Below are 57,671 nucleotides of genomic sequence, written 5' to 3'. Positions count from 1 at the left end.
ACCTTTGGAGCTAAGATTGGCCAGCACTAGCGCACCGGAGTCCGCTGAAGTCACAAAGAAAATAAGCCCGATGACCACGCCAGCGAATGATAAAACATCACTAAAAGGGAAGTACTCAAACAAAGCAAACATGCCCATCGCCGCGTCATTGATAGCGATTTCACCCAGCTCTGTCGCACCATTGGCGACCAAGTCTATCGCTGAATTACCAAAGATAGAGAACCAAGCAAAGATAAAGCCCAGCGGGATAAACATCACACCAAAGACAAACTCACGCAAGGTACGGCCACGGCTGATACGCGCAATAAATAAGCCGACAAAGGGTGCCCAAGCTACCCACCATGCCCAGAAAAATATCGTCCAGCCTGATTTCCAATCGGCACCAGCGCTGCCGTCATAGGCATAGACGTCGAATGTTTTGAAAACGATGGTTTGGAAATACTGACCGACACTTTGGGTAAAGGTATTGAGCAAGTACACAGTATTGCCCATCACTAATATCGCGATTAATAGCAATATCGACGAGAGCATATTGAATTCAGATAGACGGCGTACCCCTCGCTCTACACCGGTCATCGCTGAGATAGCCGCAGCAGCTACTACGCCTAAGATGATCAGGCTCTGCACCATCTTGCTCGACTCGATACCGAAGACATGAGTCAAACCCGCATTAGCCTGCAACACCCCGATGCCTAAGCTGGTGGCAATCCCCATCAAGGTACAGACCACACCAAAGGTATCAATGCCATCACCCAGCCAGCCTTTGACTAGGCGCTCGCCAAAGATAGGCGTCAGCGGTGAGCGTAGCGCCAGCGGCATGTTTTTACGATAGGCAAAGTACGCTAGCGCCATACCGATAAGCGCATAAATACCCCAGCCATGCAGACCCCAATGCAAAAAAGTCTGAGATAACGCTTGGCGCATCGCTTCGGCACTGGCAGGCTCTAGCCCCGTATGCGGGGTGAGATAATGCATCAATGGCTCAGAGGCACCAAAAAACAATAAATCGATACCAATACCAGCCGAAAATAGCATCGCCGCCCACGCTAAAAAGGGAAACTGCGCCTTTTCGTGGTCCTGCCCCAGCTTGATATCGCCGTATTTTGAAAAGCCCACAAACAAGGCAAAAATACTATAAGCAGCCACCACCAGCATGTAATACCAGCCAAAACTCTCTGATACCCACGCCATGCTCGCGCTTAATAATGCCTCACTATAATCTGGCAAGGCAATCGTCCAAATAATCAATAAAATAGAAATAATCGCTGAGCCTAAAAAAACTGTCTTATTTAGACTCAAGGGTTTCGTCGCATCTTCTGATGGCGAGCTGTACATAAAAGACCTCAATAGGTAAATGAAACAGGATCTGATAGTGCTTTGTCCGTCATAACATAGTGCAGAGTTACCACGTTATCTATATAAGCGCAGGATGCACAAAGCAGTACCAATCAATAAAAATTTGCTAAACAGTCCGCAGACCCCTTAGCACCACCTTTAAAAAATAATGAAAAGATAATCAGCGCAAAATAAAGCCGATATGCTGACATACTCATTTGCGTGCGGTACTGATGATGTCAGCGCTCACAAGGGTGCCAGCAAATTTGCACTGATAAAAAAGACCTTTACGTTGAAAGGCCTTTTATTTGAAATTGACGTTATATTATCCTTATATCGTGCCTACTCGCTGGCACGTTTATTTATACAGTCATATGATAAGCACGCATCGGCTCAGCTCTGAGCGGTGCGCCATTGGCGACATAATAATCCGCTGTCGAGCGTGGTAATTGTTTACCACGCATCTTATCAACGATTTTTTCGGCCAGCATAATGGTGGTAGCGTTTAAGTTACCACTAATGATATTTGGCATAATCGACGCATCAACGACACGCAGACCATCGATACCGTGTACCAACCCTTCACCATTGACCACCGAATCATTACCCTCACCCATCGCACAGGTACACGACGGATGATAAGCGGTCTCGCTATGATTGCGGACATACTCATCCAACTGCGCATCGGTCACCAGATCATCGGTCGGCGCGATAGCACGGCCGCGATATGGGTCAAGCGCTGGCTGATGCATAATCTCGCGAGTGATACGCATCGCCGCGCGGAACTCTTGCCAGTCCTGCTCGTGCGACATATAGTTAAATAAAATGCTTGGATGCGCGTTGGGATCTCTTGAAGTGAGCTTGACGCGGCCACGACTCGGTGATCGTAGTGAGCCCACATGCGCTTGGAAGCTGTGCGATTTCACCGCACTACGACCATCGTAACGCACCGCTAATGGCAAGAAGTGATACTGGATATTGGGGTGCGTAAATTTCTCATCAGTACGGATAAAGCCGCCACCCTCGAACTGATTGGACGCGCCAAGACCAGTACCATTAAACAACCACTCAGCACCAATCGCAGGTTTATTCCACCATTTATTGGCAGGGGCAATCGACACGGGTAGCTTGCATTCATACTGCATATACAGCTCTAAATGGTCTTGTAGATTATTACCGACACCCGGCAACTCTAAAACCTCATTAATACCCAAGTCTTTGAGCCACTGACCAGGGCCAATACCAGAGCGCTGCAATAATTGCGGCGAAGCGATAGCACCTGATGAGACGATCACTTCACGAGCGGCATAGAATTTTTTGCTTTGACCTTGATGCTCAACTTTGACGCCGACCGCACGCTTACCATCGAACAAAATCACATCGGTCAAGGCACCGGTCAAAATCGTGATATTGCTGCGCGGTTTGGCACGGTCGAGATACCCACGTGCCGTTGATGCGCGGCGACCATTAGGCGTGACAAAACGATCCATTGGCCCAAAGCCTTCTTGCTGATAGCCGTTTAAATCCTCTGTACGCGGATAGCCAGCTTGCACGCCCGCTTCAATCATCGCTTCAAACAGCGGATTGACCCCAGGTTTTGAGGTGGTCATTTCTACCGGACCACCGACGCCATGATAGTCGTTTTCGCCTGCGTCGCAGTTCTCTGATTTTTTAAAGTACGGCAAGCAGTCGAGATACGTCCAGTCTTCTAAGCCCTTGATTTTGGCCCAGTCGTCAAAATCGAGCGCATTACCACGGATATAGCACATGCCATTGATGAGTGATGAGCCGCCCAACCCTTTACCGCGGCCACAGTCCATGACGCGGTTATTCATATATGGCTCAGGATCGGTTTTGTAGCCCCAGTTATAAGTAGTGCCTTGTAGCGGCATCGCGAGCGCCGCTGGCATCTGCGTACGAAAGTCTAGTCGATAATCAGGTCGACCAGCTTCTAATAGCAACACCTTAATGTTGGCATCTTCGGTCAAGCGCGTGGCCAGCACGTTTCCGGCTGAGCCTGCACCGACAATGATGTAGTCATATTCAGGTGTGGTTGATGTCATAAAACGCTCCATAATAGTAAAAATACGTCATGTCATCAGTAAGCTCACATCATGCCGGCGTATTTACCTACATGACGTGCTTACTAACGACAGCTTTCTTTGTACATTAAAACAGGTAGTTAAAACAGATGGTTAAAACACAGGCAGTTAACAAGCTATTAAAATACCGACTCAAACTTACCCAGTTCGACTTGGATAGATTTGGTCTGCGTATAATGCTCAAGGGCTTCGATGCCGTTTTCGCGGCCGATACCTGAATGCTTATAACCGCCCACTGGCATTTGCGCAGGCGACTCGCCCCAAGTATTTAGCCAGCAGATACCCGCTTCAATCTGACCGATGACACGATGCGCGCGGGTTAGATCTTTGGTTACCACCCCTGCCGCCAAGCCGTACTCGGTATCATTAGCACGGCGAATGACTTCTTCCTCAGTCTCATAAGTCAATATCGACATCACAGGGCCAAAGATTTCCTCACGTACAATCGTCATATCATCGCTGCAATCGGTAAACACCGTTGGCGCGACAAAGGCACCATTGGCAAGCTCGCTAGTTGTTACTCGCTCACCGCCAGTTAATAGACGCGCGCCGCCAGCTTTACCTTGCTCGATATAGCCAAGCACACGCTCCATATGCGGGAAGCTCACTAGCGGCCCCATATTAATATCTTCATCCATCGGATCACCGAGTTTGATACGTTTGACCCGCGTCAAGATCGCTTCTTCAAACTTAGCTTGTAGCGCTTTTGGGATAAACACACGCGTGCCATTAGTACAGACCTGACCGGTACTATAGAAGTTCGCCATCATGGCGATATCCGCTGCCATATCGATATCGGCATCGTCAAAGATAATCAATGGCGACTTACCGCCCAGCTCTAAGGTTACGTCTTTGAGAGACGATGATGCCGCGCTTGCCATGACTTTTTTGCCCGTTGGCACGCCGCCTGTAAACGAGACTTTGGCAATATCAGGATGCTGAGTTAATGCTTCGCCTACTTTATAATCGCCTTGTACGACGTTAAAGACGCCATCTGGCATGCCCGCCTCAGTAAAGATTTCCGCCAGTTTAAGTGCCGTCAGTGGCGTGACTTCTGAGGGTTTAAAAATCATCGCATTACCAGCAGCCAACGCTGGCGCAGCCTTCCACATCGCGATCTGAATCGGATAGTTCCATGCGCCGATACCAGCGACGACGCCGAGTGGCTCACGGCGCGTATAGACAAAGCTGCTATCACGTAGTGGAATCTGGCGGCCCTCAATCATTGGCGCAAGACCGGCATAGTATTCAACAACATCGGCACCTGTGACGACATCGACATACTTAGTCTCAGACAGCGCTTTGCCCGTGTCTTTGGTTTCAAGCAATGCCAGTACATCATTACGCTCGCGCAATATCGCAACTGCCTTTGACAAAATGCGGCCACGCTCAACTGTGGTCATTGCCGCCCACACTTTTTGCCCTTGTTGCGCCGCTTTTACCGCTTCGTCGATTTGCTCGGCAGTGGTTTGCTGAATGCTCGCCAGCACTTCACCTGTCGCTGGGTTGATATCGTCAAAGGTAGTCAGCGTTCCATCGACCGCCAGATAGCGACCGTTAATATAAGCGGTCTGCGTTTGTGTTAAGTCGATAATGTCTTGTAAATTATTTACGTTTGTCTGAGTAGTTGTCATAAGTTTTCCTTAAGGCGACTGAGAATTTATAAAAAAGCGTTCAGTCAATCGTGCCGTCATAGGTTAAAGATAAAATTTTCTATGTGCGTGTTATTGACCAAAGCTGTTTATCAAGTTATTGGTCAAAGTCATTTATCAAAACTGTTTATCAAAGTCTTGCTGCGTCATATTTATCAAGCGCTCACGTATTGAGGCCTTGTCCGAGATATCGATACCCGAAAAGTCAGAGAGCCAAATACCATCGGCGACCAGGCGTACCATACATAGCGTTTCGCTATTGTCGGTAGCGGCATATTTTTTTAGCTGCTCATTTGACCACTCAGCCCAGCGTTCGCGTAGCATCCGGTCTCCTAGCATCAACACATACAAAGTCGCTTGGCTATTAAACTCGGCCTGCCCTTTTTCGCCTAAGCTGATGGTGGCGTCGATATAAGCGCGGGTAAACGAGCCGTAGCTGACCGGATCCTTTGCCATGGCAGCATTGACTTCTGCCTCAAACTTGGCCATCGCATCATAAAATACCTCTAAGATAAGCGCGTCCTTGGTAGCAAAATGATGCATCACTCCGCCTTTGGTCACGCCGACGGCATCTGCCACCGCTTGAAAGGTCACTTTAGACAAGCCCTGCTCTAGCGTGATACGTGCTGCCTCATCGAGCAGCGCCCGCCGCACCAGCTCTGGCTGTTTTTTACGTTTATGCGCGTTTTTCGTTTCCATTTTTGTGTCCATGTTCATTTTTACCTACCTGTCAGTGCACCACCGAGTTTGACAATACGTTCATCACCACCACACCGCCGACGATCATCGCAATACCGACCACCGCCGCGGTATCAAGACTTTGCTTAAAAAAGAACACCCCGACTAGTGAGGTCAGCACAATCCCCAGACCGCCCCACAGCGCATAGGCGATGCCAAGTGGTATGGTCTTGATGGCCTGGGTCAACAAATAAAACGAGATGGCATAAAGCACGCCCATAATCAGGGTTGGCACCAAACGGGTAAATTGCTCTGACTTGACCAAAAAGGTCGTGCCAACCACTTCACAAATGATAGCGATGGCAAGATAACCGTAAGCAATGATGGTAGGACTCATAGCTAAGACACCTGTGTTAAATCCAGCGTACACGCTTGATTGAGTGAAATGGATAAGTAATAAATAATAGAATGTAGCTCCCAAAGAAACCACACGGTCGGTATTTTATAGAAATAGTCCAGCAATGTGAAGAGCAGCCCAGCAGTTTTTTTATTTCAAGCGATGTACAGATTGCTTTTATATTCAAAAAGATAGCCAAGTTGTCTAATCAAATTGCCCGCAAAAGCTTGGTAACCAACGCTGACAGCAGATTTCTTAAGCCATAAATAAAAGTAGCATATCGCTGCTATTTTTTTGTTACACGCCGCAGGTAGATAGAGGTTTTAACAAAACAAACACGCTATCAAGCCCATCCATATCCAGACCTATCCGCCCTAACGCGCCGTCTTATAGATACATCATTCTGAGGTGCGCTTATGACATATTAGGGTCGTTTTTATCGCTAAAATGCGTCAAGGACTGAAGGCTGGCAGTCAAACTTCACAACAACTAAAGAATATTTGCGAATTATGTCAAAATAAGGTTGACAGCCTATACCGACTTGGCTAAAATGTGCCCCACATAACACAGACAGCAATTACTTTTAGCTTGTCATATTTACCGTTATCACAGCTTATTCTCCAATAGCTCAGTTGGTAGAGCAACGGACTGTTAATCCGTGTGTCCCTGGTTCGAGCCCAGGTTGGAGAGCCATATACGAAAAACCTTCATCATTATTTGATGAAGGTTTTTTTATGGCTGTCATTTTTGGCTCAGACAATTCTCTTATGAAATCAGTGATATAAATACCGCTGCGGTGTTCATTTGGGCGATTTTGTTGTATGGTAAGAGTAATTTGCTTGGGTTCGTTTTGTCTGAATATTTTACTCCTACTCACTAAAAATAATGGTTTATTATGATACCTGCACGTGTAAAAAATAAGTTTTCTGACCATCCGCAAAAAATCATGCGCCCGGTTAGTATTCGGCTGTCTGAAGAGATGATCGCATTATTAGAGACCACCTCAAAAGAGCTGGGCTTTAAACGTATTCAAGGACTGATTCGCCTATACATCCGTCAAGGGCTTGATCGTGATCATCAAGACTATACCCTAGCGCACGATGAAGTGTTTATCGAGTCTTTGCGCAAGCGCGGCGTCAGTCAACGCATCATCGATGAGGCCATCGTGGTGACTCACAATAACAACATCTCCCACCCCCTATCCGAGCTACAAAACGACGATTAGCAGAGATGATTAAGAAAGCCGATTCGATATACTGCCGACTATATATAGACAACAATATATAATCGACGATACATAAGCGACAGTATAAAAAACTGCTTTCTTAATGATGAACTAGATAGGCTGCGTACCAAAAGACTGAGCTTGCCCATGGCGCTCAGTCTTTTTTGTGCGCCAAATGATGGTTGTCGCCCGCACACAGTTTTTAGCCATAATCCAACACAACACCCAAAAAAACCAGCTATATTAAAACCAGCCCTACTCATAAAAAAAGCCGATGACAATCACGGTCGTTGGTGCAAAACAAATTGACACGGAGGTGTACGATGGGAGGTTTCTATCCGCGTTTTAACCAAGCATTATTGTTGACGATGGCATTGGCATTTCTGCCTGCTATCTCTGCGTGCTCACAGCCGCAAGCAGATCCTAGCAAAAAAACCATTCCGACCAACTCTGATCAGTGGCAAAAAAAGCTCGGTGATACTTTTGAGCAACTGCCTAAGACCGATCAGCAACTACTCAGTCGCTATATGCTGCGCATGAAACTCAGCGGTGCCTATGAGTCTGGTGCGATGCCGCGCACTACGATCAAACAAGCCTTGATACAGCAGCGTGAATATGAGCGCTTGCATCCCAATAATCCCACGGGCAAAAAAAGCCCCATCATAAAAAGTCAGCAAGCGGCCACGGCCAATGCGCAACACTACCCTGTGGCGCTCTTGCCAGTCAAAAGCAGTGATAGCGACAGTTTAAACCAAGTAAAGCTCCAGTTTATGCTATCCAACCACGGCGAAGTCGCCATCGATAGCTTTAAGGGTACATTGGTGATGAAAGACATCGCTTTGACCCAAGGCAAGCACTTTAATGTTCCGTTGACTGTGTTTGATCCTGCTATCAAACCTGAGCAGTCTGGCAAAATTATCATCGAGAGTAGCATTGAGGACATCAATGTCATGCGCGCTATCAGAAACACCAGAGACATGACTATTGAGATTAGCGAAGGGACGTTGACACTAGCAGATGGTCAACACGTTGAGTTTGATGAGTCTTTAATCAAATAAAACATCACTAGGTATGCGACTGGGCATATAAATGAATACGCAGGTAAGAGACTGGCTAAAAAGTAACAAGCACTTTCTTGTCATTATTTAAGTGATAAAGCGCGCTGATACACGCCCATAAAAAAAGCCCCAATCATTGCTGATTGGGGCTTTTCGAATTTGGCGGAGACGGAGAGATTCGAACTCTCGAAGGGCTATGAACCCTTGCCGGTTTTCAAGACCGGTGCATTCAACCGCTCTGCCACGTCTCCATTGGTGCATCATTATATAGATATCATTTCATAATGCAAGCAGATAATCTAAAAAAATTAAATTAATTTATCGATGAGCACAAGTCACAGATTTAATGACCGCTGGAGGCCAAATGCAAACACATATCAAGCAGTCTATTGGCATAGCCCCACTCGTTGTCGTACCAAGCAAAAACCTTGTACTGCGTACCGACCTGCATCAGCTGCTGACCATCAATGATAAGCGACTCGGTCTGATGGATAAAGTCGCTGGATACTAGTGGCTCATCGGTATAGGCCATGATATCACGCAAATGACCGTCGCTGGCGGCTGTCAGTACCTCACGAATCGCCTCAGCGCTGACAGGCTGGGTGTCAAAGACAAAGGTCACATCGATCGCTGCAACGGTGATGGTGGGTACACGGATAGAGTGACCATTGACCTTGCCGACCATCGCCGGTAATACACGCTCAGTGGCAGCGATACTGCTCGAGGTCGTAGGTATGATGTTATGACCTGAGGCACGGGCACGTCTTGGATCTCGGTGCGCTTGATCGAGCACATTCTGGTCAGCGGTGACTGCATGAATCTCTGTCATCATCGCGGAGGTAACGCCAAAGGCCTTATCAAGGGTATCGATCAGCGGTACCAGCGCTTGGGTGGTACATGAGACGCTCGAGATAATCGGTAGCGCCCGCGTCAAGGTATCGCTGTTGACACCCATCACGATACAGGCATCGACATCATCGAAAGGCGCTGCACCGATAATGACCTGCTGCGCGCCTGCCTCGATATGCAGATGCGCCTGCTCATAAGAGCGAAAATGCCCCGTACACTCCAGTACTACATCGACCCCTAACGCTTGCCATGGCAGGCTCTTGGGATCCGGCTCTGAGAGCATATTGATACAGTAAGTCAGGCTGTTTTTGGTCAGGCACAGCTGGGTTTTATTATCATCCGTACTGGCTACCACCAGCTCAGCTGCCACGCCCAGCTGACTTAAGCGGCCATGCGCACTATCAAACTTTAATAAATGCAATAAAATATCAGCAGGTGCCAAGTCATTAATTGCCACCACATGAATCGCTCGACCCAAGACTTCAAAACGCTCTAATAAGGCGCGCAGTACATTACGCCCGATACGGCCAAAGCCATTAATCGCCACTCGTAATGGCTGGGTATGCTCGCCTGTATAAGACATCGCGGCGACGGCTGGATCAGAGGTCAGTTGATAAGTGGCGCTAGAAAAATCAGGCATAAAAACATATCGCTATAAAGATAAAAAACACGGCAAATCACTGAGACGATATCACATCATCGCCCAGCCCTATGGGGTAATAAAAATCAAGGCCAGACGAATGGTGTTGTAATCGATACGCTGCTTGAGATGCTCAAAGACTGGGCGCAGCTTAACACTGCCATCATCATTAAAGTCATTGGGATTGTTGGCGACTTTGATCGCGATATAAGCGGTACCTACTGCCGTCATCACCTCATCGTCTGGGCGCAGATGGTCACAGGCCAAGCTTGGGTCCTGCAATTTTAACTCTGCAATATGGCGCATGATGGTAGATTGCGACAGCTGGCGCGCTTGTGATATTTCAGCGATAGACAAGCTCTCTTCGAGGAGCGTTTTGGTTGCCAGCAAGGTGCTTTGGGACTTATCAGCAACTTGGTTGCGGCGTTTTTGTTTTTTGTCAATCTTTGCCTGCTGCTGCTCACGGCGCTTTTTTTGTAGCGCCACGTAGGCATCAATCACTGATTGATTCAGCGTACCGCCCGACTTTAAGATAAACTTGTCATGCGCCTGTGTCAGACTCTCTTCATTGAGCATGGCATAGTTGGCATCCGCCTCCTCGGAGAGCGCCAAAAACCGCTTGTCCGCCCCGCGTGCGAGGGGGTCTAACTGCAGACTCATCTCATTCATGCCAAGTAGCTGCAGCCCTGCTAGCGACTTGAGGCGTGAGAGCGCCACATAGCCTTGGCCCAGCTCAAACGTGCGCGACAGATCAATCTCTGCAGCCTCTAGGGTCATGCCTTGCGATTTGTGAATGGTAATTGCCCAAGCCAGACAAAGCGGCACTTGGCTGTAGCTTGCCAGCACATCCCCTGTCTCATCTTCGATGATCCACTCTTCTGTCTCAGCGACGACCTCACGGCCTGAATTTAGCCGCACTACAGGCATTTTTTGTGTGGTGGGCTTTTTGGTTTTTGCCGTCTGTTTGTCTGACGTATCTGTCTTTTTGGCCGTCTCTTCGTCATCGTCTGCCTCGACTTCTTCAATTAAGGCTTCGCTATTGCCCTTACCATCGTCTATCTTGACAGCGGTAAAGCCAACCAGCTCACCCATGGTGCCATTCGAGACGCCAAGCTCAGTGTTGTTTTTGATAAACATTACCTTAGCACCAACTTTTAGAATCAGCTCATCTTGGGTGCGCACAGTCTTTTTGAGCGTCTCAACCAGTTTGCTATCACCTGTCGCGGTGGCCTCAAACCGCATGGTTTCGCCTTCAAGCGCTGCCAGTTCTTTATCATTGATTTTATTGACGTTGAGGTTGTGGGTATAGAGACGGGTGCGCTTGATATCGACGTCTTGATCATAGGTTGCCTCTAGTGCCGCAATCGCCTCAAAGGTGACTTCTTGGCGGCGAATTTGGTTGAGAATGTCATCCAAATCCAGTCCGCCATTGGCCGCCTCGCTCACTTGACGATGCTGCTCAGACAGATAGCAAATATGAAACTTGGCATCGAGCCATGCCTCAGACATAAAAGCGAACTTTTCGCGGTTACTCTCGCCGCGACTGCCAATCGGTGGCAGCTGAAAAAAGTCGCCGGCAACGACCACTTGGATACCACCAAAGGCACTGTCGTTTTTGCGCACGTGTTTGAGCACTTGATTGACTAAGTTTAGCTGCTTGGCATGCAACATCGATATCTCATCGATAATAAGTACTGCTGTTTCTTTTAGGCGATCTGCCAAAAACTGCTTGCGCGATAGATTGCTCAAATCGCGCTCCGTCAGCTCATCTTTGATGCCTATTCCTGACCAGCTGTGAATGGTGGTGCCGCTCATGTGCGTCGCTGCAATGCCCGTACTGGCTGTGACCGCCACTGGCACACGGCGCGCGCGCAAATAATCAATATATTGGTTAAGAGTATAAGTCTTACCCGACCCTGCCGATCCAGTCAAAAAAACGTTTTGACCTGTTTTTAAAATATTAAGAGCAGAAGATTGACGCATATATCCAAACCAATAAGTAATAAAAGAAAATAGGGAGTAAAAATACCGCACTGCATCGCACCCAAGTGTGCGGCACTGCCATTTAATTATAACAGCTGCACTCACTTTACAAAGCACTTTAGCAGGCGCCAATCGCATAACATAAAGTTATGCGATACGGAATATATCATTATAAAAAGTCATTATCTCTCAACGCCAAAGCTCAGTACGATAGAGTCATAGCTTGGTTAGGAAGGCCAAATATTTATGTTTCAACCATCATAATACCCAACAAGGAGTCGTTCATGTTATACGCCTATCCCAATACTGAAAACAGTCCCGTCCAATTCCGCAAAAAATACGACAACTTCATCAATGGTGAGTGGGTCGCCCCCATCGATGGTGAATACTTTGACAACCCAAGCCCCATCGATGGCAAAATTATCTGCCAAGTGGCACGCTCAAAAGAAGCCGATATAGAAAAAGCACTCGATGCCGCGCATGCTGCCAAAGACGCTTGGGGCAAAACCAGTGTCGCTGAACGCGCCAACTTACTCCTCAAAATCGCCGACAAGATGGAAGAGAACCTTGAAGCCATCGCCATTGCTGAGTGTTATGAGAATGGCAAGGCAGTGCGCGAAACCTTAGCCGCTGATATCCCTCTCGCGATTGATCATTTCCGCTACTTTGCCAGCGCCATTCGCGCGCAAGAAGGCGGTATCAGCCAAATTGATGAAGATACCGTCGCTTACCACTTCCATGAGCCTTTAGGCGTAGTCGGTCAAATTATTCCTTGGAACTTTCCGATTCTGATGGGGGTATGGAAACTGGCTCCGGCTCTCGCTGCGGGTAACTGCATTGTCCTAAAACCTGCCGAGCAAACCCCCGCCTCTATCCTATTTATGCTAGAGACCATTGGCATTGCCGATATCTTGCCAAAAGGCGTCCTCAACGTAGTGAATGGTTTTGGCGTTGAAGCCGGTAAACCGCTGGCTTCTAATCCGCGTATTAATAAAGTCGCCTTTACCGGCGAGACTACCACCGGTCGCCTAATCATGCAGTACGCTAGTGAAAACATCATTCCAGTCACCTTGGAGCTAGGCGGCAAAAGCCCTAATATTTTCTTCGCCGATGTCATGGATGAAGATGATGATTTCTTAGACAAAGCCGTTGAAGGTCTAGTGATGTTTGCGCTCAATCAAGGCGAGGTTTGTACCTGTCCGTCGCGTGCGCTGGTACATGAGAGTATTTATGATGAATTTATGCAACGCTGTATCGAGCGCGTCAAGGCCATCAAGATGGGCAACCCGCTAGATACTGATACCATGATTGGCGCGCAAGCCAGCTCAGACCAATTAGAAAAAATCCTCTCTTATCTGGATATCGGTAAGCAAGAAGGCGCAAAAGTATTGGTCGGCGGCGAACAAGCCAAACATGATGGCGCGCTGGGCGATGGTCATTATGTGCAGCCAACCATCTTTGAGGGCACCAATGACATGCGCGTGTTCCAAGAAGAAATCTTTGGCCCTGTACTTGCCGTCACAAAGTTTAAAGACGATGACGAAGCCATGAAAATCGCTAACGATACCTTATACGGCCTAGGTGCTGGAGTCTGGACTCGTAGTGTACATAAGGCGTATCGCTTTGGCCGTGGTATCCAAGCGGGCCGCGTCTGGACCAACTGCTATCACATTTATCCATCACACGCGGCCTTCGGTGGCTACAAACAATCAGGTATCGGCCGCGAAAACCATCTAATGATGCTCGACCATTATCAGCAAACCAAAAACATGCTGGTTTCTTATAGTCCCAAAAAGATGGGCTTCTTTTAAGCCTGTCTGTCACGCACTTTATGGCAGCCGCCATAAAGTAATGAGTTGGTAGATATGACATCTATCAACTCACCATCCGCGATAAGGAGAATGCAACGTGAGTAATAAAATGAAAGCGGCCGTACTACATGAGTTCGGACAACCCTTGCAGATTGAAGAAGTAGATATCCCAACCCCAGGTGCCGGTCAGATTGTGGTAAAAATGCAAGCTTCTGGCGTCTGCCATACTGACTTACACGCTGTCGAAGGCGACTGGCCTGTCAAACCAAATCCGCCATTTATCCCAGGCCATGAAGGCGTCGGATTGATCACAGCTGTCGGCGACAACGTCCACCATGTCAAAAAAGGTGACCGCGTCGGTGTGCCTTGGCTCTACTCTGCCTGTGGTCACTGTACGCATTGCTTAGGCGGCTGGGAAACGCTCTGCGAGCAGCAAGAAAACTCCGGCTACTCAGTAAACGGCAGTTTTGCTGAGTATGTCTTGGCCGATGCCAACTATGTCGGTATCATCCCTGAAGGCGTCGACTCTATCGAGATTGCCCCGGTGCTGTGCGCGGGTGTCACCGTCTACAAAGGTCTTAAAATGACGGATACCAAGCCTGGCGATTGGGTGGTGATCTCAGGTATCGGCGGACTTGGGCACATGGCCGTTCAGTACGCCATTGCCATGGGCCTTAATGTCGCGGCGGTCGATATCGACGATGAGAAGCTTGAATTTGCCAAAAAACTGGGCGCCAAAGTCATCGTCAACGCCAAAGACACCGATCCTGGTGAGTATCTCCAAGAGCAGATCGGCGGCGCTCATGGCGCCCTTGTGACAGCGGTATCGGCCAAAGCCTTTGACCAAGCGCTAAGCATGCTCCGCCGCGGCGGCACCTTGGTGTGTAACGGCTTACCAACAGGCGACTTCCCTGTCTCTATCTTTGATACCGTGCTAAATGGCATTACCATTCGTGGCTCGATCGTCGGTACGCGCCTAGACTTACAAGAGTCGCTAGACATGGCGGCGGCAGGCAAGGTCAAGGCCACTGTCGCGGCTGAGCCACTTGAAAATATCAATGATATCTTTGCGCGGATGCATGATGGCAAAATCGAAGGTCGCATCGTCATTGACTATAGCATGTAGGCTCATGACGGTATAGTGAGTTCAGTATAAAAACGATACAGTGGGACTGGAATAAATTTTACGCAGCATCGAGCGGCGTAGGCACAGCACGCAAGGAAAATTTATACCAGTTCCACGTTGATATATAATGTATCTGTTTTATTGAGAATTGACTATATGATAGAGCTGTGCTGCTTTATACCGATTCTCTCTTAGTGCAGCACTGGCTTGTTGTATTTTATTTAGCCTTCTTAGTCGTATCGTTTTCACTCGCATGCTATCTTTGGTGTGAATGAAGAGGATACGACTTTTTACATGCCTCTGATTTTATACAGATAGTTAAAAAATTTACCCAGTTTATTCAGTCAAGACACACCACCAATGATAAGGACATCATGATGAAAGTTACTGCTACCCCATCTTGTAAAGCACTGATCGACTTACTAAAATCCAAGCATGGCGAGCTGATGTTTCATCAGTCTGGTGGCTGCTGCGATGGCAGCTCACCCATGTGTTATCCACTAGGCGAGTTTGTCGTGGGCGGCCAAGATGTTTTGGTCGGCAAGCTGGCAGGATGTCCTTTTTATATGGGCAAAGCCCAGTATCAGCTATGGCAACACACCGATCTTATCATCGATGTGGTCGATGGTCGCGGCGCCAGTTTTTCGCTGGAGATACCCGAGGGCAAGCGCTTTATCGTGCGCTCTGAGGTGTGTGCGATCGATGATGAAACCGCTAAATAGATATTAGCTTACATTAACCACGCCGCGGCATTTAGGAAACTGCGCGCACCCATAAAAGGACTGTCCTTTGCGTGCGCCTTTTTTCGCCACACGTTTGACCATCTCGCCGTTGCATCTTGGGCAGGTTGGCGCTTGATCGATATTAGCGTCATGGTCTGTCGCTTTAAGTATCTCAGGTTTATTCACTTTTGGCTCAGATTCTACAATCTCAAATGGCGTCAGAAACACTTTATTGGCCATGTCATGCGACATACTGGTAGGCGGTGTGATGGTCTGCTGAGTATTCAAACTATCGATCGGTAACTCGCTAGATTCAATCTCAGTTTGACCAGACCATCGATGCACTTCTCTACTCTTTAGGATAGTTCTATCAACGGTTTCTTTTATTATAGACTCAGGTGTGGGGTTATCAGTATTCTTGCTAGCATTGCTATGCTTGTCTTTTAGATAGGCTTTGTGTTGGCGATTGGTGCGCCATGACTTGCTAAATTTATTGCTCTCGATCTGCTCGACGATAGATGTGACCTCGTCTTCGGTGAGTATTTTATCTTGCTTCTTCTTCACATAAGACACCATACCACCTGTTAACACGTGTTCGGGTAGCTCATCACGGGTTTTTAGCTCGCACTCACCGATGAAAGCAATCATTGAATGAAAGTAGCTCAGCTCCAAGCCTAATAAATCTGCAAGCGTCTTAATGTGCAAGTAGTTCTGGCGCAATGGATTTTGAAATTTGAACTTACTTCCATTTGGGAAAGATTGTGTCCACTGTCTTTGGTTCTCGCTACCGTATATCCAACCTTTGTAGTTTTTGGTTTCAATCACAAAGATGCCATATACAGAGACGATAATATGATCGATTTGCGTACTGCCACTATTGGCTAATGGCAAGGTGATATTATTTAAACGGTGATACACGTCTTTTTCAAGCTTGAGCCACATGGCGACGTTGATGACAGTTTCACCTAAGAAACCTTTAAAGCTGGATTTTAGGGACATGATGGCTCTTATATTTTAAAGTAATCAGAAAGTACGATACTTATATAAAATTTGATTCCTGACTACACCCAATTATTTAAATAGTATAGTATTTTCAATATTGAAAAATAGTACCTTCATCCTTTAGTATTATTTTCAATTCAAGAATCTTCATAATTTTCATGCAACAGACCTCCTAATAACATTCTAAATATGATTAAAACAAACAACATATTTACTGAAGATATAGCTATCACTATAGAGCCAAGAAATACCGTTATACTAGAGCTTTCTAAAACAACAATTTCACTATAAGAATTCAGTTTAGACAGAAAGCTAAGTATCAGAATGGAAACTATTGAAAATAGAGACCAGCTTCCTGATATCAAAAAATACTTGTATACAACAATATCGTCTGTATATTTCTTCATGACTAGATTTGTTTTTTTTAATCGACTCATATACTTTGAGCCAAATAATGTACTGATCGTAGTTAGATAAAAGCCAAAAAATATAGCAAAAGCTGTAATAAGATTTTGAGCTGTATAATTAGTAATAGGTAACTCAAAAATACAACTAGTAGTGAATGTGCTAAGAAATATTACCAACGCTATGTAAACGTGTACTTTCCTCATAAACAATCCGTTCTTTCAAGTTTTTTCAGAAACTCTTTAGTTATATCATTAGGATCAAAAAGTTTAGTCTTTTTATCTTGATTCACACTGATATCTATCTTCTTTGTCATGTTATCTAACCTAAAGATGGTATCCAGATGATTTTTATCTTTTCCTATGCATACTAAATCCCTAAATAAACCATCCTTACGCATTCCTACTAATTCTCTAAACTTTTCTAGAAAATCTTTTGTTACGTTAGCTTCTTTCATTTTTATACTTAACTCATACTCTACATCATTACTAGGTGCTAAACCTAGTAACTCTTTAGGTTGAGGAAGCATATCAAAAGCTCCTAGAGTCGTAGTATTAAATAAATCCTCTCTATATTTAAACTTAACCTGATTAATTAATGACAATGTTTCAATAAATCTATCTGGATTTGAAAAAACATTACTTACACTTACTGTACTTTGTTTTTCTAAAGAATCTAGTTTTCTTTGAAAAAAACTTTCAACTTTTCCTTTTAGATTCAAATTATTTATAAAAAGAAGCTTAGTTTTATTGTCATAGAAGCAAAACAACTGTTTGTTAGGTTCTAATAAATCTATCTCTCTAGGATTTTTCATACTTTCATAAGTTTTAGTATCAACAACATCTTCTGAGTAAGGAGTTGTACAACCGATTTTCGCATAAAACCAATACACATCATCTGTCAGCTTTCTAATTTCATCAAACAAATAATAGGTATCTTTATCTTGATAGCTTTGCTCAGAGTTATCAAACAGTATATCTAAATCTTTATTTTTAACTAGATTTCCATCAACTAATACCTGAAGTGTTGAGAAGCTTACAATCATATTTTACCCTTTAAAATAATGGACTTATGTTTTGATAATATCGTTTATGATAACAGACTTGTCACCAAAACCACATAAGTTATAAGAGTAGAATGTGCAAAGCAACACGGCAACTCCTGTGTTGATAGCTCATTATTTCGTTACTCGCTGAACGGTACATAGGATAGCAAAAGAATTACCGATATAGTGTGAAGCAACTAATATTGACGTCATATAGTGTCGTGTTATATTTATCCAAATAAGGAGCTCTTAACATCTGAAAATTCTGAGTTAGAAACACATAAAAAAAGCCACCAGATTTCTCTGATGGCTTCTCCTTCGATACTAACTCAGTTAGGTCTATTACACCAAACTATTTACCGCTTCAACCACAGCGTCGGCCGTAATACCAAACTCTTTATACAAATCGTTGGCTGGTGCTGACTCGCCATAAGTGGTCATACCGATGACTTTGCCATCGAGACCAACAAACTTATACCAGTAGTCTACGTGCGCCGCTTCTACTGCGACGCGGGCGCGGATAGTGGCAGGCAATACTGACTCACGATAATCAGCGTCTTGCTCCATAAAGATCTCGGCACATGGCATAGAGACCACACGCACGCCAATGCCATTTTCGCTAAGCGTCTTGTGCGCTTGCATCGCAAGACCAACTTCTGAGCCGGTGCCGATGATGATGGCTTGTAGCTCGCCTTGTTCTTTGGCTAGTACGTAACCGCCTTTGGCGATGTTCGCGACTTGGCCCTCATCGCGCGCTTGATGTGGCAAGCTTTGACGGCTAAAGATAAGCGCTGATGGGTTGTTTTCTGACTTAATCGCTTCTACCCAAGCACTAGCAGATTCAGTCGCATCACACGGACGCCATGTGCGTAGATTTGGCGTGGTACGTAGGCTAGTCAATTGCTCAACTGGCTGATGCGTTGGGCCATCTTCACCCAGACCGATCGAGTCGTGCGTATAGACATGGATGACGCGCTGCTTCATCAGTGCGCCCATACGCACGGCGTTACGTGCGTATTCCATAAACATTAGAAACGTCGCTACGTAAGGGATAAAGCCGCCATGCAAGGCAATACCATTGGCAATCGCGGTCATACCGAACTCGCGCACGCCGTAGTAGATATAGTTGCCATCAGCATCTTTCTCGATGCCTTTAGCGCCTTTAAATAGCGTAAGGTTCGAGCCCGCTAAATCTGCTGAGCCGCCTAGTAGTTCTGGCAATAATGGCTGCAAGCTGTTGATCGCATTTTGGCTGGCTTTACGACTGGCGACATCGCCGCCCGCTTCTTGCGTTTGCTGAATATAGTCTTTTGCTTGGCTAGCAAAGTCAGCAGGTAACTCGCCATTTAGGCGGCGTAATAGCTCGTCTGCCAGCTCTGGGTAGGCTTTTTTGTACGCTGCAAAGTCAGCATCCCAGTTCTTTTGCTGCACATCGCCTTTGGCTTTGGCATCCCACGCTTCATAGATTTCATCGTCTAGCTCAAATGGGGCATGTTTCCAAGACAGCGCATCACGAGTCAAGGCAATTTCATCATCACCAAGTGGCGCACCGTGGCTAGCCGCTAAACCTTGTTTGTTCGGGCTACCAGCACCGATAGTCGTTTTGCAAATAATTAGGCTTGGCTTAGCAGTTTCTGCAATCGCTTGCTCAGTTGCCTGCGTGATCGCATCAGTATCATGACCATCGACTTTGATAACTTGCCAGCCGTAAGACTCAAAGCGCGCTTCGGTATCATCAGTGAACCAACCTTCAACATTACCATCGATTGAGATGCCATTGTCATCATAAAAGAAGACCAGCTTACCAAGCCCTAGCGTGCCTGCGAGTGAACACACTTCATGACTGATACCTTCCATTAAGCAACCGTCGCCCAAAAACGCATAGGTATGATGATCGACGATGTTATGGCCGTCGCGGTTAAACTGGGCGGCAAGGGTTTTTTCGGCAATCGCAAAACCAACGGCATTGGCGATACCTTGGCCGAGTGGGCCTGTGGTCGTCTCAACACCAGGGGTATAGCCATACTCAGGGTGACCTGGGGTTTTTGAATGCAGCTGACGGAAGCCTTTTAGGTCATCGACACTGACGTCATAACCAGTCAAATGTAGCAATGCATAAATCAGCATCGAGCCATGACCATTTGATAAGACAAAACGGTCGCGGTTGTGCCAGTTAGGATCGGCAGGGTTGTGCTTTAAAAATTTACGCCACAAAACCTCGGCAATATCGGCCATGCCCATCGGCGCGCCCGGGTGCCCTGAGTTGGCTTTTTGAACCGCATCAAACGACAGTACACGGATGGCATTGGCTAGTTTACGTTCGCTAATTGGAGCTGGCATAGAGTGTCCTAATATTCGAATCAGAAATGTGGAGCATAAGAGAAGGGTTTACTCGAGGATAGTCTGCCAAAAACGCCTGACGCATCATCGACAGACAGACGATAAAGTCAAAGTGCTATATTAACATATTTGCCATCAGGCACGCTAAAAATGCGCTGATAGAATCGTTTGTATTTAATCATCATTTGTATCAGTTTTTTTTCAAACCAACACGGATCAAAAAACCGCGAGCCCATTGATGACCCGCAGCTTAGATAGCAATGTAGATGGCAATTTAGAAAAACATCCCTGCATTAAACCAAAATGGTCTCAGCGCCGCCCATATATGGACGCAGCACTTCTGGAATGCTAATACTACCGTCAGCGTTTTGATGGTTTTCCATCACTGCCAGCAGCGTACGGCCGACAGCAAGGCCTGAGCCGTTTAGCGTATGAGCAAGACTGGTTTGTTTGCCATCTTTGACTCGTGTGCCCATACGGCGCGCCTGAAAGTCGCCACAGTTCGAGCAGCTAGAAATTTCACGATAGGTGTCTTGGCTTGGTAGCCACACTTCGATGTCGTAGGTTTTTTGCGCAGCAAAACCCATATCACCAGTACACAGCTGTACCACCCGATAAGGCAGATTTAGCTGCTGCAAGATATCTTCGGCTTGACCTGTCATCGCCTCAAGCAAATCATCTGACTGCTCGCTAGTAGCGATATTGACCATTTCGACTTTTTCAAACTGATGCTGACGAATCAGACCACGGGTATCACGGCCATGCGAGCCAGCTTCACTACGGAAGCAGGGCGTATGGGCGGTAAACTTCAATGGCAGCTCTTTGATATCCAAACGCTCGCCGCGTACCAAGTTGGTCATCGGCACTTCTGCAGTCGGAATCAGATAAAAATCCATCTCATCGTTATTGGTATGATTGGTCAGTTTAAACAAATCTTCTTCAAACTTTGGCAGTTGACCGGTGCCTTTTAGGCTCTCGCTATTGACGATATAAGGCACATAAGTCTCAAGATAGCCGTACTTGACCGTATGAGTGTTCAACATAAACTGAATCAAAGCGCGATGCATCTGTGCCAGCTGCCCTTTGAGCACATTAAAACGACTACCGGTCAGCTTGGTGGCCGCTTCAAAATCTAGCATGCCCAAGGTTTCGCCGATATGGGTATGGTCTTTGATGTCAAAATCAAACTGACGCGGCGTCCCCCATTTGCGCACTTCGACATTATCATCCTCTGACGTTCCGACAGGCACCTCTGCTGCTGGAATATTAGGGATTTGCATGGCCGCTTGTGTGATGCGCTCTTGCAAGGTGCGCAGCTCATCTTCTGCCGCCTTAATCTCACCGCTTATGCTTTGCATTTGAGCCAGTAGCTCGCTGGCATCTTCGCCTGATTTTTTTAGCACGCCCACTTGCTTTGCACCCGCATTACGGCGCGATTGCAGCTCTTCGGTTTTGACTTGTAGCGATTTACGCTCGGTTTCGATATTTTGCCAAAAAGCCATATCAAGCTCGTAGCCGCGAGTGGCTAGCTGCTGTTGTAAATCACTTAAATCGCCGCGTAAGAGTTTCGGATCAATCATAATAGTCGCCTGTAACGCTAAATGTGGGTAAAAGTTTAATAGGGCGTGTTGATAATCAGATCAGCCAATCAGAGCATGCTGTCAGGCCAATTCCGCTAAGATAATAGACTTACATGGCCTGTTAAAGGACCATTCCATTATCCTAAAATGGTTCTGATGATTGTCTTCATGATGCACTGATGGATATCAAGCCGCCTGATGTGCCATGCTGGTTATAAGAATATATAATAGCCGCTATGATACCAAGACCCAGCAGATTTGACCATGTTTTGCCTATATTTTGGCGATGTTCTCAGTGATATCGCGATAACGCCCTAACAAGACTTTAATGATGCTATATTCACGCCGTAGCGCTTGTTATGCTGGAGTGATTTTTATTTTATGTAAATACCACCTGCGCACAGCGCAACCATAGAAATATAAGACCAATCCCGCCATCGCACCGCTTATATGTTTCATTTAAGAGCGCTTTTCGGTAAGATAAGCGCATGTCTTTTTTCTGTCTTTAGCCAAGTATGGCGACGCTGTCCTGCTTTGGCGATCGAAACCCAACGCTGTTAACACAAGTATCTGAGAAACCTCTATGGCCCTGTACCCTTACACGCTCCAACCCATCGCCTTAAACCTCACCGAGGCCGAATTTCATCAAGCACAGTATGAGCTGTTTGCCAGTGCGAGTCCCTCATTTGGTTTATCCAGTTTTAAGACCAAAGAATGGGTCGTCATGGCCGTGGTCGTGATACTAGCGATTGCAGGTTTGGTGTTTGTCACGGGCTACTCTACGATTATTTTTTGGTTGATGCTGGTGGCCGTGGTGATTTATGTACTGGTGCGTACCTTTGGTTTTAAATGGTACGTCAAAAGAGAGTTTGAAAAACAAGTGGCCGATCAAGAAATGCCCGATGAGATGCGCCAGATGAAGCTGGGCGTACAAAAGCATGGACTGGTGATGGCCATGCCTGTCAATCAACCAGAGATGTTTAATAGCAATCAGATGCGCGGCATGCAGATGCGTGCAGGCCAAACTCAGCAAGCCGTCATTCCATGGACTGCTGTCAAAAGCTGGGATGAAACCGACGATTACATCTTTATGATGTTTGAGGTTAAAGGCCAACAAGGCAGCCAGATCGTCCCAAAACGCCTACAAGCGCAGAAGTTTCCGATCGATACCGTGCGTCAGCATCTCCAAGAAGTGGTACCTGTCAAAGGCTTAAACCCTGAAAGCTTGCAACCACCTGCTTAATCATATTTTTTAGCAGCTTATGATACAAAAGCGCTCTATACCTCTAGGGCGCGCCTTAGTTCTAAATAATCAATCACATGGTTAAAATTAATGAATTTAACTTATTCATGATGTTTTGCTATGATAGTCACCAGTAGAAGAAAAAAGGGTTTAGAAGTCCCCAAAAGGTGGCATGAGGCCGGTACCTACTTTTGATAGCAGATACCTTTGCTTATGATACTGGCTATCGGCCGCCTCATAGGCAACTGATAGATGTTGTGGTACGAGTATCGCCGTATCATTTATATTGTTATTTTTTTTGGTAAAACGGCTATATTATATGAATGAGCATAGCCACGTAGCCTATGACTTGCTACACTCTTAGTCTTCTTTATTATCAAGCTTTTTAGTGGTTTTTGGTCATCTTTTTGGTGACTCAAGATTAGATACGCTACTAGGCTTTTAATACGACTTTTTATTGAACACTCAAACTATAAGGATAATATCATGAGTAATAATGCAACCAACCAGATTGGCCTAGAAAAAGCAGACATGAGCGAAGTCATCAGCAAGCTAAACGACTTACTATCAAGCTATCATATGTTTTATATCAACGTCCGTGGTTATCATTGGAACGTCAAGGGCGAGCACTTCTTTACTTTGCACCCACAGTTTGAAGAGCTATATACCAGCCTACAAGTAGAGATCGACGAGATCGCTGAGCGTATCTTGACATTAGGCGGTACGCCACTACACGCTTATAGCGACTTTGCTCAGCACACCAGCATCTCTGAAGACAAAAACGTCAAAGATGGCAACGCTTGTGTAAAAGGTGTGGTCACTGGCCTAAAAGCTTTGATCGAAGAGCAGCGCGACGTGTCATTAGTGGCCGAAAAAGCCGAAGACCAAGGCACAGCAGACTTGGTCGATGAATACGTACAGCAGCAAGAAAAACTGATCTGGATGTACAATGCATTTTTGGGCTAAGGCTATAAAATACGCTGCTTATACTTATACATAAGCACTAAAAATATAAGTACAAAAAACATAAGCATTAAAAAAGCACCCAATGGGTGCTTTTTTTTGGTTCAAAACACTTAGGCTGCTTATTTTTGAATCCACTGACGGATTTTTTCGCGCTCCGCAGGGGTCGCCTGTAGCCATAACTGCATAAAGCTATCAAGAGTATTATCGGTTTGCACAGCCGCTGGCACAGGTTGCGCGGTGCCTGTATTGACACTACTCTGGGCCGGCTGAGTCGCTGGCTGCTCTAAAGCGGCAATCGCTCGCTGGTTTTGTAGCTCGGCGTCACCTGCACCACCAAACACGCCGCCGATGGCTTTACCCAAGCCTGAGAACAGTCCACCTTGTTGATTGCCGAGACTTTGCTGGCTGGCGATCACGGTATTATTTTGCTCTACAGCCAATGTCGGACGTTTGGCATACTCTCTCGCCGCTTCGTACGCTTCTGGCTGATTTGGCATGGTCAGACGATAGGTCTGATTGTCTGCTAATTGCGCGGTCACACTGACATTTCCTGAGCGCAAATAGTCGTGCTCATCACGGCGCAAGTTGTACAAACGGTCGTATTTGGCCGTAATCGCATGCGTACCAGGCTGCAACGTAAACTTCTTTGTGAGCGGTTGAAAGGCACTCTGCTGCACTTCTTGACCATTGATGGCAGTGACCTTGATATGATCATCGACCAACAGCGTCACAGCCGCGTGCGATAGCATAGAGACAGAACCTGCCCCTATGAGCAAAGCACTGGTGGTCAGTTTTTTTAACAAAGAAGCATGTGGTTTCATAAGTGGGTCCAGTAGTCATGTGGCGTTTTAGAGAATAAAGCGGGTTGGCAAACAGTTGACAAACAATGGATAAAAAACGTTGTTTTTTGTATGACAGCGTATGGGGTTACTCACAACATACACCGTTATTTATCGCGTATTCAAACTTAGAAAAAGCAATCAAACCTATTAGAAGTAAGAAACACACCGCCTAAAAGTCGAGTGGCATGGTATGTTGGTCTTGCTCTGCTGTGCTGTTATCTACTTGCGTCTCTTGAGCAATATCTGCCAGCTCAGCGGCCAGCGTTTGCTCATCGATGGTACGCAGCGCATCACTGATGACGGCTTTGGAGATATTGCTGCGACCAAGATTGGAAAACATAGGCTGAATATAATTTAGCACGTCCATCATCGCACCGATACGGTGTGGTCCGTCGGTCAGCAAGTGATCGATGATACGGTCGTCAAACTGCCAGCCGCGGCGGCGCAAGATAGATTGCAGCAGCGCTTGACGGTCAGCGAAGTCATGGCCATTAGGAACCTTAAAGGTCGGCGATTGAGCCAAACGTGTCAGCAAGTCCCTTAGCCCAAAGGGTAACTCACTTGCAGGTTTGTTGGCAGCAAACAATAGCTGGCGCTGCCCTTCACGGCTACGATTAATCAGATGAAACAAAGCCTCTTGCCACTGGGTGCTTTGCTCTAGCACCTCCAAATCATCAATGGCGATTAAATCAAAGTTTTCTAACGACGAGAGGACATGGACATCTGTATGAATCAGCTCATTGAGCGACAAGCAGATAGCCGTCTTATCCATTTCTATATACGACTCACAAATAGCGGACAACAGATGAGACTTGCCCGTCGCAGGACTGCCAAACAGGTATAACTGACCGATCAGGCCGACATGTAGCTGCCTGACTGCATCAATAATCGACATCCAACCAGGACCTGCAAAATCGCTAAGACTTGCATCGTGCTTAATGTCCAGATTGAGACTTAGCTGTGCTTCTGCCATGAATCATCAACTCGGTTTGCGTAGCGCAATCACTAAAAAGGCTAAACGACTAATATTTTTAAACTGGCTTGGGTAGCTTGTGCTTTTATGAACGCTGACCCAAGCCAACCTAGGAACGATAAATACCGTGAATACTGCGCCTATATATAACATATTTGTAAAATGACTGACAAGTCTTTTACCCTTTACCTTGCATCAATCAGCATTTACGTTCATACAATCCATGTTATAACTTTTATCACTCATCATTCGGGCGCATTCTCATTTTAAAATGGTGATAACCACGGGGTAAATCAAACACTAAGACACATGAATCATTGATCCTTAAACAATGTCAGTTGCTTGTGGCCTTTATACAGATCGGTTGAGCGATAATAATCATACAAATGGCGAAACAACACATTCAGGACAGCTGACACAGGCAGTGCAATCAGCATCCCGACAAAGCCTAATAAGCTTGCCCCTGCCAATACTGCAAAGATGACCCACAGCGGCGATAGACCAATCTTATCCCCCAACAACAGTGGCTGCAGGATATAGCCCTCTGCTGCTTGCCCCACCAAAAACGCCCCAACAATCAATGCCAAATAGGTCCAGTCTAGCCCAAACTGAAACAAACAGGCGACAATGGCCGCGATAAAACCGATACCAAACCCCAAGTAAGGCACAAAACTTGCGATACCTGCCACCATCCCGATGATCAGACCCAGCTCAAGGCCGATAAGCTGCAATTGCACCGCATATATCGCGCCCAGTAGTACCATGACCAGCAGTTGACCTTTGATAAATGCCATCAATGCACGGTCGCACTCATGCGCTACCTGTAACACTTTTTTGCAATAAGGTGCTGGTATGGCCATCTTCCAAGTCTGCAACCGCTGATCCCAGTTGAATAAAAAATAAAAAGTCAAAATCGGTACCAATACGATAAGACCTGCATTGTTGATAAAACTCATACTAGAGGCGATGATTTGACTCATCATCGTACTGGCATCTGCAAACTTATAGTTCGTCTGCATATAGTCGACCAAGGTTTCAGAAAACCCTTTGGCTTCTAGCTCAGGCAAACGAATACGGCTGTTATTAGCAAACCATTCACGCACGACTTGATTGTACCAATTTAGCACCTTTGGCAGATATTCCCAAGCCGCTTGCAACTGATGCCATAACGTCGGTACCAGCCACCAAAGCAGCAGCACCATACCCAGCGTGATGGTGGCATAGACAATGATAATCGCTACCCAGCGCTTGATATATTTCGATAGGCGCTTGACCAGCGGATTAAACAAATACGCCAGTACAAAAGCAAAAACAAACGGAATAATGACTGGCATCATCAAATACAATAAAAAAAGCGCCACCACCATCGCCGCCACAATAAATAAGCGCCGAAAAAAAGGATCTATGGTTTGGTGTATCATGGTGGGTAACCCTGCGATTGGCTAATGAAAATAGTAAACAATGAAAAATAATAAACAGTGATTGACAATGATTTTGCGTTCTATTATCGCAAAGTACAGCAAAAAATCCGTCATTTTTTGTTTCTTATATGATTGTAAGTAGTAATATGCCAGCAAAACCATATGGTGCAATCACAGGCAACAGTCACTTTTAGTCAATTCACTATAGTCATGATGTTTTATGGTTTGATAAGGGTTTTTTGGCAAGTACTAACGATCTGGCGCAAACTGATGCAAATATAGCGAATAAGTGGCAAGTTGCTTTGCGAGTCAGGGCGGTTTTTGGGTATAATGCGCCCACGACCTTCAGAGTTATCACAACCAACTCGCTTTTTGACCCACCTTCATTCCTTATAAATTTTGTGAGATGACCATGAGTAACAAGCCTTCTTTAAGCTACAAAGATGCTGGCGTTGATATTGATGCTGGCGATGCGTTGGTTCAACGTATTAAATCAGTGGCAAAAGCCACCTCTCGCCCTGAGGTTGTAGGCGGACTTGGCGGCTTTGGAGCGCTTTGTCGTATTCCGACTGGTTACACCTCGCCTCTACTGGTATCAGGAACGGACGGTGTCGGCACCAAACTTAAATTGGCATTGCAGCTACAACGTCACGACACCATCGGTATCGATTTGGTCGCTATGTGCGTCAACGACTTGCTTGTATGCGGTGCTGAGCCATTGTTTTTCTTAGATTACTATGCGACAGGCAAGCTGGACGTCGATGTCGCGGCGACTGTGGTCACTGGTATTGGCGATGGTTGTAAACTTGCAAACTGTGCACTTATCGGTGGTGAAACTGCTGAAATGCCAGGTATGTATCAAGACGACGATTATGACCTCGCTGGATTCTGCGTGGGCGTGGTTGAAGAAAGCGAGGTCGTGACTGGTGACAACGTTGCCGAAGGCGATGTTCTGATTGCCCTAGCTTCGAGTGGCGCGCACTCAAATGGCTACTCACTATTGCGTAAAGTCATCGAAGTTAGCGGTATTGACGTGGCTACTAGCGATGAGCAACTAGATGGTCAACCTATTCAGGATGCCTTGATGGCCCCTACTCGTATCTATGTTAAAGCAATCAAGGCATTGCAGGATACCCTTGGTAGCTCAGCGCTTCATGCCATGTCGCACATCACCGGCGGCGGCTTGACCGACAATCTACCGCGCGTCTTACCAGAAAATCTGGCTGCGAGTATCGACACGGCAAGCTGGCAGTTCTCAGAGCTGTTTACTTGGCTTCAGACCCAAGGCAATATTGAGCAAAGTGAGATGTACCGCACCTTTAACTGCGGCGTTGGTTTTGTCATCGTCGTTCCTAAAGACAAAACTGAAGCAACGATCAAGACGTTGACTGACGCTGGTGAAAACGCTTGGCAACTTGGCGAAATGGTCAAACGTGAAGCCGATGCCGTGGTGTACCGTTAATGTCAATTGATAAGACAAACCAACCTGTCAAACCATTACGCATTGCGGTTTTGGTATCAGGAAGTGGAAGTAATCTACAAGTCCTCATAGACGCCATGCAAGCAGGTGCGCTACCGATTGAAATCGTTGGTGTCATTAGTAATCGCGACGACGCTTATGCCATCACCCGCGCCAAAGACGCGGGCATTGAGGTCGCCGTACTCTCGCACGTAGAGAGCGGCAAGCGCATGGGCATCAAAACCTTTGAAAAGCACGCCACCGCACAGCTTGAAGCGTGGCAGCCTGACTTGGTCGTTTTGGCAGGCTTTATGCGGGTATTGAGTGCAGACTTTATTGATAACGCGCCTGCACCGATGATTAACCTGCACCCATCGCTACTTCCCGCTTATAAAGGGCTAGACACGCATACCCGTGTACTCTGCTCAGGTGAGCGTGAGCACGGCTGTAGTATCCATGTGGTCACCGCCGAGCTGGATGCAGGACAAGTGTTAAGCCAAGCGGTCTTGCCTATTCGTCATACCGATACGCCTGATATTTTGCAAAAGCGCGTACAAGTGCTGGAGCATCACTTATTGCCGTGGACGATATTGCAAATCGCTATTGGCGGCGTGTCATTAACGCCAAGTGAGCAAGCCTCTAGCATTTTGCCTGCCCTGCCCTTACGTCTATTGATTGACGCTTAGTTGTTTTAAGATATTATTTTCACCCACACAAAAAAACCCAGCTATTAAGTAGCTGGGTTTTTCTTTTTAGTCTTTAACAATTTTACGTGTTATTCACTGTTATTTTCCAAATACGTGTACTGCTTTAATGTTTACAAACTCTTTAATACCAAAGCCGCCGTGCTCGCGACCATAGCCTGAGTTCTTCACACCACCAAATGGCAGTGCAGGATTGGCAAGACCATAACCATTGATATAGACCATACCAGTATCGAATTGTTCACTGGCTAAGCGAATCGCTTTTTCTTCATCTTTTGAGAAGATAGCGCCGCCTAGACCATAACGGCTGTCGTTGGCAATGCGCATGGCATCGTCTTGGTCTTTGGCACGAATAAGCGAGGCTACAGGACCAAACAGCTCATCGTCATAGGCAGGCTGGCCTTTCTCAACGTTTTCTAAAATGGTCGCTGGATAAAAACTGCCCTTGCCTTCTGGCAACTCACCACCGACGGCAATGGTCGCGCCTTTTTTCACACTGTCTTCAACCTGCTCATGCAGCTTTTCTTGCAAGTCTTTACGCGCTAATGGACCGATATCTGAGCTGTCATCCATTGGATCGCCAGATTTTGTACCTTCAAACTTCTCTACGATGCGTTTACGGAACTCATCATAGACGCTATCGACCACGATAAAACGTTTCGCTGCTACACATGTCTCACCGTTATTGACTAAACGGGCTTGGGTACAGGTTTCTACAGCGGTTTCAATATCGGCGTCTTCTAGCACGATAAAGGCGTCATTTGAGCCAAGCTCTAATACTGATTTTTTGATTGCTTTAGCCGCTTGTTGACCAACGATACGACCAGCATCATCACTACCTGTGAGTGTTACGCCGCGTACTTTGTCATTTTCAATCAATTTTTCTGATTGGTCATGATCAATCAAAATCGTACGGAATAAATCATTTGGCAGTTCAGACTCGTGGAAAATTTTTTCGATCAATAAGCCAGAACCTGTGACGTTTGCTGCATGCTTAAGTAGCACGCTGTTACCTGCCATCAAGTTAGCAATGGCATAGCGAAAGACTTGGTAAGCTGGGAAGTTCCATGGCTGCATACCATAGATAACACCGATTGGCTGATAAGTCACGATACCTTTTTTCATGCTTTCGATATCGCGCTCATCATCTGCAAGCGCAGCAACACCATTTTCAGCAGTGTAATCACAAATTGCTTTACATAGATCAACTTCTTGCTGGCTTTGCCCATAGAGCTTACCGCGCTCTTCGGTCATAAGGCGAGACAGCTCTTCTTTATATTCCATCAGCTTGTCACCGATAGATTGAATGATACGGCCACGCTCTTCATGGCTCACCGTACGCCATTCTAAAAATGCATTATGTGACGCATCAACAATTTTGTTAACTTCGTCGTTGGTCATATAATCATAATTTTTAATGTCTTCGCCCGTGGCTGGGTTTACTGTCGTAATATCTGCCATAATGTATGTCCTTGTTGTTATACATGATAATGGTTTATTTGAATCAATTTTAAAGTATTGATCGACTTGCAATCGGCTCACTTAAAAGATGATATAGAGCCATCTTTATAGTGTTGTAAAACTTAACAAAGGCCTTGCTTATTGTTTTTTTTCTTAAATCTCATTTATCATATCAAAATGCTCAGCAAGTAGGTTTACAAGATATAAAGAAGTGTGCGTAAGATGTTAAAAGTGTCACTGAGATATTAATCTCTCTTGTCTAATAGAGGTTTAGAAGATGGGTACTCAACTCAGTCGATGGTCATTTACTGAGTTAAAAACAAAAAACCAACCCGATGGCTGGTTTTGAGAAAGTAGACTGATAAGTAGAGGCAAGACGTATTCAATCAAAACAAATGATTGATAACTGGTATGTTTTGTGGCGGATTCTCTTCCTCAGCCACGACCTGCCGCGCCACATGCATGATCAACTGGCGCAACCACCGATGAGCAGGATGGTGCTGAAGTAGTGGTGACCACGCCATCGTCAGCTCAAATTCAGGAATAAAAAATGGCGGCTCTTCCATGATGATACTGTCGTTGTTGGCCTGCATACGAGCCACGCGTGTCGGCAAAGTGGCAATCAAGTCTTTATTTGCTGCGAGCATGGCTGGCATCTGATAATGGCGAGTAAAAACGCTGATTTGCCGTTTTTGACCCAAGCGCTGCAATGCTTGATCGATAGAGCCAAGACCGCCAGACTTTTCAGGGTTGACCCCAAACCCGACCCCCATACCTGTTTTGGATACCCAAACGTGCTGAGCTTTTAGGTAGTTTTTTAGATTAAAGCGGTTGGCATAAGGGCTTTCAGAGGACAGCAGACAACTGAAGGTATCACGCCAGACCAGCACTTGGTGAAAACTCTGCGGTATCTCATTAAAGCGGTTGATCGCCAAATCCACACGGCCCTGCTCCATATCACGGTAGGAGACATCAGAGGGCGTCAAAAAGTCCAAAATCACATTGGGCGCTTCAGAGCGCAGCGCTTTGACCAGTTTTGGCACCAGCGTCGCCTCGGCGTAGTCTGAGGTCATGATACGAAACACGCGTGAGGTGCTATAAGGACGGAATTCTGTGCGTGGTTCCAGCACTTGCGTTAAGTCAGCCAATATCTCACGAATACGTGGCTGCAGCTCCAATGCACGCTCCGTTGGCGTCATACCCTCAGACGAGCGCACCAATAATGGGTCATTAAACAGCTTGCGCAACCGCCGCAAAATATTGCTCATGGCAGGCTGGGTAATGCCAAGCTGCTCGGCTGCCCGCGTGACGTTTTTTTCTCGTAACAACACATCTAAATGTACCAATAAATTTAAATCTACCCGCTGCAAATTCATATATATTTCTCTTGGCTTTTGAATAAACGCCTTTTGTAAGCTCGGCATTTTTTGTGCAATTATGCTGACCATCAGCCTGTAACTGCTTAATATCGCTATTTATTTTATATTTTGCGTTAGCGCCCACTGATGATAACGCGATCTACCAGTCATAAGCCTCTGTTATCTATACATTATAACCCATAAAAATACTAAAGATAACTATCATAAATTAGATAAATCTTGGTAAGGCAGTTATAGTGAATCCCGTAGATGATTTGCAACACGGACCACAACCATCCTGTTTGTGCGTTATTGATGCCGGTTTATCAGACTCTGATGAGCCGGTCGTACAAGCCGCCAAACCGCGTTGACAAAAGATACATTTATGAAAGTTATAGCTGCGACAACGTTATAAAAATCCCAATCGCAGGCCAGTTGTCCAGAGGATATCGGTCATGGATTGCAATCAAACCCAGCGAGTACGGCATTGAATATTGTAACATCTCTTATCGCCAATGATGACACTGGTGTCTAATAATTTAGCGTAAGCCCCTGAGCGATATATGGATACACCCCATTGTTATCGATATTTTACCCATCATCTGTCGACGACCAAGTTTAGTAGCTTACTTGTATTTACGAGCAAGTTTGTTTAGGGTAACTAAGGCTTGAACAGATGCTCGAACGGATGACTGATGATGGTCTCTGCTCTGATAAGCCGCCGATAACACTCAAATAAAGCATCACGATGCGCTTATCTGGTCAGACACCATTAGCGTTATTTTAACACGGAATTTTTCGTTTTTTTTACACCCCACCAAGGAGACTATAGATGTCAACTGCATATAAATCAGCGATCGACTTAGTACGTGAATTAAAGCAAAAGCACGGTAACTGGCAGAATATCAGCGAGACTGATGCGGCACGTATGATGATGCAAAACCGTTTTAAAACCGGTTTGGATATCGCCAAATATACTGCAAAAATCATGCGTCAAGACATGGAAGACTATGACAACGATACGTCTCAATACACACAGTCTTTAGGTGCTTGGCACGGTTTTGTTGCACAGCAAACGATGTACGCGAAGAAAAAATACTTTGGCACCACATCTAAAACCTACATCTATCTATCAGGCTGGATGGTAGCCGCCCTACGCTCTGAGTTTGGTCCACTACCTGACCAATCTATGCACGAAAAAACATCTGTGCCAAAGCTAATCGAAGAGATCTACACGTTCTTGCGTCAAGCCGATGCTAAAGTACTAAACGACTACTTCCGTGAGCTAAACGCAGCTGAAGAAGCAGGTCAAGATACCTCAGCTATCTTAGAGAAAATCGAAAACTTCGACTCACATGTTGTGCCAATCATCGCCGATATCGACGCAGGTTTTGGTAACGAAGAAGCGACTTACTTGCTAACCAAGCAAATGATCGAAGCCGGTGCTTGTGCCATTCAGATCGAAAACCAAGTATCTGATGCCAAGCAATGTGGTCACCAAGCAGGTAAAGTCACTGTACCGCACGAAGACTACATCGCCAAAATCAATGCCATTCGTTACGCATTCTTAGAGCTTGGTGTCGAAGACGGTGTTATCGTTGCTCGTACTGACTCTGAAGGCGCATCGTTGACGCAAAAAATCCCAGTATCACAGGAGCCAGGCGACCTTGCTTCTCAGTACATCGACTTCCTAGAAATGGAAGAAATAAGCATTGAAGACGCAAATGAGAACGATAGCCTACTTAAGCATAACGGCAAACTAGTACGTCCAGTACGTCTGGCTAACGGCCTATACCAGTTCCGTGAAGACACTAACATCGACCGCGTTGTGCTTGACTGTGTGACTGCGCTTGAAAACGGTGCTGACCTACTATGGATCGAAACACCAACGCCAGATGTTGCCCACATCAAATCAATGGTAGATCGCATCAAAGAGCAGCAGCCAAAAGCCAAGCTCGTATACAACAACAGCCCATCATTCAACTGGACGCTAAACTTCCGTAAGCAAATAATCGCTCAGTGGGAAGAAGAAGGCAAAGACGTATCAAGCTATGACAAGGATAACTTGATGAGTAGCGATTACGACGGCACTGAGCTTGACGCTGCCGCTGACGTTGCTGCACAAAACTTCCAGCGTGATGCATCACGTGAAGCAGGTGTCTTCCATCACTTGATCACCCTGCCAACTTACCACACCACAGCGCTTAGCGTACATGAGCTTGCTAAAGGCTACTTTGGTGAAGAAGGCATGCTTGCTTATGCAGCTGGCGTACAGCGCAAAGAAATCCGCGAAGGTATCTCTTGTGTTAAGCACCAAGCCATGGCGGGCTCTGACTTAGGCGATGATCACAAAGAGATCTTCTCAGGTGACAACGCGCTAAAAGCTGGCGGCGAAAAGAACACCATGAACCAGTTCTAATCATCGACTACTTTTAAGTATAGCTGATACAAAAAGCCGTCCTACATACTGTAGGGCGGCTTTTTTATCATCCAGCGCCATAAAACCACATCCTTCTAGGGCGTGGATATCAGGCGTCAGCCGTTGTCACCTAAGATTTAGATTGCCTTGATAACCAAACCCATTGAGATCATAATTATTCCATGAAAACGCTCAAGCTACGCATCAAAGACAAACACGCCACTCAGCTCAATATCTTGGCTGGGTCGGTTAACTTTGTCTGGAATTACGTTAATGAGCTAAGTTTTAAACATTTACAGCGCACAGGCAAATTCTTTTCAGCTTATGACTTGGCCGCTTATACCAAAGGCAGTGGCGAGTATTTAAACTTGCACAGCCAAACCCTACAAGCCATCTCTGAAACCCATGCCAAGGCTCGTAAACAGTTTAAAAAAGCCAAACTCAACTGGCGCACCAACAACCCAAAGGCCAAGAGAAGAAGTTTGGGCTGGATTCCCTTTAAAAAGACCGCCATTAAGCACCTAGCAACCCGTCAGTCAGGCAAGAAAAGCCTTAAATCTACTATTCAGCTAAGCCTTGCTAACCGCCAAAAGCTGATCATTGATCTGTGGGATAGCTACAATTTAGCCCTCTACAACATCAACACTTGCGAATTAGTACAAGACAATCGTGGTCACTGGTACGCCTGTGTCACCGTTAAAGACTTTCCAAAGATTAAGTGTGGTACTGGCCAAGTCGGTGTTGATTTAGGCTGTAAGGATTCAGCAGTCAGTAGTGATGGTGATGTTCTAACCACTAAGCTGACCCATCAATACGCCGAAAAACTGGCAATTGCCCAAAGAGCCAAGAATAAAAAACGGGTCCGTGCCATTCACGCCAAGATTAAAAACACCCGTCAAGATTTGATTCATAAATTCACATCAAAGCTTATCAAGGCCAACAGCCTAATCGTTGTTGGAAAGATTAAATCAACATTATTCACTTCATCCAAACTGGCCAAATCCGTCTATGATGCTGGTTGGTTTGAGATTAAGCGGCAACTGGATTATAAATGCGCGAACGCAGGTTGCCACTATATCGAAGTCAATGAAGCGTACAGCACCCAAACCTGCTCGTGTTGCGGCTCTCGCCAAGACAGTCCGAAAGGTAGATCAGGTCTTGGTATAAGAGAGTGGTTTTGTCGTTCTTGTAAAACGACCCATAACAGAGATGTTAATGGAGCAAAAAACATTCTCGCGGTCGGGCTTGGCCGTCTTTAGTAGGAATCCCCTCACTTTAGGGAGGGGAGGAAGTCAATGTCCTATCATCACGCATAGGATGGTAGACTAATAATCATTCGTCGTCATTATTAGGAGTCATTATTAGGAGTCATTATGCAAGAGATCGAACTCAAGTTTTTGGTCCCAGAGTCGCGGCTGAAAGGCTTGATGCGTCAAGCAAAAGTCAAATCCTCTCAAACCACACAAATGGCTGCCCACTACTATGACACCCCTGATCAGCAGTTGGCGCAAGCAGGAATTGGCCTACGCATTCGTAAAGAAGGCGATACATGGGTGCAGACCATCAAAGCTGGCGGCGATGGTCTGGCAGCTCGCCTAGAGCACAACGCCACCTTAGACCCTGAGCATGTACAAGCCATGCTCGCTGACAAAGCGCTTATGCCTGATTTGAGTATATATAAAGACACCGCCATCGCCCCTGCTCTTGCCGCCTTTAAGCTCAAAAAACTCACCAAAAACCTCACTCAACTGTATGTCACTGATGTCAAGCGCACCACCCGCCTGTTGATAGAAGACAATGATGAAGGCGCAGACAATCAGCTGGAGATGGCCTATGACTATGGAGAGATTGTCCACGGTAATGATGATGCGCTGCGTGATCATATTCAAGAAATTGAGTTTGAGCTGGTGTCAGGCGATATTGATTTTTTATTTACGACAGCCAAAGTTTGGTGTAAGCGTTATAAGCTGTGCTTATCTACCATCACCAAAGCCGAGCGCGGTGGTCTATTGATTACAAGACAAGCGCATAGCCCTGCTGTCACTGCTGATACTCAGCTTTCTCATATCGACAACCATATCAGCATGCCTGCGTTTGTACGGGCGGCGGTGCATCACTGCCTATTACATATACTGCCTAATAGCAGCGCCATCGTCTCTGGGCGCTATGATGACGCACATGTCTTGCAGCTAGCGATTGGTATCACTCGCCTGCACGCTGCTCTGCAAGCGTTTGCCAGCTTCTCTGATGAGATCAACCCTGACTGGTCGCCCATACTGCAGCAAACTCAAGCGCTACTCAGTGACTATCAGCACCTTACTCATCTGGTCTCTACTGTAGAGCCACATTTACAGCAATATGGCGCGCCTGCTGTAGAATGGACGGCTGATATTGATGCTATGAAGGTACGGCCCATGGACGCTGTCTGTGCCAATGACTTTCAATTAACCTTACTGGAGCTGATTGCTTTTGCAATGAGTGATCCAGCACTTGAGACGCACGCGGACAAAAGCGCAAAAGAGGCGCTAACAGCCGTGCTCCTCAAGCAACAAAAAGCATTTGTGCAAGCCGAGGAACGGCTACAACATAAAAGATACCCATGCTTAGATGGCGCTGAGTCAGAAGAGAGCGACACCGACGATGCCAAGAAAAACGGCAGCGCCCAAGAGATGAAAGGCACCCAAGACATGCAAGAGGGTCAGCAAGCCCTACTAGCGTTAAACCAGCAAATGACGAGCTTATATTATGTCCATGAATTTGCCGCGCCTTTGCTCAAGACAGGCCACAAAAAAAAGAAAGTAAAAAAGAAGCTCAAGCGTCAGCGTAAGCACTTGCTCAAAGCAAAACAGGCACTGAGCCACTATGACGACGCCATGCGTTATGGCCAGCACTATCAGCAAAAATCAGCGACAGAGACGCGTGCGCTATTTGGCGCAGGCTGGTTTGCTGCTACCCTAAAGACCCAACATAAACCTCTTCAAAAACGTTTGGCCAAAGTCAAAAAATCGCTGATATCAATCTAAACCATTATGCTACATACAAAAAAACAGCTCACGGTCGATGAGCTGTCTTTTTATCATTGATATTGGTAACACAAGGCCGCGTTATCATCAGGCAGGCCTAGGGCGTATGAAAGTACTGGCTCTCTTATAGGCCCAGTACTTTCATACGCTCATTGACCGGCTGATAGGTTTTTTCGCCAGCAGGGGCTTTGATATTACCAAATGGCATCTGCGCTATCAGCTCCCAACTGTCCGGAATAGCAAACGCTGCCGCGGCATCTTCATCTACCAGTGGGTTATAATGCTGTAGGTTGGCACCGATATCCAGCGTACGCAGCTCTGTCCACATGGCATACTGGTGCATGGCTGAGGCGTGCTCTGCCCAAATAGGGAAACGCTCAGCATATAAAGCAAACTGCTCTTGTAATGATTTGGTCACGTTTCGGTCTTCATAAAACAAGACAGTACCCGCCGCCGCTCGAAAGCCGTCCAGCTTTTGCTGACTGCCTGAAAAGTCACCGTCGCCGACCGCTGCCCGCAGTTTTTCTTCAGCGATGTCCCACAGCTTTTGGTGCTCGTCACCAAACAACACCACCAGACGCGAAGACTGCGAGTTAAAGGCTGAAGGCGTATGCAAAAGTACTCGCTCTGCCATGTTGATAATCGCTTGCGGCGCGACTGGTAATTCATTGCCTAATGCATATACCGAACGGCGCTCATCAAAAGCTTGTTGTAACGTGACTAGACTTTCTTGAGACATGATCATTATCCTTATCTTAAAAGACATCATAAGTGAGCGATATCTGGCACGACACACTCACTTTTAATAAGGCAAATATTATATCAATATGCTAAATAATATCTAGTCTCTATAAAGTTAATTTTATCAATCACTCTATAAAGTTATTCTGCTTGATGTTGCAATATATCTGACACGCTTGATTGATCAAAGCCATTATCTGCCCATCTACGCTGCCACGATAGACACAGGCGTACCTTCCTTGACTTGCGCAAATAACGCTACGATGTCGTCATTACGCATACGCACGCAGCCATGCGAGCGCGCAACGTCCATCGGCTCGGTGTCAGGGGTGCCATGAATATAGATATAGCGCTGATAGGTATCACAGCCACCTTGGGCATTACAGCCTTTATTGTACCCTTCCTCGAGACCACTTAACCATAGAATGCGGCTTAGTATCCAGTCGCGCTCAGGATATTGCTTTCCGAGCGCATCATCATAGATCTCCCCAGTTGGCACCCGTCCGACAAACACAGCATTGATCGGCGCATCGCCACCTATTTTTTGAGCAATGACATGCTCGCCAAGCGGCGTACAACCGCTATCTTGCTGGCTGCCGATACCGTTTTTGGCGGTAGATACGGCGTATTGCGCTATTTCTTTATCATATTGGTAGAGTGTTAAGGCTTGCTGAGCAATATTAATCACCAAATGCATATCAAGGTTTTCATGATTTTTCATAGGATATATCCAGCGGTCAGTCATCTAATTGACATCTTTGCCAACCGCGTTGTAAGTCAATGGATTGAATTTTTCTATTGTTAAGGGATTGTGCCGAGACATTTGGCACCGTAATATAGGGGCACACTTTTTGATGCTAGCAGATTATGACGACTATTTCACCGACACGTGTGTCGATGTATGATTTTTTATATCATGATACCCAGCCGATGGTGTCACTTTTGGCAGATGCCGCCCAGCTTTCACTACCGCAGGCGCGTTTAGCGATGGATGCCAGCCTACAAGCTATTGTCAGTGCGCTCCTCGCCTATCAGCAGCGCTATCAAGGACAGGCAGTCAGCAAAAAGCTATTTGGGCGCGGCGCGGTCAAAGAGCTACGCCAATACAACTCGATGAACTTTGCGACGTTAGGGGCGACGTTGTACCATCGCCACGACGCTGCCGATGCGATATTTAGCGATAGTGCCCGAGTCATCAAAGCCAGTGAGCGCATTGCTTCTCAGATAAAAGCCACCTCGCCACAAGTACAAATTTTGCTCACGTCTTTGTGCGTGATTGCACTACGTGAGCTGGCTATCTTAGCAGATTATAGTCAGCTAGATAATGATGAGATCGATAAGTGGTTTGCGCTGCAGCCGCAGTTTTTGGCAGCTGAGCGTTTTGCGCAGGCTCATACGTCTAAGACAGTCGCCGCACAAGAACCGAGCCAACATGACAGTATAGACACGCCGTCTGCTGCGACAGAATCATCACCTGTAAACGCTGCCGAGCGCCGTCTATTGAGTAGCGCGCAGCTATCTAGCGTACCCCCGATTTTTGACCTTTATTGGTATGAGCTGACTGGGTTTAGACCTGACAATCAAAGCCCTGTACAAGATATGCAGCTGGCCACTGGCAACTACCTTAAGGCCATCGGCCGCTCACCTGACAATGTCCAGCAAGGTCATCACAATGACATGCTGGTCTTTGACCAAATGCCTGCCATCGCGCTACCACATCAGCGCTGGCTATTACAGCTGGCAAAGATATCTGATATCTATTTGAGCCGCAATCGCCTACGCATAACTTCCGAGCCTGCCAATCCACCAAAGCCGCCTTTGGTCAGTTTAGGGTTAATCGGCGGTAATAACGACAACACCCCAGCCACCATCAGCGAAAAACCCATTGAATATGACGCGGCCACGCCACTTTGGAAAAACCCCGTTATCCTTTTGATCGTCGCTGTGATCGGTGTCCTTGGTGCTCTTGCGATGCTCAAATATCAAAACCAAAAGTCAGACGGTATGGTGCTGGCAACCGAGGAAGTCATAGAGCAAGACCGCCTAAAAGAGCGTCAGCAGCAAGATGTCGCCATTGTTCGAGTAGACGATGACGAGACTGCACCCGCAAATGATCAACAAACCAAATAGACAATATTTTTTATGACCACCCCCATAACATCCTTATAACATCTTTATAATACTGTCATAAAAAAAACAGAGGCCGCTATCGATATCGACCTCTGTTTTATATTTTATATAATGACGTGCTTTTTGATGGTCAAGTTATCAAAAGCAGCGTAAGCGCTTATTTTGATAAATCACGACCGCGGCTGGCTTCGATGGCCAAACGCAAGCCGTTTAGACGGATAAAACCTTCTGCGTCTTTTTGATCATACGCGCCCGCATCATCTTCAAACGTGGCGATTTTTTCATCAAATAGTGAGTCATCTGACTTACGACCAACCACGCTCACCGCGCCTTTATACAGCTTCACACGTACCGTACCATTGACATACTCTTGTGATTTGTCAATCAGTGCCTGTAGCATCATGCGCTCAGGGCTAAACCAGTAACCGTTGTAGATGATTTTTGCATAGCGCGGCATCAGCTCGTCTTTTAGATGCGCCGCTTCACGATCTAAGGTCAGCGACTCGATACCGCGATGCGCTTTTAGCATGATGGTACCTGCTGGCGTCTCGTAGCAGCCGCGCGACTTCATACCGACATAGCGGTTTTCGACGATATCCAAACGACCGATACCGTGCTTGCCGCCTAGCTCATTTAGCTTAATCATCACTTCATATGGCTTGAGGCGCTCACCATCAATCGCAACGATATCGCCTTTTTCATACTCTAGCTCTAAATACTGTGCCTCGTCTGGGGCATCTTCTGGGCTGACCGACCAGCGCCACATATCTTCTTCTGCCTCGGCGTATGGGTCTTCTAAGATACCGCCTTCATAAGAGATATGCAGTAGGTTGGCATCCATTGAGTAAGGCGATTTTTTCTTATTGCCAGCATAGTCAATGGCAATATCATGCTCTTTAGCATACTGCATCAAGCTCTCACGACTTGACAAGTCCCACTCACGCCACGGCGCAATGGTCACAACATCAGGTGACAACGCGACCGCACCAAGCTCAAAACGTACCTGATCATTCCCTTTACCTGTCGCACCGTGACTGATGGCATCGGCGTTGTGCTCTTTGGCAATCTCAACCAAACGCTTGGCGATGAGCGGACGAGCAATAGACGTGCCGAGTAAGTACTCGCCTTCATAGATGGCGTTGGCACGGAACATCGGGAAGACATAGTCACGCGCAAACTCTTCGCGCAAATCTTCGATATAGATATTTTTGATACCCATGGCTTGGGCTTTGGCACGGGCCGGCTCAACTTCTTCGCCTTGACCGATATCAGCGGTAAAAGTAATCACCTCAGCATCATAAGTTTCTTGCAGCCATTTAGCGATGATGGAGGTATCAAGACCACCTGAATAAGCCAATACGATTTTATTAATATTTTTTGGATCAAGTTGAGCCATGAATAACTCCTATTATAAAGTTTTGATGATGAGAATTGAGTGGGGATAAAAGCGCTAATCGTAGACAAAAAAAATAAGCCACCTGCTCAGTGTACATCATATTTACTATGGGCAAAAGTACCACTGCCCCGTGTGGCGCGCTTTTGCGTTAAATCTTAAATAAATATATTTTGGCGGCGGTTATTTGGCATGCCAGCTGGGTCATTGCCCGCCTGTCTCTTCTATTGACTATATCTGGTCACATATTTAGTCAAGTAGGCAAATCTGTTATGATAGTCGGGCAGTATCACTCCCTTTTATTTCCCGTATATGACGATATAGAGCGCGACGACCTTATGACTGATTCGATTAGAGAGTTGACCATTCTTCAGCCAGACGATTGGCACATTCATTTGCGCGACGGCAAGGCACTGGGCACGACCGTGCCACATGCTGCAGATAGCTTTAACCGTGTCATTTGTATGCCAAACCTTGTCCCCCCTGTCAAAACTGTCGATGATGCCCGCGCGTATCGTGAGCGTATCATGACGCACTTGCAAAACAGCGACATAAGCGCTGAGCGCATTGCAGCGTTTGACCCTCGCATGACGTTATACCTCACAGACAACACCACGCCACAAGACATCGAGATGGCCGCAAAATCCGGTATCGTCCAAGCGGTCAAGCTTTATCCAGCAGGAGCCACGACCAACTCGGCTGATGGTGTCACTGACATCAGTGCGTGCGTCGATGTGTTTGAAGCGTTAGAAAAATACGACTTACCGTTATTGTTACATGGTGAGGTGACGCAAGATCATGTGGATATTTTTGACCGCGAAAAGCGGTTTTTAGACGAGGTATTGGCACAAATCATCGTCAAATTTCCCACCCTAAAAATCGTCGTCGAGCACATTACCACCAGTGACGCCGCTGATTTTGTCTTGGCACAAGGCAACCATATAGCCGCGACCATTACCCCGCAGCATCTGATGTTTAACCGCAATCATTTGCTGGTCGGTGGTATCAAGCCGCACTTTTACTGCTTACCTATCTTAAAGCGTGAAAGCCACCAAAAGGTACTGTTAGACGTGGCAACAAGTGGCAATCCAAAGTTCTTTTTGGGCACCGACTCCGCCCCGCACGCAACCGACAAAAAAGAAGCCACGTGCGGCTGTGCCGGCTGCTATAGCGCCTCTATCGCTTTACCATTATATGCCACCGCCTTTGACAGTGTCGGCAAGATAGACAAGCTAGAAGGATTCGCCAGTCGTTTTGGCGCGCAGTTCTATGGTCTGCCTGTCAACCAAAGCACCATCACCCTTGTAAACACTCCAATGCAAGTGCCAAACGCTTATCCATATTTTGACGGCACTTCTTTGACACCGCTGCTAGCGGGCGAGACGCTCCCTTGGTCGATTAAAGACTAATTCGATTAAAGACGAAGCCAACTCAAGAATAAGTGGCAGCGGATGCTAAAACCCGCGCTTTTATTTGCTATCCGACGATATCGACACTACCTTGATTACCTAAAGCGTAGCTGAGATCGTAGGATGGTTTTTTAGTGATTGTTTATTCAATTTAATAATTATTTATTCAATATAACAGCACGACTGACAAAAGTGATTTAACGTGATATGACCATTCAAAACGATACCGCCTTACCCCGCAACCCTGAGCACACACCGGCGACTAGCGCAGATAGCACTGCAGGTTCGTCAGATGAGCAAGCACCACTGAGCCTAAAAGACCGGTTTCGTAAATTTTTGCCTGTCGTCGTCGATGTAGAGACAGCAGGGTTTAACGCGCAAACAGATGCGCTACTAGAGATTGCCTGCATCCCTATCTTACTTAATGAGCAGGGCGTGTTTTATCCAGGAGATGCGCTCAACGCCCATATCGAACCCTTTGAAGGAGCAAACCTAGAGCCAAGTGCGCTGGCATTTACCGGCATAGATCCCAAAAATCCCATGCGCAAAGCCATCGCCGAAGACGAAAAGACTGCCTTGCGGCGTATCTTTAAAGGTTTAAAAGAGGTCAGACGCGCAGAGGACTGTCGTCAGTGCGTGCTCATCGGTCACAATGCCCATTTTGATTTGGCGTTTTTAAATGCCGCAGTGCTACGTACCAATAGCAAAAACCACAATCCTTTTCATAACTTTTCGGTATTTGACACCGTGACACTGTCGGCCCTTGCTTTTGGTCAGACGGTACTGGCACGAGCCTGTAAAGCGGCAGGGTTAGAATTTGATGGTAAAGATGCACACTCAGCGCTATACGATACGCAAAAAACTGCCGAGCTTTTTTGTCATATCTTAAACAGCTACCCCATGCTCGCAAATGCCATGGCTACTGAGCCTACCGAAACTGACACCGCTACGCAAACTGACAAATAAGCCTTTAATCACATATCCTATATTGTTATGCCCTCATAATAATGCTATTGGTAATACTAGCTGACTTTACCCTCTTGGTGTTTTAGTCGAGAAGGATATGAGAATAAAAACAGTACGCTGACGAGCCATACCAGCCTACTGCTTAGTGTTCTTACCACCCTACAGATGGTCAAAGTCGCCCACACGTCCTTGCAGTATATGAGTCATCACTGCAAGGCTTGATAGGAGTAGGAGGGAATCTACTATGGATCCACAGCTTAAGTTATGGGGCACCATCCTCGGTTATATGCTACTAGCCCTGACCATCAGCGCTTGCACCTCTCTATGGATTCGGCATCATTTAAAGCGCAAAGACCTGCATCCTCGCCGCGCCATCAAAAAAAGATATTTAATTTTAAAAAGACGAAGAAAAAGGCTTGACAGAAAACGCAGACGCCATTAAAATACGCACCACTTCAGCATAAATGGTGAAAGCAGCTGAGGTATTGTTACTAGTCCCCATCGTCTAGAGGCCTAGGACACCGCCCTTTCACGGCGGTAACGGGGGTTCGAATCCCCCTGGGGACGCCACTATAAGGCGTCACTTATTAGCCCTTTTGCTTAGCATAACTTTTACTTAGCATAAGATAAGACTGATAAGCGTACCACCAAAAAAGCCCGACTCATAAGATATTATGAGTCGGGCTTTTTTTATGTTTGTTTTTTGACTCAATGACTCAGTATAGTTAAGCAAGCCACACCCTTTCCTTCTAACGAGCTACCCTTTTTCTAACTTTTAAGCTCTAGACTCGACGTACTCCCACCACCAAAATCAAACGCTATCTGTCTGATAGATAGTCACAAAAAAGCCAGCAATGGATGCTGGCTTTTTTGTGTTTGCAAGTTTAAAGTTGGCTACACACTGCTTATAGTCCGGTCAAATAAATAAGATATAGCGAAGCTGGAATAAAGGCTGGTATAAATCTTTGCCGTACCCGTCGGCGCAGGCTAACTTCCTACCAGATTTTATCTGATAGCATCAGCCACAACAATGCGACGACTATCATCGAGCCCAATACCGTTTGAATCAAAAAGAACGCTTGGTGTTGACCGACTACTTTACTTAAGGTTACCCCTAAGGTACTGTACTTGATCGGCTGGGCATCAGTATTGCCTGTTCTGATTTGTTCTTCGTAGTAGTTTTGCAAGATATCCAAAAACCTGTGCCACTCATCCACACTCCAGCTATAGGGCTTAAACGGCATCAGCTTTTTCAACACAGGGTCTCTCGTCATCCAGCGCTCAAGTGTGATAGAGCGCAGCGACCAGCTCGAAAAACGGCGCTCATCAATCGCTGAAAAATCCAAAATTTCCATGTCTTTGTGTCGCTCATCTGCCAACAAGCGATTTTTTAGATTGGTCAAAGCTTGCTCCGACCCCTCTACACATTGCAAAAAATACCCATTGCCATAGCAAAGGATACCAGTAATCTCATCCGTTTGGTTACGTTCAATCGCAATCTCTGAGATGTCATTAAGTGTACTGGGACTTGACAGACCAGTCGAAGTAATCCGGCTGATGTACACCAGCTGGCAAAGATCCGTCGTTACTGGATTTGTCGAATCATTGATTATTGACAATCCGCTTCTCCCTATATTTAGGTTAATGTAGTTAAAACAACCATACTAACGTTGAAAAAAATCTAGAGACAAGACAATTAGAAGCAATCAACTGGCTTGTTATATTATTGATTTTATAAGTGTTTATATCAATTGTATTAAGTTAGTTACATCATAGGCTAGTTTCGTCATTAAAGCAACCTATGTTTACCTTATAATTTTGGTTATAGATAAATAATGATATATTAGTACGCCCTTATATCCACTAAAACAAATATAATAGAAGTATCGCTTTGTATTTTTTGCAGCGATAATAGACGGTTGTATCAAAAAATCAAGGGGGTTAATAAAACTGATGGTTCTAGCGTCTACGTAAAAACTACCAAGGTAAAAGCTATCAAGTTTGCAGACTCAAGATAGCAGAGAGCAAGGCGGCATCATCAGGATACGTCAATTTGATATTTTGGCGACTGCCAGCCACCAAACGGATGGGTAACCTCAGAGACTCAAAAGCACTGGCTTCATCCGTGATTGCTATCTGCTGTTCACTGACATGCTGTAGGACTTTTTGTAATTGGTCTAGTCGAAAGACTTGCGGCGTTTGTGCTTGCCATATATTGCTGCGATCAAGCGTTTGCGCAATATAAGTAGGCAGCCCCGCGTCTTGTCCATAGGAGTGCTTGAGGGTATCAGCGACTGGCGTCGCTAAGATGGCGCCATACGGCTCATGCATCGCCGCCGTAATGACCTTATCGATATCACAGCTGGGCACCGCTGGGCGCGCAGCATCATGGATTAAGACCAAGTCGGTGTCTGCAGCACCTGACTGCCGAATGGCCTCCACGCCCGCCTGCACCGACTGCCAACGCTCAGCACCGCCAGTGGCGTACTGTACCGGCAAGGCAAAATTGAGCATTTGCGCGGTAGTGTCGTCCGCAGCGATGACCAACCAGCACTGCTCGATAAAGGCACTACAAGCGAGCCGCTCCATGCTATGCTGCAGCAATGTCTGGCCTTGAAACAAGGTATACTGCTTGGCCATAGACGCACCAAAGCGACTGCCGCGACCAGCAGCAACGATCATGGCATGTATGCGAGGAGTGGTATTCATGAGCCAAGGCCTATCAAAGAAAAATCACGGGGAGCCATGAGGTGGCGCTAAAAAAGGGGAAAAGATAAAAAGAGAGAGATTGAAAAGTGTCTGAATGTCATCGTGGTTATAATGATAATGACAAGACCAAGGTATCGCCAAACGACTGGGCTTAATGTGCCCGCCTTAATAACGACTGTGCGTCGTCGGCGCCGTGGATATCTGTACAAAGGTTTCATTGGGTTTGATAAGACCTAAGTCTAAACGAGCATGCTCTTCTACCGCCTCAAGACCGTTTTTTAAGTCATGAACATCCGTACGCAACAAGTTATTTGCTGATACTTGATTGTCATTTAAGCGCTGCTGCTCTTCGATTTGTGTCAGCAGTTTTTGATGCTCAAAATGGCCATTTTCACCCAGCCAGTACTGATATTGCAGACCTAAGAGTACTACAACGGCTAAGGCAAGTAGCATAAATTGGCTAAAGTATTTCATAAAGGGTTTACGCCAAACAAGACAGAGAGGATCAACACAGCTCAGTATGCTGAACGATACCGCAAAAGCAGCCTATCGTCCAGCATACACTTACTTATCGACTGTAACTATAAGAGCGTTTAGCCACGTAGGCCAATGAACTCTTCACGGCCACGGTAGCTGGCGCGTACTTGCTGCTCGATACGTAGCAATTGGTTGTACTTCGCTACGCGGTCTGAACGGCATAGTGAGCCTGTTTTGATTTGACCGGCTGCGGTACCGACTGCCAAGTCTGCAATGGTACTGTCTTCTGTCTCACCTGAGCGATGCGAGATAATCGTCGCATAGCCATTTTTCTTCGCCAGATAAATGGCGTCTAGGGTTTCTGACAGCGTGCCGATTTGGTTAAATTTAATCAAAATCGCATTGGCAATGTGCTTGTCGATACCTTCTTGCAAGATAGCAGGGTTGGTCACAAACAAATCATCACCAACCAACTGAACTTTATCACCGATTTGCTCAGTTAAGTACTTCCAGCCGTCCCAATCTGACTCATCCAGGCCATCTTCGATAGAGATGATCGGATATTGACGTGTCAGGCCTACAAGGTAGTCTGAGAAGCCTTGGCTATCAAAGGCCTTGTTGCCCTCACCTGCCAAGACATATTGTCCGTTTTTATAGAACTCACTGGCCGCACAGTCTAGCGCCAAATGAATCTCTTCACCGGCCTTATAGCCGACCTGCTCGATCGCTTGCATGATGACAGTAATGGCCTCTTCGTTGCTACGCAGGTTGGGCGCAAAGCCCCCTTCATCACCAACCGCAGTATTGAGACCTTGTGATTTTAGGACAGACTTTAGGCTATGGAAAATCTCTGTACCTGCGCGCAGGGCTTCTGAGAAGCTGGTGAAACCAACTGGCTCAATCATAAACTCTTGGATATCAACGGTGTTGTCGGCATGCTCGCCGCCGTTTAGGATATTCATCATCGGTACCGGCATGGTCAATGATGTCTGATTGCGCAAGTTGGCAATGTATTGATGCAGTGGCAAGCTTTGTGACTTAGCAGCAGCTTTTGCCGTGGCAAGAGAGACCGCGAGCATGGCATTTGCGCCAAGGTTGTCTTTGTTTTCTGTGCCATCTAATGCAATCATCGCATCATCAATGGCTTGCTGCTCGGTGACGTCTTTGTCCATAAGCGCACTACGGATCTGGCTATTGACGTTGGCCACGGCTTTTTTGACACCTTTGCCCATGTAGCGATCTTTGTCGCCATCACGTAGCTCGAGGGCTTCACGTGAGCCAGTAGACGCGCCACTGGGTGCAGCAGCACGGCCGATAGTACCATCAGCCAAAATGACGTCAGCTTCGATGGTTGGGTTACCGCGCGAGTCTAAGATCTCACGGGCGCGAATGTCTTTAATTGCGGTGACGTTGGTGGTTTCTTCAGCGTACATAATGTCTGTTAGTTCCTTTGGTCATGCCAAGTTTGTGGGATAAATAACGGCAACTAGAATACAAAAAAGATAAAATAAAATATCGTATAGCGCAGGTCCAAACCTATCTTGCCTACTTAGTATAATCGGCTGGGTTTGGACAAAACCAAGCGTTTATTTACGGCTTTCATGAGCGGCTATCGTACGTGGCATCATAGCATAAATTTCGCCAAACTTCCCTTCTCTTGCACCGACTGACGCTCATAAAGTCATACAAACGCTCGGTTATCCGCCTATCTGGCCTCACGGCGATATCGGCGAAGGTGACTGCCCTAGCAGGCTTAGGCACTTGGCAAGCGCTTATCATCAGTTTGATGAGTAGATACGGTATTATCTAGCTCAACCTCAGTGCGAAAACGGGTCAAACGTAGCGCGTTCATCAAGACAGAGATGGAGCTCAGCGCCATTGCCGCCGCGGCAATCATCGGGTTTAAAAACCCAAACGCTGCCAGCGGTATGCCCAGCGTATTATAAAGAAACGCAAAAAATAAGTTTTGCTTGATATTGCGCAGTGTGGCGTTGGCGATTTTTTGTGCCGCATCGATATGCATCAGCGACTCGCCCATCAAGCGAGCGGAGGCGCTATGCTGCGCGACATCAGTACCCTCAAACATAGCAAAGCTGGCATCGGCAGTGGCCATCGCTGGCGCATCATTGACGCCATCACCGACCATGGCCACTTTATGGCCGGCAGTTTGCAACAGCGCGATTTGACTGGCTTTATCCCGCGGGCTCATTTGGCCATATGCCTTGTCGATGCCCAGCTGGCCTGCCACGTGATCGACCACAGACTGCTTATCACCACTCATCAAGATGACATGGATGCCGCTCTCTTGTAACGCCGCTATCGCCTGCGGGGTATCTGCCTTTAGATCATCTGCCAAAGCAAACGCCCCGAGCGGTTCATCATTGATACTAAGCGCTACGGTACTGGCGATTTGCCACACTTTTGGCATAAATTTTGGCAAAGTTAGATTCGCAAATTCTGCCGTGCCGACTTTTACCAGACCCAAGCCTTCGATATTGGCTTGGATACCCGCGCCTTTGATGACGCTGATGTCAGTGACAGTCATCAGTGGCAAATGACGCTCGGCCGCAGCATTGATCAAGGCGGTCGCTAAGGGGTGGCTTGCATGCGCCTCAACGCTTGCCGCAATTTGTAGCACATCATCGACAGCAATGGAGCTGTCCACCATGACATGGTCGACGATAGACGGCTTACCGACAGTCAATGTGCCGGTTTTATCAAGCACGACCGTGTCGATATTGCCTGCCGCCTCGAGGCTTTGCGCGTCTTTAAACCAAACGCCATGGCGCGCGGCCACGCCCATGCCCGCCATAATAGCCGCTGGCGTGGCCAGACCGAGCGCACAAGGACACGCGATGACCAATACCGACACCGCATGCATCAAGGCGGTATCCACCATGCCAGTCAGCCACCACGTTAGCCCAAAAGTAGCCAAAGCGACGGTCACCACCACTGGTACAAAAACAGCCGTTACTCTATCGGCAAGCCTTGCCAAGTCAGCCTTTGAGCCTTGGGCGTCGCTAAGGGCTTTGACCATATCGCCAAGCTGGGTATCGCTGCCTTTGGCACTGACGCGATACAGCAAACTGCCGTTTTCGACCAATGCCCCTGCCAGCAGCTCATCGCCTATTTGTTTTTTTAGGGGCACAGACTCACCCGTCAGATGACTCTCCACGCACCAGCCGCCGCCATCTATGACCACCCCGTCGGTTGCCACACGGCTGCCTTGCTTGGCACGCAGGATGTCACCGACTTGCACCGCCTGCAATGCGACATTATGAAAGTCGCCGTTGGGCTGCTGCTGCTCTACTTCATCTGGCGTCAATGATAACAATAAATCGATACTGTTTAGGCTGTGCTTTTTGGTTCGCTCCTCCAAATACTTACCCGTTCGTACAAAGGCGATGACCATCACCCCGGCTTCAAAATACACAGCGGGGCCATGTCCGCCAGCATATCCACTTTGCAATAGGCTGCTTAACGTGCCATCGCCATGAGTCAACCACAGATAAGTAGAATACGCCCAAATAGTCACCGTACCGATGACCACCAGCACGTCCATATTGGCAAGGCCGCCTTTGATAGACGCCCACGCACTTTTATAAAATGGCAATGCCAGCCCAAACTGGACAATGGTGGCTAGGACAAACTGAATCCAAACAGGCGGCATCCACGCCATACCAAACCCCGTTAGCATACCCGCCATACCAACCAAAAACGGCAACAGACAGATCCATAGCCCGATCAAGCGCCATGGATACTCGGTTGCAGTATCTTTATCGGTCTGCGCAAACAAGCTGTCAGCGGCTTGCAGATTGGCGACAAAGCCTGTTTTGTTGACCCACTCTGTGACTTGCTCAGGGGTGGTCTGCGAAGGATCGTAGTCGATATTGGCAGTCTCACCAGCGAAGTTCACACTAGCCTCATATACCGCTGGCTTTTTGCTAAGTACCTTCTCAATCCGCGAAGCACACGCCTGACACGTCATGCCATCGATCGCCAGCTGCAAGTGCGCACGCTCAGGCGCTATCGCAGTTTTGGACTCAATATCAGTCGCCACCTCATAAGACGGGTCAGTACTGGTGCGGGTAGAATCTTTCATAAATAAAACTCGTGGTTGCGTTATAGCGCATTACATAGTCGGTTTACTCTAAAAGCGGCCAAGGCATCTATAAAGGCAACTGCCATCTCTTAAATAACAGGCGCTTCGTTTTGGGTAGGCGGACTATAGCGTTTATAAATGTATAATAAAATCGGTGAAAAAATCTAAATATCAGACGTCAAAATCAGAAAAAAGCGTCTGCAGGCAAATATAATCAATTGAAAATAAAACTGTTATATAAGTTTAAACGCGCTACTGGTATCAATTTTTCTTGCTTGCTGTGCCTACGCAGACAGAGGCTGCGCAAAATTACTCCCAGTCGCACTGTATTTATTTTATAGTGGCTCAACGATAAAAATAAGAACATGCCCTAATCTAATGAGAGATAAATCCTACTCAAGCGTGGCTACTGCCTCATACCTAGTAAATGGCTACGACTATGCTCTATTCAAGCCCTGCAGTCAGCAACAGGCGCTGCCATCGCATCTCTCATGAAAAAAACCAGCCATGACAGCTGGTTTTGCGTTAAAGCGGTAAGACTTACGAGTTGGCGACGGTTGCATCAAAACCTGCCTCTTCGATCGCGGCCGCAATGGCTTCTGCGCTGGTTTTGCTATCATCAAATGTCACCGTTGCCAGCTTGTCAGCCAAATCGACAGTCATGGTATCTAAACCGTCGATATCACCTGTGGCTGTATGGACGCTTGCCACGCAGCCGCCACAAGTCATGCCATCGATATTGATAATACGAGTCTGGGTTGCCATGAGGGCCTCCTTATTGTTATATAACTAACCTAGTTTAAAGTAAATACAGTCATTTACTAAGGGCGTGTCCTAGCATAAGCCCTAACAAAGCCAACAACAAGGCGCTTTGGTATGACTTTATTAACCAAGGCCTTCATACTTTATATAGTCGAATTCAAATAAATCAGATACACAGCTGTCACATCGTTTTTATATCGGATTGACTTTATCCAACAGGCGATACCCGATGTTCACTTTGCGACGCCGTTATCTTTTAGTTATGATAACTTTTAATCATGATAGCGTGGATTTTGCGGCGCATCGATAGGATATGGCTGCGTCACATAATCGACCATGCTAATCGCCGCCGTTAGGGCATGAATACTGGTATCGGTATCATCATAACGCACGGTTGCTATACTGCTTGCCGCATCCAGATCTATCGCGGTCACCCCTGTGATGTTTTTTAGCGCGGTCATCACACTGTCCAAGCCTTTGGCATCATCGATGTTTTCGATGCTGACTTTTGCTGTCTGAATCGCCATTATCCTATCCTCCTATCATGGGTTCCATTGACGGTATTAGTGAGTATCTAACACCTCAAAACCTTTGACCAAATCATCAATCTGCTTAAGCTGACGCAAAAACGGCTCCAACTGGCTGGTTCTGAGCGCACAGGGGCCATCGCATTTTGCCACCTCTGGGTTTGGATGCGCTTCCAAAAACAGCCCCGCCAGTCCCGTTGCCATTCCTGCACGGGCAAGGGTGGTGATTTGCTCGCGGCGGCCGCCAGCACTGTCACTGCGTGCCCCTGGCTGCTGCAAACTGTGGGTCACATCAAAAAATACCGGTACGTTCATTTGTTTCATGGTATCAAACCCGAGCATATCCACGACCAAATTGTTATAACCAAAGGCACTGCCGCGCTCACAAAGTATGAGCTTATCATTACCGCCTTCCAAGCATTTATTGATGATATGACGCATTTCATGCGGCGCTAAAAACTGCGCTTTTTTGATATTGATGATAGCATCTGTCTTTGCCATCGCATGCACCAAGTCAGTCTGACGCGACAAAAACGCAGGCAGCTGAATGATATCGGCGACCTCTGCGACCGGTGCGGCTTGATACGGCTCGTGTACATCGGTGATAATCGGTACTTGAAACTTTTCTTTGATTTGCCCCAGCCAGTCGATGCCTTTTTCTAAGCCTGGGCCTCGGTAAGAATGCAAACTAGAGCGATTGGCTTTATCAAAGCTGGCTTTAAACACATAGCCGATGCCCAAACGCTGACATATCTCGACATACTGCTCTGCAATCTCAAACGCCATCTCTTTCGATTCTAAGACATTCATGCCGCCAAACAACACAAAAGGTTGGTCATTGCCAATATTGATCGTCTCGTTATTAGGCGTGTTAAGCGCGATATGTGATTGCGCGTTCAATAAGTTTTCCATTCAGCCGTTACCTCTTATCTTGTTATAAATAGGTCGATACCGTATTGTAACCGATAGCTTGACGAAAAAAAGTATGCAAGCGTAATTACCGACTCTCAATATCAATAACTACCAAATAATATGTCTCGTTGCTCAATATTAAGCCAAAAAAAAGACCGATCCGAAGATCAGTCTTTTTATAGTAATACTGTTATCGCATAGCATTTATAATTGATGCGAGCACAATTATTACCGGGTCACTCATAAATTTTTTAATAGTAGTAATTCTCTCTACTAAGCAGCGGTTACTTCCTGCTACGCTAACGGCTACTTCGTTTCGCTATAGTTTTTTGCCGCTTTAACAAAGCTATTAAACAGCGGATGGCCACCACGAGGCGAGCTGGTAAACTCAGGATGGAACTGTACCGCGATAAACCATGGATGATCTGCAATCTCAACCGACTCAACCAAATGCTGCTTAGCCGAGTAGCCTGAGATGGTCATGCCCGCTTGCTCTAGTGGCTCAATATAACGGTTATTCATCTCATAACGATGGCGATGACGCTCAGTGATATTGTTCGCGCCATAAATCTGAGCAAGCTTGCTACCAGAAACCAGCTCTGCTTGCTGCGCGCCTAGGCGCATGGTACCGCCGAGATCTGAATCATCGCTACGAATCTGTAGCTCGCCGCGCTCATCTAACCACTCAGTGATCAGACCAATGATAGGCTCAGCTGTCTTACGATCAAACTCAGAAGAGTTGGCATCGATATGCAGCACATTACGGGCATATTCAATCACCGCCAACTGCATACCCAGACAGATACCCAGATACGGCACTTTGTTTTCGCGGGCGTAAGTGATGGCTCTCATTTTACCAGTGGTACCGCGCTCACCAAAACCACCTGGTACCAAAATCGCATCGGCATCGTTTAGACGCGCATACAGCTCATCGTCCGTCTCTAGTAGCTCAGCATCGATATAGTCAATTTTGACATCTGACTGATGCACGATACCGGCATGTAGTAACGCTTCGTTGATCGACTTATAAGCGTCTGGTAACTCGACGTATTTGCCGACCATCGCCACCGTCACTACCGCTTCAGGGTTGAGCTGGGCTTCGACCACTTTGTCCCAATCACTCAAATCCGCTTCTGGTACATCAAGACCAAAACGCTCACAGATTAGATCGTCAAGATCTTGCTCATGTAGAATGTGCGGGATTTGATAGATGCTTTGGGCATCTTCACACATGATGACTGCGCGCTCTTCGACATTGGTAAACAGCGCAATCTTGCGGCGGTTGTCTTGCGAGATATGGTGCTCAGAGCGGCAGATGAGGATATCTGGCTGCAGACCGATAGAGCGTAGCTCTTTGACTGAATGTTGGGTCGGCTTGGTTTTGGTTTCGCCGGCACTAGCGATATAAGGCACCAGCGTTAGATGCATGAGCATAGCGCGATTGCGACCAAGCTCTACTTGCATCTGACGTACCGCTTCCATAAATGGCAGCGACTCGATGTCACCGACTGTACCGCCAATCTCGATGATGGCGATATCGTAGCCTTCGCCACTGGCAAGAATCTTACTTTTTATTTCATCAGTGATGTGCGGGATGACCTGCACGGTACCACCCAGATACTCACCGCGGCGCTCTTTGTTTAGCACGTTTTGATAGATACGACCACTGGTAAAGTTGTTGCTCTTACTCATCTTAGAGTGGCGTAAAAAGCGCTCATAATAGCCCAAATCCAAATCGGTCTCAGCGCCATCTTCGGTGACAAACACCTCACCATGCTGAAATGGGCTCATCGTACCTGGATCGACGTTGATATACGGATCCATCTTGGTCATCGTGACAGTCACGCCACGCGCTTCTAAGACCGCAGCAAGAGAAGCGGCGGTGATACCTTTTCCTAGTGAGGACACTACCCCACCGGTCACAAATATAAACTTGGTCATAGTACTCTGTCGGTAATTGGTAAAGAAGGATTTTACTAAAAATACGCCATAAAATATAGGGCAAAAATGCAAACTGTCTGAAACTCTTGTTTTCTACCTCAGCGGTAGACTTTTGTCACAAATAATACATACAACAAAAAAAACCCACCCCGAAGGATGAGTTTTTTATTTAGATTCTAATGGTTAGATTAGAATTTGTATTCTAGACCGCCACCAACTACAAATACTTCAGCATCACCTTTAGCAAAAATACTTGACTCAGGCTCACCTGGAACGAATTTATTATCAACAATAGAACCAGGAGTAGCAGGTTTCGTACCAACTACAGTGCTAACATTATCAGCTTTGTTCATACCAGCGTAAGCATGCATGATGATATTGTCTTTAAAGAAGTATTTACCACCAACAACGATTTGGTCTGAATCAGCGTTGTCGACGCCATTTAGGTTCGTGGTATTGTTATACTGGGTATAGATAGTTGCTGGACGAGCAAAGTTGGCTAAGCCCATTGCTGCACTAAGAATGAAACCTTTTTCATCTTCATCGCCTGAGCCAGCGCCGTCAAAATCAGCTACTTGATACAATGCGCCCAATGTGATTGGAGCTGCAACATACTTGCCTAGATCGACAGTTGCTGTACCACGGATGATATCACCAGTGATGTTTTGGTCTTTATCGTACGCTACACCAGCAGTGAAGCCAGTACCTTGGTCAAACATTAGCGCAGCACCGAAACCATCGTCTTTGTTACCGTTATCTTCATCAGAGCTATACATAACAGAAAGTTGTAATGGTAGGTTATCGTACTTTGGAGTCATCCAAACGATTGAGCTGTTGATACGGCTACTATCAGCCATATTTAAACCGCCAGCATCCTCATTTGACTCAAGCTTGTTGCCACCTAGGTTATCCCAATAACCATCGTTAACGATTACGTTGTTTACATAATCTAAAGTAGATTGGTTTTTACCAGCACGGATCTCACCAAAGTTTTTATTCACGACACCAAGATACGTATCACGGTTTTTAAAACCATCTTTGTCACCATCAACACTGGTGCCGTACTCTAAGCGATAGATAACGTCAGTGTTGGCAGTTAAAGCTTCAGAGCCTTTGATACCGATACGTGAAGAGTTAGAGTTAATCTCTACAGTGTCTTCATCATAATCATTTACGCTATCAGCTGCATCAAACTCAGCATTTACATAGTCGGCAGTAACAAACGCTTTACCATATAAGGTAGGAGCGGCATTGGCTGCAGAAACAGATAGAGCAGCAACGGCTGTAGCTAAAAGTAGTTTTTTCATGGGGTATCTCCACTTTACAATTGTAGTAATGAGCAAGCTATTATTAGCTGGCGCCCATATTGGTATCGTCACAAATCCTCAAAGATATAATGTGTAACTGGCTACCGAGATTAGTCAGAAACAAGTGTGGCGAAGTTTTATTACAGTAAGATGAAAAAACCATGACTTACATAACCAGCATCAAAAAAAGTAACTGCCATGTAAACGTTGGTCTTTATCCTTCTGCTGCGTAACATCCGTTACCAAACTCATACTTCGAGTACAAGCATAACAACTTTGACATAATTTGCAACATATTTTTTTTGTACTTTTAGCGCGATATCTGGCGCACTCCATATCTTTTATAGCGCTCAGGCGTTAAAAAAAACAGCTATATAATGCGCTTAAATACCAATGGTTTACCGTAAGTTTTATGACAAACGGTGTAATGGACATTTTTCATGCTGGCGTATGGTCTAACGCTATATACTGTCTAT

45 protein-coding genes and 3 tRNA genes (1 of these 48 running past the window's edge) are annotated in these 57,671 nt (G+C 46.4%); 18 read left to right on the top strand and 30 right to left on the bottom strand.

Going from position 1 to position 57,671, the window contains the following annotated elements:
- The 5 genes from betT to JFC05_RS08615 form a co-directional block, all read right to left on the bottom strand.
- Positions 1–1,335, bottom strand: partial view of a choline BCCT transporter BetT gene (betT, locus tag JFC05_RS08635; protein ID WP_198336583.1) — the 5' portion only. It extends 711 nt beyond the left edge of the window; only the first 1,335 of its 2,046 coding nucleotides appear in the window; the start codon lies at positions 1,333–1,335; the stop codon falls past the left edge of the window.
- A gap of 362 nt (positions 1,336–1,697) precedes the next feature.
- Positions 1,698–3,398: a choline dehydrogenase gene (gene betA, locus JFC05_RS08630; protein WP_198336582.1), complete on the bottom strand. Its 1,701-nt coding sequence runs from the start codon at positions 3,396–3,398 to the stop codon at positions 1,698–1,700.
- 158 nt (positions 3,399–3,556) lie between these two features.
- Positions 3,557–5,071, bottom strand: a complete 1,515-nt coding sequence (gene betB / locus JFC05_RS08625; RefSeq protein WP_227697489.1) for a betaine-aldehyde dehydrogenase — start codon at positions 5,069–5,071, stop codon at positions 3,557–3,559.
- A gap of 135 nt (positions 5,072–5,206) precedes the next feature.
- A complete protein-coding gene (locus tag JFC05_RS08620) occupies positions 5,207–5,788 on the bottom strand; it encodes a TetR/AcrR family transcriptional regulator (protein WP_105243919.1) in 582 nt (193 codons plus the stop codon).
- A gap of 31 nt (positions 5,789–5,819) precedes the next feature.
- A complete protein-coding gene (locus JFC05_RS08615) occupies positions 5,820–6,164 on the bottom strand; it encodes a DMT family transporter (RefSeq protein ID WP_198336581.1) in 345 nt (114 codons plus the stop codon).
- A 617-nt stretch (positions 6,165–6,781) separates the two neighbouring features.
- Here JFC05_RS08615 and JFC05_RS08610 point away from each other — a divergent pair.
- The 3 genes from JFC05_RS08610 to JFC05_RS08600 all read left to right on the top strand — a co-directional run bounded on the left by JFC05_RS08610 (position 6,782) and on the right by JFC05_RS08600 (position 8,447).
- Positions 6,782–6,857: transfer RNA gene (locus JFC05_RS08610), tRNA-Asn, on the top strand.
- A 202-nt stretch (positions 6,858–7,059) separates the two neighbouring features.
- Complete coding sequence (locus JFC05_RS08605; RefSeq protein WP_105243922.1) at positions 7,060–7,389, top strand: CopG family transcriptional regulator; 330 nt, start codon at positions 7,060–7,062, stop codon at positions 7,387–7,389.
- A gap of 323 nt (positions 7,390–7,712) precedes the next feature.
- The gene (locus JFC05_RS08600; protein WP_192995812.1) at positions 7,713–8,447 is read left to right on the top strand and encodes a hypothetical protein; all 735 of its coding nucleotides are present in this window, start codon (positions 7,713–7,715) and stop codon (positions 8,445–8,447) included.
- Positions 8,448–8,607: 160 nt separating this feature from the next.
- Here JFC05_RS08600 and JFC05_RS08595 read toward each other — a convergent pair.
- From JFC05_RS08595 to JFC05_RS08585, 3 genes are all read right to left on the bottom strand, one after another.
- Positions 8,608–8,698: transfer RNA gene (locus JFC05_RS08595), tRNA-Ser, on the bottom strand.
- A 92-nt stretch (positions 8,699–8,790) separates the two neighbouring features.
- Complete coding sequence (locus JFC05_RS08590) at positions 8,791–9,879, bottom strand: type I glyceraldehyde-3-phosphate dehydrogenase (RefSeq protein WP_227697494.1); 1,089 nt, start codon at positions 9,877–9,879, stop codon at positions 8,791–8,793.
- A gap of 126 nt (positions 9,880–10,005) precedes the next feature.
- Complete coding sequence (locus tag JFC05_RS08585) at positions 10,006–11,919, bottom strand: AAA family ATPase (RefSeq protein WP_198336579.1); 1,914 nt, start codon at positions 11,917–11,919, stop codon at positions 10,006–10,008.
- 284 nt (positions 11,920–12,203) lie between these two features.
- Here JFC05_RS08585 and exaC point away from each other — a divergent pair, with 284 nt between their 5' ends.
- From exaC to JFC05_RS08570, 3 genes are all read left to right on the top strand, one after another.
- Entirely contained in the window at positions 12,204–13,730 is a 1,527-nt protein-coding gene (gene exaC, locus JFC05_RS08580) for an acetaldehyde dehydrogenase ExaC (protein WP_198336578.1), read from the top strand.
- A 97-nt stretch (positions 13,731–13,827) separates the two neighbouring features.
- A complete protein-coding gene (gene adhP, locus JFC05_RS08575; protein ID WP_198336577.1) occupies positions 13,828–14,856 on the top strand; it encodes an alcohol dehydrogenase AdhP in 1,029 nt (342 codons plus the stop codon).
- Positions 14,857–15,230: 374 nt separating this feature from the next.
- Positions 15,231–15,578, top strand: coding sequence for a DUF779 domain-containing protein (locus JFC05_RS08570; protein ID WP_244658192.1), 348 nt, complete (start codon positions 15,231–15,233; stop codon positions 15,576–15,578).
- Positions 15,579–15,581: 3 nt separating this feature from the next.
- Here the strand turns inward: JFC05_RS08570 and JFC05_RS08565 are convergent, their stop codons facing one another.
- From JFC05_RS08565 to serS, 4 genes are all read right to left on the bottom strand, one after another.
- Positions 15,582–16,577 (bottom strand): NERD domain-containing protein, encoded by a 996-nt coding sequence (locus JFC05_RS08565; protein WP_198336576.1) that lies wholly within the window; start codon positions 16,575–16,577, stop codon positions 15,582–15,584.
- A gap of 610 nt (positions 16,578–17,187) precedes the next feature.
- Positions 17,188–18,030: a hypothetical protein gene (locus JFC05_RS08560; RefSeq protein WP_198336575.1), complete on the bottom strand. Its 843-nt coding sequence runs from the start codon at positions 18,028–18,030 to the stop codon at positions 17,188–17,190.
- 342 nt (positions 18,031–18,372) lie between these two features.
- Entirely contained in the window at positions 18,373–20,370 is a 1,998-nt protein-coding gene (gene tkt, locus JFC05_RS08555) for a transketolase (protein ID WP_198336574.1), read from the bottom strand.
- A 293-nt stretch (positions 20,371–20,663) separates the two neighbouring features.
- The gene (gene serS, locus JFC05_RS08550; protein ID WP_198336573.1) at positions 20,664–21,950 is read right to left on the bottom strand and encodes a serine--tRNA ligase; all 1,287 of its coding nucleotides are present in this window, start codon (positions 21,948–21,950) and stop codon (positions 20,664–20,666) included.
- 583 nt (positions 21,951–22,533) lie between these two features.
- Here serS and JFC05_RS08545 point away from each other — a divergent pair.
- Both JFC05_RS08545 and JFC05_RS08540 read left to right on the top strand, forming a co-directional pair.
- A complete protein-coding gene (locus tag JFC05_RS08545) occupies positions 22,534–23,193 on the top strand; it encodes a YcxB family protein (protein WP_198336572.1) in 660 nt (219 codons plus the stop codon).
- 486 nt (positions 23,194–23,679) lie between these two features.
- Entirely contained in the window at positions 23,680–24,159 is a 480-nt protein-coding gene (locus JFC05_RS08540) for a Dps family protein (protein ID WP_105243933.1), read from the top strand.
- 119 nt (positions 24,160–24,278) lie between these two features.
- Here the strand turns inward: JFC05_RS08540 and JFC05_RS08535 are convergent, their stop codons facing one another.
- The 3 genes from JFC05_RS08535 to JFC05_RS08525 form a co-directional block, all read right to left on the bottom strand.
- Positions 24,279–24,980, bottom strand: coding sequence for a DUF2057 family protein (locus tag JFC05_RS08535; protein ID WP_192995800.1), 702 nt, complete (start codon positions 24,978–24,980; stop codon positions 24,279–24,281).
- Between the two features lie 190 nt (positions 24,981–25,170).
- On the bottom strand, positions 25,171–25,974 hold the full coding sequence (gene hda, locus JFC05_RS08530; protein WP_075100594.1) for a DnaA regulatory inactivator Hda: 804 nt from the start codon (positions 25,972–25,974) through the stop codon (positions 25,171–25,173).
- 314 nt (positions 25,975–26,288) lie between these two features.
- Positions 26,289–27,395: an AI-2E family transporter gene (locus JFC05_RS08525; protein WP_198336571.1), complete on the bottom strand. Its 1,107-nt coding sequence runs from the start codon at positions 27,393–27,395 to the stop codon at positions 26,289–26,291.
- 412 nt (positions 27,396–27,807) lie between these two features.
- On the opposite strand from JFC05_RS08525, the gene purM reads away from it, so the two are divergent.
- Positions 27,808–28,857, top strand: coding sequence for a phosphoribosylformylglycinamidine cyclo-ligase (gene purM / locus JFC05_RS08520; RefSeq protein WP_198336570.1), 1,050 nt, complete (start codon positions 27,808–27,810; stop codon positions 28,855–28,857).
- Positions 28,857–29,540, top strand: coding sequence for a phosphoribosylglycinamide formyltransferase (gene purN, locus JFC05_RS08515; protein ID WP_198336569.1), 684 nt, complete (start codon positions 28,857–28,859; stop codon positions 29,538–29,540). The genes purM and purN overlap by 1 nt, the downstream gene beginning before the upstream one ends.
- Positions 29,541–29,639: 99 nt before the next feature.
- Here the strand turns inward: purN and JFC05_RS08510 are convergent, their stop codons facing one another.
- Together JFC05_RS08510 and JFC05_RS08505 are read right to left on the bottom strand one after the other, a co-directional pair.
- Positions 29,640–31,019 (bottom strand): NAD-dependent succinate-semialdehyde dehydrogenase, encoded by a 1,380-nt coding sequence (locus JFC05_RS08510; protein ID WP_198336568.1) that lies wholly within the window; start codon positions 31,017–31,019, stop codon positions 29,640–29,642.
- Positions 31,020–31,405: 386 nt separating this feature from the next.
- Positions 31,406–32,395 carry a LysR family transcriptional regulator gene (locus JFC05_RS08505; protein ID WP_075100589.1) on the bottom strand — a complete coding sequence of 330 codons (990 nt, stop codon included), beginning with the start codon at positions 32,393–32,395 and terminating at the stop codon, positions 31,406–31,408.
- 814 nt (positions 32,396–33,209) lie between these two features.
- Between JFC05_RS08505 and JFC05_RS08500 the strand changes: the two genes are divergently transcribed.
- The 3 genes from JFC05_RS08500 to JFC05_RS08490 all read left to right on the top strand — a co-directional run bounded on the left by JFC05_RS08500 (position 33,210) and on the right by JFC05_RS08490 (position 37,819).
- Positions 33,210–34,796, top strand: coding sequence for an isocitrate lyase (locus tag JFC05_RS08500; RefSeq protein WP_198336567.1), 1,587 nt, complete (start codon positions 33,210–33,212; stop codon positions 34,794–34,796).
- 182 nt (positions 34,797–34,978) lie between these two features.
- Positions 34,979–36,055: an RNA-guided endonuclease InsQ/TnpB family protein gene (locus JFC05_RS08495; RefSeq protein WP_198336566.1), complete on the top strand. Its 1,077-nt coding sequence runs from the start codon at positions 34,979–34,981 to the stop codon at positions 36,053–36,055.
- A gap of 114 nt (positions 36,056–36,169) precedes the next feature.
- Positions 36,170–37,819 (top strand): CYTH and CHAD domain-containing protein, encoded by a 1,650-nt coding sequence (locus JFC05_RS08490; RefSeq protein WP_198336565.1) that lies wholly within the window; start codon positions 36,170–36,172, stop codon positions 37,817–37,819.
- 124 nt (positions 37,820–37,943) lie between these two features.
- Here the strand turns inward: JFC05_RS08490 and JFC05_RS08485 are convergent, their stop codons facing one another.
- Both JFC05_RS08485 and JFC05_RS08480 read right to left on the bottom strand, forming a co-directional pair.
- Positions 37,944–38,558: a nitroreductase family protein gene (locus tag JFC05_RS08485; RefSeq protein ID WP_192995792.1), complete on the bottom strand. Its 615-nt coding sequence runs from the start codon at positions 38,556–38,558 to the stop codon at positions 37,944–37,946.
- A 207-nt stretch (positions 38,559–38,765) separates the two neighbouring features.
- Positions 38,766–39,281 (bottom strand): L,D-transpeptidase, encoded by a 516-nt coding sequence (locus JFC05_RS08480; protein ID WP_198336564.1) that lies wholly within the window; start codon positions 39,279–39,281, stop codon positions 38,766–38,768.
- Between the two features lie 146 nt (positions 39,282–39,427).
- Between JFC05_RS08480 and JFC05_RS08475 the strand changes: the two genes are divergently transcribed.
- The gene (locus JFC05_RS08475) at positions 39,428–40,690 is read left to right on the top strand and encodes a hypothetical protein (RefSeq protein WP_198336563.1); all 1,263 of its coding nucleotides are present in this window, start codon (positions 39,428–39,430) and stop codon (positions 40,688–40,690) included.
- Between the two features lie 157 nt (positions 40,691–40,847).
- Here the strand turns inward: JFC05_RS08475 and JFC05_RS08470 are convergent, their stop codons facing one another.
- Positions 40,848–42,086 carry an argininosuccinate synthase gene (locus JFC05_RS08470; protein ID WP_075100583.1) on the bottom strand — a complete coding sequence of 413 codons (1,239 nt, stop codon included), beginning with the start codon at positions 42,084–42,086 and terminating at the stop codon, positions 40,848–40,850.
- Positions 42,087–42,421: 335 nt separating this feature from the next.
- On the opposite strand from JFC05_RS08470, the gene pyrC reads away from it, so the two are divergent.
- The 4 genes from pyrC to JFC05_RS08450 all read left to right on the top strand — a co-directional run bounded on the left by pyrC (position 42,422) and on the right by JFC05_RS08450 (position 45,028).
- Positions 42,422–43,492, top strand: coding sequence for a dihydroorotase (gene pyrC, locus JFC05_RS08465; protein WP_198336562.1), 1,071 nt, complete (start codon positions 42,422–42,424; stop codon positions 43,490–43,492).
- Positions 43,493–43,699: 207 nt separating this feature from the next.
- The gene (rnt, locus tag JFC05_RS08460) at positions 43,700–44,458 is read left to right on the top strand and encodes a ribonuclease T (protein WP_192995788.1); all 759 of its coding nucleotides are present in this window, start codon (positions 43,700–43,702) and stop codon (positions 44,456–44,458) included.
- Positions 44,459–44,702: 244 nt separating this feature from the next.
- A complete protein-coding gene (locus tag JFC05_RS08455; RefSeq protein WP_192995787.1) occupies positions 44,703–44,900 on the top strand; it encodes a hypothetical protein in 198 nt (65 codons plus the stop codon).
- Between the two features lie 52 nt (positions 44,901–44,952).
- Positions 44,953–45,028 (top strand) — tRNA-Glu (locus JFC05_RS08450).
- A 425-nt stretch (positions 45,029–45,453) separates the two neighbouring features.
- Here JFC05_RS08450 and JFC05_RS08445 read toward each other — a convergent pair.
- The 10 genes from JFC05_RS08445 to JFC05_RS08400 form a co-directional block, all read right to left on the bottom strand.
- Positions 45,454–46,077, bottom strand: coding sequence for a BLUF domain-containing protein (locus JFC05_RS08445; protein ID WP_192995608.1), 624 nt, complete (start codon positions 46,075–46,077; stop codon positions 45,454–45,456).
- Positions 46,078–46,453: 376 nt separating this feature from the next.
- Complete coding sequence (gene ispD / locus JFC05_RS08440) at positions 46,454–47,167, bottom strand: 2-C-methyl-D-erythritol 4-phosphate cytidylyltransferase (RefSeq protein WP_198336561.1); 714 nt, start codon at positions 47,165–47,167, stop codon at positions 46,454–46,456.
- A gap of 165 nt (positions 47,168–47,332) precedes the next feature.
- Entirely contained in the window at positions 47,333–47,641 is a 309-nt protein-coding gene (locus tag JFC05_RS08435) for an FtsB family cell division protein (RefSeq protein WP_198336560.1), read from the bottom strand.
- Between the two features lie 119 nt (positions 47,642–47,760).
- Positions 47,761–49,077, bottom strand: coding sequence for a phosphopyruvate hydratase (gene eno, locus JFC05_RS08430; protein WP_105243948.1), 1,317 nt, complete (start codon positions 49,075–49,077; stop codon positions 47,761–47,763).
- Between the two features lie 320 nt (positions 49,078–49,397).
- Complete coding sequence (locus tag JFC05_RS08425; protein ID WP_198336559.1) at positions 49,398–51,746, bottom strand: heavy metal translocating P-type ATPase; 2,349 nt, start codon at positions 51,744–51,746, stop codon at positions 49,398–49,400.
- Positions 51,747–52,286: 540 nt separating this feature from the next.
- Positions 52,287–52,511: a heavy-metal-associated domain-containing protein gene (locus JFC05_RS08420; protein ID WP_100749802.1), complete on the bottom strand. Its 225-nt coding sequence runs from the start codon at positions 52,509–52,511 to the stop codon at positions 52,287–52,289.
- Between the two features lie 269 nt (positions 52,512–52,780).
- Positions 52,781–53,035: a heavy-metal-associated domain-containing protein gene (locus JFC05_RS08415; RefSeq protein ID WP_105243950.1), complete on the bottom strand. Its 255-nt coding sequence runs from the start codon at positions 53,033–53,035 to the stop codon at positions 52,781–52,783.
- Positions 53,036–53,071: 36 nt separating this feature from the next.
- Entirely contained in the window at positions 53,072–53,947 is an 876-nt protein-coding gene (gene kdsA / locus JFC05_RS08410) for a 3-deoxy-8-phosphooctulonate synthase (protein WP_198336558.1), read from the bottom strand.
- Between the two features lie 306 nt (positions 53,948–54,253).
- Positions 54,254–55,888 (bottom strand): CTP synthase, encoded by a 1,635-nt coding sequence (locus JFC05_RS08405; protein WP_198336557.1) that lies wholly within the window; start codon positions 55,886–55,888, stop codon positions 54,254–54,256.
- Between the two features lie 188 nt (positions 55,889–56,076).
- Entirely contained in the window at positions 56,077–57,195 is a 1,119-nt protein-coding gene (locus JFC05_RS08400) for a porin (protein ID WP_198336556.1), read from the bottom strand.
- Positions 57,196–57,671: the final 476 nt, after the last annotated feature.

Origin of the sequence: Psychrobacter celer (genome assembly GCF_016107555.1) — a bacterium.
GTDB classification, from domain to species: domain Bacteria; phylum Pseudomonadota; class Gammaproteobacteria; order Pseudomonadales; family Moraxellaceae; genus Psychrobacter; species Psychrobacter celer.
The sequence above is the reverse complement of the archived record's forward strand: the minus strand, read 5'-3'. Positions and strand labels throughout refer to the sequence as shown.

Bases quoted from the DNA above. Each gene is read 5' to 3' on its own strand.
- betA (WP_198336582.1), bottom strand. From the start codon at position 3,398: ATGACATCAACCACACCTGAATATGACTACATCATTGTCGGTGCAGGC.
- betB (WP_227697489.1), bottom strand. From the start codon at position 5,071: ATGACAACTACTCAGACAAACGTAAATAATTTACAAGACATTATCGAC.
- JFC05_RS08620 (WP_105243919.1), bottom strand. From the start codon at position 5,788: ATGGAAACGAAAAACGCGCATAAACGTAAAAAACAGCCAGAGCTGGTG.
- JFC05_RS08615 (WP_198336581.1), bottom strand. From the start codon at position 6,164: ATGAGTCCTACCATCATTGCTTACGGTTATCTTGCCATCGCTATCATT.
- JFC05_RS08605 (WP_105243922.1), top strand. From the start codon at position 7,060: ATGATACCTGCACGTGTAAAAAATAAGTTTTCTGACCATCCGCAAAAA.
- JFC05_RS08600 (WP_192995812.1), top strand. From the start codon at position 7,713: ATGGGAGGTTTCTATCCGCGTTTTAACCAAGCATTATTGTTGACGATG.
- JFC05_RS08590 (WP_227697494.1), bottom strand. From the start codon at position 9,879: ATGTCTTATACAGGCGAGCATACCCAGCCATTACGAGTGGCGATTAAT.
- JFC05_RS08585 (WP_198336579.1), bottom strand. From the start codon at position 11,919: ATGCGTCAATCTTCTGCTCTTAATATTTTAAAAACAGGTCAAAACGTT.
- exaC (WP_198336578.1), top strand. From the start codon at position 12,204: ATGTTATACGCCTATCCCAATACTGAAAACAGTCCCGTCCAATTCCGC.
- JFC05_RS08570 (WP_244658192.1), top strand. From the start codon at position 15,231: ATGATGAAAGTTACTGCTACCCCATCTTGTAAAGCACTGATCGACTTA.
- JFC05_RS08565 (WP_198336576.1), bottom strand. From the start codon at position 16,577: ATGTCCCTAAAATCCAGCTTTAAAGGTTTCTTAGGTGAAACTGTCATC.
- JFC05_RS08560 (WP_198336575.1), bottom strand. From the start codon at position 18,030: ATGATTGTAAGCTTCTCAACACTTCAGGTATTAGTTGATGGAAATCTA.
- tkt (WP_198336574.1), bottom strand. From the start codon at position 20,370: ATGCCAGCTCCAATTAGCGAACGTAAACTAGCCAATGCCATCCGTGTA.
- serS (WP_198336573.1), bottom strand. From the start codon at position 21,950: ATGATTGATCCGAAACTCTTACGCGGCGATTTAAGTGATTTACAACAG.
- JFC05_RS08545 (WP_198336572.1), top strand. From the start codon at position 22,534: ATGGCCCTGTACCCTTACACGCTCCAACCCATCGCCTTAAACCTCACC.
- JFC05_RS08540 (WP_105243933.1), top strand. From the start codon at position 23,680: ATGAGTAATAATGCAACCAACCAGATTGGCCTAGAAAAAGCAGACATG.
- JFC05_RS08535 (WP_192995800.1), bottom strand. From the start codon at position 24,980: ATGAAACCACATGCTTCTTTGTTAAAAAAACTGACCACCAGTGCTTTG.
- hda (WP_075100594.1), bottom strand. From the start codon at position 25,974: ATGGCAGAAGCACAGCTAAGTCTCAATCTGGACATTAAGCACGATGCA.
- JFC05_RS08525 (WP_198336571.1), bottom strand. From the start codon at position 27,395: ATGATACACCAAACCATAGATCCTTTTTTTCGGCGCTTATTTATTGTG.
- purM (WP_198336570.1), top strand. From the start codon at position 27,808: ATGAGTAACAAGCCTTCTTTAAGCTACAAAGATGCTGGCGTTGATATT.
- purN (WP_198336569.1), top strand. From the start codon at position 28,857: ATGTCAATTGATAAGACAAACCAACCTGTCAAACCATTACGCATTGCG.
- JFC05_RS08510 (WP_198336568.1), bottom strand. From the start codon at position 31,019: ATGGCAGATATTACGACAGTAAACCCAGCCACGGGCGAAGACATTAAA.
- JFC05_RS08505 (WP_075100589.1), bottom strand. From the start codon at position 32,395: ATGAATTTGCAGCGGGTAGATTTAAATTTATTGGTACATTTAGATGTG.
- JFC05_RS08500 (WP_198336567.1), top strand. From the start codon at position 33,210: ATGTCAACTGCATATAAATCAGCGATCGACTTAGTACGTGAATTAAAG.
- JFC05_RS08495 (WP_198336566.1), top strand. From the start codon at position 34,979: ATGAAAACGCTCAAGCTACGCATCAAAGACAAACACGCCACTCAGCTC.
- JFC05_RS08490 (WP_198336565.1), top strand. From the start codon at position 36,170: ATGCAAGAGATCGAACTCAAGTTTTTGGTCCCAGAGTCGCGGCTGAAA.
- JFC05_RS08485 (WP_192995792.1), bottom strand. From the start codon at position 38,558: ATGTCTCAAGAAAGTCTAGTCACGTTACAACAAGCTTTTGATGAGCGC.
- JFC05_RS08480 (WP_198336564.1), bottom strand. From the start codon at position 39,281: ATGAAAAATCATGAAAACCTTGATATGCATTTGGTGATTAATATTGCT.
- JFC05_RS08475 (WP_198336563.1), top strand. From the start codon at position 39,428: ATGACGACTATTTCACCGACACGTGTGTCGATGTATGATTTTTTATAT.
- JFC05_RS08470 (WP_075100583.1), bottom strand. From the start codon at position 42,086: ATGGCTCAACTTGATCCAAAAAATATTAATAAAATCGTATTGGCTTAT.
- pyrC (WP_198336562.1), top strand. From the start codon at position 42,422: ATGACTGATTCGATTAGAGAGTTGACCATTCTTCAGCCAGACGATTGG.
- rnt (WP_192995788.1), top strand. From the start codon at position 43,700: ATGACCATTCAAAACGATACCGCCTTACCCCGCAACCCTGAGCACACA.
- JFC05_RS08455 (WP_192995787.1), top strand. From the start codon at position 44,703: ATGGATCCACAGCTTAAGTTATGGGGCACCATCCTCGGTTATATGCTA.
- ispD (WP_198336561.1), bottom strand. From the start codon at position 47,167: ATGAATACCACTCCTCGCATACATGCCATGATCGTTGCTGCTGGTCGC.
- JFC05_RS08435 (WP_198336560.1), bottom strand. From the start codon at position 47,641: ATGAAATACTTTAGCCAATTTATGCTACTTGCCTTAGCCGTTGTAGTA.
- eno (WP_105243948.1), bottom strand. From the start codon at position 49,077: ATGTACGCTGAAGAAACCACCAACGTCACCGCAATTAAAGACATTCGC.
- JFC05_RS08425 (WP_198336559.1), bottom strand. From the start codon at position 51,746: ATGAAAGATTCTACCCGCACCAGTACTGACCCGTCTTATGAGGTGGCG.
- JFC05_RS08420 (WP_100749802.1), bottom strand. From the start codon at position 52,511: ATGGCAACCCAGACTCGTATTATCAATATCGATGGCATGACTTGTGGC.
- JFC05_RS08415 (WP_105243950.1), bottom strand. From the start codon at position 53,035: ATGGCGATTCAGACAGCAAAAGTCAGCATCGAAAACATCGATGATGCC.
- kdsA (WP_198336558.1), bottom strand. From the start codon at position 53,947: ATGGAAAACTTATTGAACGCGCAATCACATATCGCGCTTAACACGCCT.
- JFC05_RS08405 (WP_198336557.1), bottom strand. From the start codon at position 55,888: ATGACCAAGTTTATATTTGTGACCGGTGGGGTAGTGTCCTCACTAGGA.
- JFC05_RS08400 (WP_198336556.1), bottom strand. From the start codon at position 57,195: ATGAAAAAACTACTTTTAGCTACAGCCGTTGCTGCTCTATCTGTTTCT.